The organism is Agrobacterium sp. CNPSo 2736 (assembly GCF_004005385.1).
Classification (GTDB): domain Bacteria; phylum Pseudomonadota; class Alphaproteobacteria; order Rhizobiales; family Rhizobiaceae; genus Agrobacterium; species Agrobacterium leguminum.
The window spans coordinates 115,344-159,385 of sequence record NZ_RZTX01000013.1; the positions used below are offsets into that span (position 1 = coordinate 115,344).

Consider the following 44,042-nt stretch of genomic DNA (forward strand, 5'->3'; position numbering starts at 1 on the left):
CTGGCACTCGGTGCGCTGCTGCGCGGCCCACTTGTCGGGCTGAGTGAAGAAGAGCTACTGGACATCAGCTGGACGTTGCCGCGCACGAAGGACGAACCCGACCGCGTTCCCCGTCTCGATCTTGGCGTCGATCCGGCGGCGATCGGTCATCTTTTCGCTCGCGACGTTATTCAAAAGCTGCAGGCGCTTCATCGGCGCAGCAACAGCACAACACCGCACGCGCTTCTCTCGCAGGCCATAGATGTATTGCGGGTGCGTCCGATCCTGCTCGAACGACACCGCGGTCAGGCGGAACGCGCGCTCGCCAATGTCGATCTCTATCTCAGCCTCTCGACGAACTATGCCGTCCGCGGTTTGCGGGCATTCTCCGAGGCGATGACGGCGGCTTGGACCGACGAGGCGCGCGCCGTCGAAGGTCGGCCTGATGCTCAGGAAGAAGCCGTCGCGCTCTTCACCATGCACGCGGCCAAGGGTCTCGAATGGCCGATCGTCATTCCCATTAACACAATGACCGGTGTGATGGGGCCGGACAGCGCCTTGATCGACCGGCAAAACGACACTTTCTACTGCCCAATTCTCGGGGTCCCGCCGTCCGGCTATGACATCGTGCGGCAGGTGGAAAAGGACGAACTCGACCGCGAACGTGTCCGTCTCTGGTATGTCGCCGCGACGCGTGCCCGGGAGTTGCTCGTTCTTCCGCGACTCGACGTGGCGCCTTCGAAGTCGGCGTGGATCAGTATCGTCGATTTGTCGCTCGCAGCGCTTGCCACGCTGGACGCGTCGCATTTGCCGCCATATCCCGTCGTAACTGCTGGCGGCCGGAGCAATGGTCAGACGCGCGAGGCTTTCGCCGCCGAGGCCGGCGCGATCGCCGATCGGCAGACGCGGCTGAGTTGGCTTGCTCCAAGCCGCGACGAGAATGCAGCCGGGGCTATACTGCAAGACGATGAACCGGAAATCTGGACCGGATCAGACCATGGTGCGCCGACCGAGCTCGAAACACCCGCCTCCGTGCAGGGTGGCCGCGAGCGCGGTCTTATCCTGCATAAGCTGATGGAAGAGGTCTTGACCGGGGAAATCGGCGACGCGCCCGCAGCACTCGCTACCCGCGCCGCGGAACTCATCCGGGGGCTCGGCGAGGTTCCGGTCACCGATTCGGCCGCCGGGCTCGTCCCCGAGGAGCTGGCTGGCTGCGTCAGCCGGACGCTGGTGCTGCCGGAAATCGCGCCCCTGCGGTCAAGTCTGCTTGCAGAATTTCCCGTTTATGCTCTCCGTGCTGAAGACGATGAAATAGTCGCGACGGCAGGGATCGCCGATGCGCTGACGGTTGACCACGAGGGTCGTCCGGTCGTGGTGATCGACTGGAAGAGCGATGTGAGCCCGGATCCAAAGACAGTCGACCATTACCGGGGCCAGGTTCACGCCTATCTCGAAATGACAGGCGCCGAACTGGGGCTAATCGTGCTGATGACCAGTGCGACGGTAGTCGCCGTCAACCTCACAAAGGCGCCTTCGCCGTCATCCTGACCGACGAGATCTCCAGCCAGAACGCCTCATCGGCTGGTTTCGTAGCAAGGACCACCGCGGCCGCTGGAGCGAGCCTTCGCTTTCACTCACTGCCTAGACGGATTTGCATGTACAGGCAGATGACAGCCCTAGAAGAGACCTATCTTATCCACGACTATGATGTCGTCACTGGGGTCATCGCATATGTTGTGACTTTACCAACAGCGTTCTAATGGCATGCACAGCATCCGCTATTTGTTCACCAGCGTCCGGAAATGGATCGGACCTCCGGAACGTGTTACGGACTTGAGAAAACAACAAAGGACCATCTACGACCAATTGTCCGTCACGCACACCAAAGACATTCATTTCTCGCATTCGTGGGAATACGTGGAAATGTATTCCACCATTGGATTCGTTGAAACATGCTGTGTAAACCCGCTCTGGTCTAACGGCTTGCTCCACCGCGTCAACGCAATTCGAAAGCATGTCGCCCAAACTCTCCTTCAACTCTGGGCTAAATAATGAGATTGAGCGGTAATATCCCACTGGCTGCAGTATAAGATAGCCTGGCACAGGCACATCATCGCAATGCTTAACTTTCCATTTCTCGTCAACGTAAACGGTTAGTTTGTCAAACGTCGCATCTTCCCTGTCGGAGAGCCTCATTTTCTAGCTCCTATTTTCGTTTTAGTCGCTACGCTCGTCTCACCTACCGATTACATCGAGCTTGGCTGCAGAGGCTCTTCTGCCATTCTAATGCGACTGAAATGCAGCAATAGAAAGCCGGTAGCAGTTAAAGCTAAGGATACGATAGCCGCAGTTTGGAATTCTCCCGTCATGTTCACTGCAAAAGCAATGAGTGGCGTAGCAATTATGGCGCCTATCCTACTTGTGTTGACGAATATACCGGTCAAAAGCCCCGCATGACCTGGAAGCATTCCTTGGAACAAAGACATCCCAACCCCAAGAAAACAGGCAATAAAAGCAGCGTTAAAAATTTGAGACACTAAAAAAACCCAATAAGCATCGCCAAAAATAACGATAAAGCTATAAACAACACCACAAAAGCACCCAAAATAAACTATTTTCCACTGGTTTATATTTCTCATATATTTTGATAGCATGTACATCATCAAAAATTCTAGAATTGCGCATAATGAAAAAACGTATCCAACCAACGTCACCGTAACGCCGACATTTTCAGTCAGGATTATTGGTGTGATAATTACCATAGCAATGTTTGCGCCTTGGAGCATGCAAAATGCAATAGTAAGAACAACTATTGGAATAACTAAATTATTACCTGAAGTAGACAATGTGGGAGCCGAAATGGGTGGGGGAGCGCGAAAAGAGGCGACAAGCGCCACGCCTAAAACGTTCAACGCGACAGCGGCCAATAATAGTGTCCCAGCGTTACCAGGGCCCAAGGAAAAGGATCCAATAATCGGGCCGATAACCCAAGCCGCCGCAAACAGGCCCCGTAATCGGACAATAGTGCTGCCGCTGGTATCAAGATCTCGAGCAATAGCAAACACGAGGCCCGGAACGCACAACCCAGGTCCTAAGAAAAAAACAGCTGCTACGACAGAAGTTAAAAAGCCAACCCCAAACGACAAAAGTCCGAAGCCAATGCACTGAAAAAGGAGTGTGACGATAATTGCAAGTCGACGTCCGGAAGGCCAGAGATCAGTTAGATATGGAAGAACAAGGGTAACCAAGAAACCACTGCTATGCATCAAAAAAAAGAAAGTAGAAAATTGCGTAGTGCTAAGCTCCATTGCACTTCTAGCAATAATTGGCATACAGAATGACAGAATCGCCGTCTGCAGTCCCGATATAAAAGTGATGGATGGCAATATTAATGATTTAGAGTTGGCGGATATGAAGCGTGAAAATCTACTGAACATCTTCATCAGTTCCCTAGTCCATTACCCACCCGCCATTCACATCCAGGATCTCTCCTGTGATATAAGAAGCATCTTCTGATGCTAGAAATGCAACAGCGGCGGCGATGTCATGTGTAGTTGCTAATCTGCCAATGGGGATTTGTTGTGTAGTGCTGCCCTGATCAAGAGATTGACCCAATCCAGCAAAAACAGCACCAGGAGCAACAGCATTGCAGGTGATACCAGCAGGGGCAAATTCTCTTGCAATGGAAAAAGTTAGATTGGATAGCGCCGCTTTCGATGCACTGTAGTGAGCGCCACTAGGACTGAAAGGGCCAAAGGGAGACTCTGGACGCCCTGCCGATCCGAGTTTCGCCATGACCGAAGTGATATTTATAATGCGTCCATCGCCCACACTAATCAATTGGGTCAAAAAGTGTTTGCAACAAAGAAACGCACCGGTGAGGTTGGTTTCGATAACGGCGTTCCATTCTTCCGCATCTAATTCTTTAAAAGGGATCTTCCCCCCCTGCAGTTTCGGGGAAACGCCCGCATTATTTACTAAAATGCGAAGAGGATACTGATTGCTATTTATTTTGGCCGCTAGAGAAATTACATCCTTTTCCTTAGTAATATCGCATAAATGCCCTTCGACACCTAAGTCTTCCGCCTCTAACAACTTAACGGCCTTACCAAGTTTTAGCGAATCTTTATCGACTAGGTGTATAAAGCACCTATTTTTGGCGAGTCTCATAGCGATCGCTGTCCCGATAGCGCCAGCACCTCCAGTTACTATCGCAGCAGAGTCTAGTGGTGTTTTCATACTATTTGCCCCCCCGATCCGAGGTTAGCTTTTACGGCCATAAAAAGCCGCTCCATTGCTGAAAACCCTTGCTTTGCAAGGCTGAAAGGATCGGCCAAGGCATGCGAGCTGTTGAGCACTTCAAGTGAATAAAATCCTTCGTACCCGATTTTCTCTAGGGTCTCTATGAGGTCTCCAAGCGGAAACCAGCCATCACCCGGAAATACGCGCGAAGTGCGAGTCAAGGCTATGATTTCGTTTGACTGTAGCTCCGGGAGAGGTCGTTTGATCATATCACTAATATGAACCAGAAAGATTTCACTGGGAGACATTTTACTGAGAGTAGATAATTTTGATCCGCCGAAGAAAAAATGAAATGTGTCAATTATAATCCCTGCATTCTTCTCAGCCGTGAGTTGAATAATTTCTTGTGCGCTTTCAAGCGTCGGCACGTGAGACCAAGGAAGGAATTCGAGGCCTACTCGGACATTATACTCTGCGGCCGTTCGACATATCAGGCTGAAATTATTAACGGTAGATTTGACGGATGCCGCTTCCCCTAGGGTAGCAGCACAAATAAGATCGCTATCAACGCTCCTAGCGGCCTCCGCCAGTGTTCGGGTTCGGGAGACTAAATCCGCTTTGCCCGCCGAATTTATAGAGGCCCAGTCGCGCAGAAAATCGACCTCAACCACCACCAGCCCAGACCTAAGCATTTTTTTATATATTGCCTTCCGAACCTCTCCGCTCTCGTTTGCAATATGGTTATACCACAAACCAAAGCCCGAGAAGCCAGCCGCTTTAGTTGCTTCCAACTGGGTTTCCACATCCACGGTTTGAATCGTACCGGCATTCAACGCAAATCTAGCCATCGCAGAAATCCCTCCGAGCGAAATCAATACATTACCCATCCGCCGTTGATATCGATCGTTGCACCGGTCATATAATTCGATGCGTCTGAAGCTAAGAACGTCACTGCGGCCGCGATATCAAATGGGGTGCCCAGCCTCTTTAACGGCACTTCCCGATCAGCCCAGGTTGGGTCTATATCGACTTCATTTAACATTGGCGTCGCTATGCGGCCCGGACATATAGCATTGACCCGAATTCCATATTCACCAAACTCCCGCGCCATTACTTTTGTGAGTCCGATAAGTCCCGCTTTCGATGCAACATAGTGAGAGCCAGCTGCGATACCGCCCATGCGCGCAGCTGCAGAAGCGATATTGATTATCGTTCCACTCTTTTTATTAATCATGTTTGGGACTAGTTCTCGTGCAAAAAGGAATGGTGCGGTCAGATTAATTTTCAAAACTGCATCCCATTCATCAATACTCATATCAACTATAGGTATTTTACGACCGTTTTTCATAGGAGAAATTCCTGCGTTATTTACAAGAACATCAATGGTGCCATAGCGAGAGGCCAAATCTTCGCAGAATTCTTTAACTGCCATCTCAGAGGATACGTCTAGTTGACCGCAATAGGCTCGCCCGCCGTTGCTTTCAATTTCTTTTTGTACGATGCGAAGTTCCTCTGCATTTCTTGCACAAATGACGACTTCGTAGCACGCCTTACTTAGAGCAATGGCAGACGCCCGCCCGATACCACGACCGGCCCCAGTGACCAATGCAATTCTTCTTTGAATAGACATAATTCCGATCCCACTGCATTTCTTGTTAGTGGATGAAACCTACGTTCTCGTACCCATTACACATTGCGCGAAATGCAACTTCACCATCCTCTAGCGCATACCAACGGGTGATAGCTGTACCCGGCCGAACGCCTAATTCGCGGCACCATTTTATTGCTTCAAAATAATGATAAGGAGACGCCCCAGCCTGACCGCTAACGGTTAGACCCTTTCTGATGATTGGGAGAGGATCGAGGAGACTGCCGCGTGCGATGCCTTTAAAGCATACCGTCGCACCTGTCTTGGCAAGCGAGAGCGCGAGTTCTGCGGCACTACCCAACCGGCCACATTCGACAACGATGTCAAAATTATCAGAATATCTTTCCTTAATAGTATTAGTATTACTTTTCATTGGCACTGCCACACAAGCGTTCGCGCCGAGATTCTTTGCTTGCGCTAGCCTCTTCGTTCCGCGATCCGAACCAAAGACTGTCACCGATCGCGCTTGCAAAGCGTTCGCGGCAAGTAAATGCAATAAACCTAGAGGCCCGGCTCCTATAATGGCAACGTTTTTCCCCTGTAGGCTAGGCGTATGCTCGAAAGTATGGGCAGCCACAGCAAGGGGCTCTATCATGCAGGCATCTTCGTCAGAGATTTCATCCGGAACCACGACACATCTATCAGCGGGCACCGTTGTCTCAGGAGCAAATGTTCCCGGTAGACTGATGCCCAAGTGGTGAGCGTCCAAGCAATAGCTTTCACGTCCACTCGTACACATCTGACATCTACCGCAGTGTATAAGGGAAAAAGGTACAACGCGCTTACCAACAAGATCCGGATCTCCGGAATTTACTACATGATCGACTACAACACCAACACCTTCATGTCCCAATATTATTGGAAACATTGGCTTCACGCGCCATGGGTATAAATTATTTACAATTTTTGCGTCTGTTCCACAGATAGCACTTCTTGTGATTTTGATCTTCACCTGGCCCTGATCGATTGGAGCACCGAAATCGTCCGCTAGGACCGCCACAGAAATGGAGTCCACATCAGCTTTCAATATTTTCATCTTGAGCTTCCCATTTGTTGTCGGCTACACCTACTCGTGTTGCTTTCGACCCGACGCTCACGGAAGCGCCCGTTTCTACCGCGCGCTGAATTGCCCAGAGTGTTTGGAGGGTTTGAAGAGCATCTCGCACACCGCAAACCGACGATGAGCTCCCGTCCAACACATCGATGAAATGCTCAATTTCGGCGTCGAGTGGATCAAAGGCAACGCTCTGTTCTTGGGGAGAAACGCGTTCATCCAACACATCAAACCACCCCTGAACACTATCAGGTTGCATTTGATAAACTCGTAGACTTGGGAAGCTCACACTCCCCTTTTCAAAGAAGAATTGGTAACAATCCTCATCATAACTTGGATATGCAGGGTTCTCTCTCGCTGTTGTCTCATATGAGAATGGGGAAGGAGCTTTATCGCAGAAAAGCAATGTACAGACTGCCTCATTCTCCAAACTAAGAAGGACCCCGAATGTTGGAACCACATTGGGATAGTTCTCGCGCCCCCTGCCGGCGATCGCGACAACTTTAATTACGTTGCCACATAGATGTCTCAAAAGATCGATTTCATGGCTCGCATTTATAAAAAGAGGGCCACCTCCTTGATTTTTGTTTGTCCGCCACTCCCGGTCCGAATAATAATTTTCGGGTTTTAATACTAACCAGAGGCAATTAACTGCAATCAACCTTCCCAATTCGTTACTATTGATCAGCTTGCGAATAGCGTCGACTCGCTTAGAGTACCTCCGGTGATAACCAACTAAGATCCTCGCTCCGTTGGCACTCGATGAAAGCAGGATTTCTTCCGCCTCACCCACAGAATTCGACATTGGCTTTTCGATTAAACAATGGATGCCCCGCCTTATACATGCCATTGCCGTGCGATGAAGCAGATGTGTAGGGGTTGCGACTATCACCCCCTCAGGGGACTCCATATCAAGCATAGTTTCAATATTATCATAAAGTGGAGCGCCTAGTTCTCGAGATAAAGCTATGTTGTCAGGACGTGAAGGAGCATTAATCCCCACCAGCTTTGCACGATTATTTGCGATCACTCGCTTTGCTAGTTTGTGCCCATGGTTGAGGCCTGCGACGGCTATTCGCTTTACCACATGCGACATGACTGCTTCCCGTCCTATTGTAAGAGGAACGTCTGGGCGCGTTGGGCTATATTTTCCGCCGTAAGACCAAAATGGTTCAATACGGATTGGCGAGGCCCGGGTACAGTAAACATATCAGGAACTCCAAGCCGCAGCAGGGGAGGACCCTGTATCTCCGCTAATAATTCTGCAACAGCTGAGCCCAACCCGCCAATCACGGAGTGCTCTTCTACTGTTATGATGCAGCGAACGCGCTGAGATACGCTACTGATTAATTCTTTATCAAGTGGCTTTATACACGATATATTTGCAACAACACTGGATATTCCTTCGCTCTCCAGTAATTGGCGTGCGCTTAATACCTCTGAGACCATGGGCCCGGCTGCAAGAAAGAAGACATCGCTACCTTCCGCCAACAGCGAGGAGCGGCCGATCTGAAACTGGGGCTCCGCAGCGTAAATATTAGAAGGTGATTGCCTACCGAACCGTATGTAGACGGGACCGTTAAAATAAAACGAAGCTTTAACAGCAGCTACGGCTTCCCAATAATCTGCAGGATAGAGCACTACTACATTTGGGACACTTCGACTGATCGCTAAATCTTCTAACGCACAATGTGACCCGCCCAAAAAGGGAAAAGCAAGTCCAGAGCTCATTCCGGCAACCTTCACTGGTACATTTGAATATCCAATAACTGTTCGGAATTGTTCGAATGGTCTCATAAGTGCAAAATTAGCAATGGCGGACGCAAAAGGTATAAATCCCACTGCAGCGAGACCTGCAGCAACGCCCAGCATATTCTGCTCAGCAACACCAACCTCATAGAGTCGGGACGGAAAACGTTCAGCGAACATGTCTAATTTGGAGGAGGATCGCGAATCTGCGACAATTGCGACGAGTCGTTCTTCCTCTGCCGCAAGCTGAAGCAAGGCATCACCGTAAGCATTTCGAATGTCGGTTCTGTCCATCGTTTCATCCTTGTCTACGGGCTTCGAGTTCCTCAAAAGCAGCCTGAAATTCGTTGTCGGAGGGCGCCTTGTAGTGCCAAGCAGTATCGTTCTCCATGAAGCTAACCCCTTTTCCTTTTATCGTTCGAGCGATAACAGCGTAGGGTCGGCTACGATCTTGTCCAACCTTGCTCAGCGATTCACTTAGATCCGATACACTATGACCGTCGGCCTCAACGACACTCCAACCAAACGCGCGTATTTTATCTGCGAGAGGCTCAAGCTTTAGGATTTTTTCGGCGACACCTGCTATTTGTAGATTGTTACGGTCAATAACTATACAAAGATTGTCGAGACGACGGTGAGCTGCAAACGCCAGTGCTTCCCATACCACCCCTTCGTTGAGTTCTCCGTCACCTAAGAGTGCGAACACGCGCGCTGGGCTGCCACGGTCTCTCAAACCCAACGCCATGCCAACAGCTACGGGAAACCCGTTACCTAGCGAACCGGTACTGAAATCGACCCCCTCCACTGCGTGCATATCCGGATGTCCAGCGAATTTCGTTTGAAACGCGAGAAATGTTGCGAGATCGGTGTGAGGGAAATAGCCCTTTTCCGCCAATACCGCATACAGCGCACCGCAACCGTGCCCTTTACTGAGAATGAAACGGTCGCGATCATCCCAGTTGGGGCGCTCTGGATCTACGCGGAGCACGCAAAAATAAAGAACTGCCAAAATGTCCGCGATCGACAAGGCCGCACCAATATGTCCCTCTTTTGCATAGCGGATCATTGCCAGAACAATCATACGCACACGTTTAGCACGTTGATCTAGATCGATTTCAGCATTAACCGACGTGTCGAGAAACTTACGCATATAAGCTCCAATAATTGGTAGGAAACTTATGCTGACGCACCTCTTCTCCTTGGAAGATGCGCATAAACGCTCGTTATCAATGCGAATACAGTATCATGGGCGGCCAAAGACAGGCCGCAAACTAACACCTTTTCGGCGTCTATAATTCACTGCGACAACAACATACAGTCTGTTTTTAAACTACGTATAGTAGCAGAAGTTAACCATTATAATTATTATACAACACTTAGTTGACAATTGCACGAGTGGGCCACAATGTTTGGTTAAAGTGCCTTCTAGGCCGCCTATCCAAAAAATCTATACGGATTGATTTTATCGATTCGACGGAGTGCTTGTTTCCACTGAGGACAATGCGGATGGACGTTGCAGTTGCTATTCCATGTTTCAACTCTGCTAAGACAATAAAAGACACAATTGATGACGTTCTGAAGCAGTCTTTCAGAGATTTCGAGCTTATCGTTTATGACGACGGATCAACCGATAACACCGCGGAAATAGTGCATAATATATCAAAAGATGAATCTAGAGTGCGGCTGTACTTGGGAGAAAAGAATCGCGGAAGGTCCGCAGCGCGGAATGCGGCTGTCGCCATTGCAGGTAATCGTTTGATCGCATGGCAAGACTCAGATGATTTGTGGCATAAAGAAAAGTTAGAGCGCCAAATTGCCTATTATGCAAAGGCGTCCGATGTCTTCTGCGACGATAAAATAATAATTACGTCCCCAATAAAGAAGATTCCTCCGCGCGGTAAAAGCGAAAACGATGCAACCGAATTTTCCTATCTATATACGAGCCTCTACCCTCCAACTGTCTATGACCTAGATTATATCTATTCAAAAGATTTCACTAATTGTCCGTTTTTTCTTACCACAACACTGGGCCCGGCAGAATATTATGCGCATTGCGGAGGATTTGATGAAGAATTGGCTTGGCACGAAGACCTCGACATAGCTCTGAAGCTGACAACCAATGGCTATCGCATAGTAGGCCATCGATATCACGAGGCACTCAGCTATTATTATCTCTCCGTTCCCAAGACGAACAGCAAGGTTTTAGAAGAAGCGTTAGATTTCGTTACAGATAAATACGCATTTTTTGCCAAAGCGCGCGGCATTGACGTAAACGAATACCGTATCTGGAGACGGCATTCCTACTTATTCCAAACCCTTGTTCGCAAGGGTGATGTTCATTCAGCGCTGAATTTAGTTGTAACCGACCTTCAGCAAGCTCCGCTAAGCAAAGCGACCATTGACCAGATTCGCGAGAACCTAAACAAATTATGCAACGGAAATGAACGCTGATTAAAAGATGACATTGGCCCCTACTAGGGACACCGTTCAAGCGTCTCGTAAACTTGTATTTTCAGGGCATGATATCCGATGTGGCAGCTATAGCCACCGCAGCAATTTCAGCAGTTTCTGAATTCAGACGGCTTGCAAAAAGGTTAATCATGTCGATTACAAAACGCAGATTCATGACATACGGTACGTTAATGGCCTCGTATTTAGCAGCGCCTGCTGTTTTACGAGCGCAACCAACGGTCATACGGTGGGCTGATGAACTTCCCGGTTCTAGTACCCAATCTCAAATGATTGAAAGAATAGGTCGACACGTCGCCGAACGTTCGGGCGGCCGATTGATTATTGAGAGCTTTCCGAATGGGCAGTTGGGCTCTGGCAGGGATGTCCTAGAGTCTGTTTTATCAGGTGCAGTAACTGTTACCTCCAATGGTCCTGCAGCACTAGGTTCACTAGTCCCTCAACTATCAATTCTGGAGGCTCCCTATATTTGGCGCGATACTGAACATCTTGCACGCCTGTCATCCTCACCCCTATTTGCTAGCCTGAAGAAGCAATTTGTGACCTCACATGGGGTTCGTATTATTAATGTTTCATATTACGGGAAACGACACATCACAACCGGAAACACAGAATTGAAAACGGTTGCCGATATGAGAGGATTTAGGCTGAGGGTCCCCCCTGCCGAAGTGTATACAGCGATGGCCTCTGCTTGGGGAGCGAGGGCTTCCCCTATTAATTTCAATGAACTCTATATAGCTCTCAGCCAAGGAGCAATAGATGGACAAGAAAACCCGCTCCCTACAATTGCTGGAGCCAAACTCGCTGAAGTCCAAAAATACCTAATCCTGACTGGCCACATAATTGCCCCGAGATTGATTATAGCAAATGACACTTTTTTTTCTAAAATATCTACGTCCGACTGGGAAATATTCGAAGACTCGGTCTCCAATGGTATTGAATGGCAGAACTTTGAATTTGCGAGACAAGAACAAACTCTCTTGGATGATTTGAAGCATCAAGGAATGATCATTGTCGAACCTGACATTGAAAGCTTTAGAAAGCCTGTAATCCAATCTTTGCCAATCACCTTCCAGAAGATTTGGGGAGAGAAAACTTGGGATTCGATCGTCGGTCTTTAGATCGAGGGGGGGGTATTATGTTGACTTTACTAGATAAAATTACAAAAGTCGTCGCGGTTTTGTTGTTGCTGGGTTTGCTCTCCTGCGTGCTGTTGGGGGTATTATCACGGCTGTTTCGTTTCCCTCTTTCGTGGACCGATGAGCTTTCGCAATATCTTTTGGTGTGGTGCGCTTTTCTTGGTTGGACAATCGCGACGAATACGGATTCACATATCCGTATCATATTCTTCCAGAATATCGTATACAAAAGAATAGCTAAATTAATAGAAATATTAATTCGAATTTCTTTATTTTTAATTGGAGGATTCCTATCTTATCAAAGTATATCTCTTATAAAGAGAACCGTAGATATTCAATGGGTATCATTACCTATTTCTTCGTCTTTGCTATATATCCCGATTATTTTTGTGGGAATTATTGTAATGCTACGGGCAGCACTTGACGTCGTTGTGTTAACACGAGGGCCGAAAGCAACTTCGCGGAGGGCGTTATGGTTCAAACAATGATGGTTGTGCTATCCGCGTGGGCTTTCTTGCTTGTTCTTGGTATGCCTATTTACGCATCGATGATTCTTTCAGCGATCCTATTTGTTGCTGCCGCTGACTTGCCGATGAATATTATTCCGCAAAAGATTGCTCAGAGTGGTAATTCTTTTCCATTGATTGCAGCACCGCTCTTTATCCTCATGGGCAATATTATGAACGCCGCAGGCGTAACTGATCGAATATTCGGGTTTTCTGCGGCTTGCGTTGGCTGGGTTCGCGGTGGTCTTGCGCATGCCAATATCGTCGCAAGTGTTATTTTTGCTGGGATGACCGGCTCTGCAGTTGCCGACGCTGGTGGTGTTGGTTCTCTTGAAATTCGCGCAATGAAAGCTGAGGGCTATGATGCCGAGACGGCAGCTGCAATCACTGCTGCTTCTGCGACGATTGGCCCAATCATTCCGCCATCCCTTCCAATGGTAATCTATGGCGTCAGCGCTGACGTCTCAATCGGAGGTCTTTTTCTAGCGGGCATTATTCCTGGCTTGTTGATGGCCTTGGCCCTCAGTGGAATGGTAGTGATGATAGCAAAACGCCGCGGCTTACCCCAATCAAAATTCGCGGGCATCAGTGTGATATGGCTCTCCTACAAGCGAGCGCATTGGGCCCTTATGACCCCGGTAATGCTTTTTGGTGGCATGATGGCCGGAATAATGACTCCGACCGAGGCGAGTGCAGTCGCAAGCGCTTATGCGCTGTTTCTTGGGCTCTTTGTATACAGAGAGCTAACTTTAAAGGATATTCCTGAAATAGTAATTAAAACAATGGAAACTATTGGGGTAGTTTTGCCGTTAGTCATGGCAGCTTCAGCAATGGCTTGGTGCTTGTCCATATCCAGGATACCCCAACTAATCATCGATTTATTTTCGGCATCCATCAGTAGCCCGTTGCTATACATATTGATTGTCAATGTCACCCTGTTGGTAGTCGGTTGTTTTATAGAGTCGATTGCGGCAATGCTGATATTCGTTCCAATCCTAGTTCCCATAGCTCACCATATGGGGATTGATCCGATTCAATTTGGATTGATATTTATACTTAATTTGATGATTGGCACGATCACACCGCCAGTAGGCGTTGTGCTATTTATAACATCAAAATTGGCAGACGTTAGTCTTGATTCAATGTCTCGCGCAATTCTACCTTGGATTCTGCCTCTGTTAATTGTTCTCGCAGCTATCTCTCTCTGGCCACCACTCACAACCTATCTGCCCAGTTTGTTTTTACGTTAATTACAACTCGTCACTCTGCGCATATTCTAGCTCTTGAGGAGCAAATGCACGGCTGATGTTTACCAAAAATCTATAGAGTGAGGAGTATAGACACTATGGAGAAACGTAGGCTCGGCAGAACTGCAATCCATGTCGCACCGATTATCTTTGGTGGAAATGTTTTTGGATGGACGAGCGACGAACGCACATCATTTCGTTTGCTCGACGCATTCTTCGACGCAGGTTTCAACACGATCGATACGGCAGACGTATATTCGGCATGGGTAAATGGAAACGTTGGCGGCGAATCTGAAGCGATAATTGGCGAATGGTTGAGGCAAAACAAGCTAAAACGCAGCCAATCGGTAATTATAACCAAAGTCGGCATCGAAAATAGGGGCAAAAAAACCGGCCTTAGCGCTGGATGGATCGTTCAGGCGGTCGATGCGTCCCTAAAGCGACTACAGACGGACTACATTGATCTTTATCTTGCCCACAAGCCTGATTCTGACGTTGCGATTGAAGAAACGCTTGAGGCCTTCGGACGTTTGAAGGAGCAAGGAAAGGTTCGCGCGATTGGATGCTCGAATTACAATGTCACGCAACTACGACAATCGATGGACGCCGCGACACGGTGCAACTTGGGCCGCTTTGACGTCCTCCAACCAGCGTATAATCTTTACGATCGAACAGAATTTGAGGGACAGCTCTCAGAGTTCTGTACACTGAACGATATAGCCGTTGTCACCTACTACAGTCTGGCGGCAGGATTCCTTACAGGAAAATACCGAACCGCAGCTAGTCTAAAAGGAAGCGAACGTTCGAACCGCGTCAGCAGCTATGTCAACGAGCGAGGTCTTCGAATCTTGCGTGCCATGGACGAGATATCAAAGGAAACTGGCGCCCAGCTGGCCGAGATTGCCTTAGCTTGGTTGCTAAAAAAGGACGCTGTAACGGCACCAATAGCCAGTGCGACAAGCCTTGTGCAGCTTCAAAGTTTTGAACGAGCTATGAGACTTGTACTAACTAACGACATGATGACCTTACTCGATCAGACCGGAAGTTAAGCGCAGCGAATAACGAAAAGGTTCACCGCCACCCAGTTGCCTTTTCTGGGTTAGTTCGAGGCGCACTATCCTTTTTTATCGGTATTTATAAGTCGTCGCAAGATCAGGAAATAAACTCTGTCAAGCAGTATAATATCTCTCACTAAAAAGCCGGGCAAGATGTCGAGCAGTTCAAGAGTTTTGCGATGATCTTTAGTGGTTTTTTTGTGGAAAGTAATTCAACCATGGTTTCGTCATCTATTAATTTCCCTTCCGCCAAAACGCTGCATCAATAGATCTCGCTGGACAATCACGCGCACTGGGAACCCCGGCCGGGTGGTGAGTGTCGGCTGGATGTTGAGTTGGCGGCGCACGATCTGCTGTCCGACGTCGGATGCGGTATCCTGCGCGCTTTCGCGGATCGCATTGGCGATTTCGTTCTCGTCGTTGCTGGAGCCGATTTCCGTACCGATGCCAAGCAGCGTCGAGAGAGCGGCAGCCTTGAACAGTTGCCCCCAATGGTAATCGACGCCATCCTCCAGTCCGGAATAGCCTTGCGGATCGGCACCCTGAAGGCGTTCGAGCACGATGGATGTGCCGTCCGGCATAATGAGCCGGTTCCAGACAAGGAGAACACGGCTCTGGCCGAACGCGACCTGGCTGTCATACTGGCCGATCAGGCGGGAGCCTTGCGGTATCAGCAAATGGCTCCCGGTCGGGCTGTCATAGACGTGTTCCGTGACCTGCGCGGTGATCTGGCCGGGAAGATCGGACTTGATGCCGGTCATCAGCGCGGCGGCGATAACGGTTCCGGCCTGCACGATATAAGGGGATGCCTTCTCCTGCACGCGGTCGGCGCTGACGGTGCGGCGGTCGGCCTCGGCGTTGACGAAGGCAAGCTTGCGATCCTGCATGTTCTGCGCGGAGCCGGAATCGAGCGGCGGCGTTTCGGCCGCAAGCGGTAGCCCGGTCGCCGGATTGATGCCCGAACCTGTTGCCGTCGCCGCGGTAGTGGATGCGACCTGCCGATTACCGGCCGTCCGCTCTCCCCGGCTGTCGGTGAAGAGTTTCGCCAGCCGTGCCGCCTCGATCTCGGCAAGCCGTCGTTGTTCTTCGGGATCGACGCGCGGCGTCTGGATATTCGGCACGGCAACCGGCTTGCCCTGCTCCTGCGCGCGCAGGATCGGCCTGCCAAGATCGCCCGGAAGCGCCGGACCCAGAACAGGAACATTGGGCTTCGGGATATTGGTATAATCCTTCGGCAGTCCGGCCAGTCCATCGGCCGGCGTCTTATTGTCCACGTTGTAGAGTTCTGTCGCGGACTGATCGCCGCGACGGCTGGTGTCGAGCGCCCAAAGCAGAGCGCCGGCAATGGCGATGCCTGCCACACCGCCGGCTCCGATCAGGACTTTCCGCGAAAGCCGCGTGACGCGAGGCGGTTCGGGACGTAGGCGCAATTGCGCCGTAAGATCGGGATTGCCTGTCATCGGTCGTTCTCCGAGGAAAACAGAGCCATGCGCTTCGCCGTCGCCGGCCGGCCATCGGTGCGGACGATGCGAACACGCTTCTGCGTGTCCTTGTCGCCAAGCCGGAGTTCCGCGGCGGCAAAGAGACGATCCACGACATAATAGTTCTGGCGGGCGCGGTAGTTGACCAGTTCGGAATTGCCCGATCCGCCGATGACGAAGAGCGGCGGCATTTCTCCCTGTCCGATGCCGGAGGGAAACTCGATATAGACCTTGCTTCCATCGTCGAAGGCGCGCAGCGGCCGCCACGCTGCCGCATCGCCCTCGATGTGATAGCGGAAGTTGATCTTCGATATGTCCACGCCGGAAGCGACCGCCTGTGTTTCCGCCGCCTTCGCATTCTGGCGGCGCAGGACAATGAGCTGGTCGGCGGGATATTGCCACGAGACGGACGCCATGTAGGTTTTTTCCGTCGAGCGCAGTTCCAGGTGGTAGGTGCGCAGGTTGGTGTTGATGACAATGTTGGTCTGGAGATCCGGCCGCGTCGGCTTCACAAGGATATGAACCTGTTTGGTGGTTGCCGTACCGCTTTCCGTATCACCGATGATCCAGCGCACCGTGTCGCCGGCGGCGACCGGGCCGGAGCCGACAAGGGTTTCTCCCGGCTGAAGCGCAATGTCCGTCACCTGTCCTGGTGCGGCATAGACCTGATAGAGCGCGCCGAGCGCGAACGGATAGACCTGCACGGCGTTAATGAAACCGTCACGAACCGGCTGCATACGCGCCGCCTCGTTGGCCGCACTGATCCGGGCCTTCGGGTCAACCGCTTCGACGGTCTTCTTGCCGCCATCGACCGGCTTCAACTGCCCCGGCAGCGGCAGGGTCTTGGGAACCTCGACCACCTTCACCGGCGCAACCGGATCGGTTGTCCGTATAGCCGGAGCCGCATCGTCATAGTCGATTTCCGGCGGGATGTATTTCTTCGCGCAACCGGCCAGCGCCGTGGCGGATACCAACGTAGCCGCCAGCATGAATGCTCTTTTCCTGCCTGCCCCTCTCCTGTTTGCCTCTCTCATTGCCCCATCTCCTTCGACCAGTTGATTGCGTTGACATAGACGCCGAGCGGATTGGCCCGGAGTTTTTCGGCGGTGCGCGCCTGCTGGATCACGACGGTCAGGATGGCCGTCCATCGTTCGGTGCCGGAAAGCTGGCCGTTCTCATAGGAACGCTCCACCCATGCGATACGAAAACTGTCCGGCGAGGCGCGGATGACGCTGGAAATCTCCACCGAGATTTGCGTCTTGCCGACTTTCGTGAACGGGTCGTTCGCCCGCGCATAATCGTTGAGCGCGATCGCGCCGCGATCCGTGGTGAACTCGTAGGCGCGAAGCCAGTTCTGCCGGACAATGACCGCATCGACGGGGATGGAGCGGATCTGCTCGATGAAGCGGGCAAGGTGCCATGCGATTTGCGGGTCGGTCGGTCGGTAATCGGCCACGGCGGGAGCCACAGCCTGCGCCTCGCCGAAACGGTCGATCTGCACTACCCACGGAACGACGGTCCCGCGTGTCGATTGCCAGACAAGGGCGGATGCGAAACCACCGGCAAGGAAGAGAGAACCAAAGGCCGTGAGCCGCCAGTTGCGCGCCTGCACGCGAGCGGAGCCGATCCGTTCGTCCCATGCCTGTCCGGCGCGCTGATAGGGCGTTTCGGGTTCCGGCGTGCGGGCATAGCGCACGGAAGGACGCTTGAAGATATTCATGTGCGATCATCCTGATTGAGAGAAACGGACATGGAGCCGCCGCCGTGATCGCCGGAACGAACCGTGTGCGCGGCGGTACTGATGCCGTGGTGAATGGTGCTGTTGCGCTTCATCCGCTGCGCCCAATCGGGTGCGGATGCAGATACCGATGCGGATTGCGGAGAAATGTCGGAACCGGAAACGGCCTTGGCGGGCTGCGACGCCGCATAGTCCGGATCATTGACGGCCGCGCCACCAGCGCCGCCCGGATTGACGACGTTCTTGCCGCCCGTCGCCTTCCACGCGGCGGCTTGTCCCGAACGATAGCTGGAGCGCATGGATTCCCCGGCGCGCGAGGCCGCATCCCTGCCCTTGTTCATGGCAAGGCCGGCTCCTACATGGGCGACAGCCGCGAAGCCGGCCGCTCCGCCTCCGGTCCCGGTCGATCCCACGGAAGCATCGCCGAGACCGTAGGCGGTCCTGACGCCGCCGGCCAAGGCAGCGCCACCACGCACGGCTCCGCCGGCCCCGCTTACAGCGGCACCCAAACCGGCCTTTCCGGCCATGAAACCGGCAGCACCGATACCGGCGGCGGCAAGGCCGGTCCCGACCGCCGCACCCGCGCCAAGCTGCGGCGCACCAGAGACAAGACCGGTAGCAATGCCAGTACCGAAGATCGAAAGTCCCATGAGTGCGAGCGCACCGAGGACAAGCGACAGGGCCTCGCTGATCGTCGGTTGATCCGAGAAACCGGCGGTGAACTCGCTGAACAGGCCGGAGCCTATGCCGACGATCACGGCGAGGACCAGAATCTTGACGCCGGAAGCGACGATGTTTCCAAGCACCTTTTCGGCAAGGAAGGACGTCTTGTTGAACAGGGCAAACGGGATCAGTATGAACCCGGCAAGCGCCGTCAATTTGAACTCAACCAGGGTGACAAAAATCTGGATGGCAAGGATGAAGAAGGCGATCAGGACGATCAACCATGCCACCATCAGCACGAATATCTGGATGAAGTTCTCGAAGAAGGCGATGTAGCCGGTCAGTTCGCCCACAGCGGTCAGGATCGGTTCGCCGGCGTCGAGGCCGACCTGAGCGACGCGACCGGGCTGAAGAAGCTCGGAGCCGGACAGGCTGGAGCCGCCGGCTTTCAGTCCAAGCCCGGAAAAGCTCTCGAAAACGATCTTGGCGAGATTGTTGAAATTGCCGATGATGAAGGAGAAGAAGCCGATATAGAGGGTCTTCTTCACGAGGCGCTGGATAATGTCCTCGTCGGCGCCCCATGCCCATAACAGACCGGCGAGCACAATATCGATGACGATCAGCGTCGAGGTGAGGAAAGCGACCTCGCCGGACAACAAACCGAAACCGCTGTCGATATAGCTGGTGAAGGTCTCAAGGAAACGGTCGATAACGCCAACATTATTCATGCGCGGTCTCCCCGCTTGCCTTGGGTGGCGTCGGCCGCTCCGGCTTGTCCATGCGGAAAAAGCGGCGGCGGTTCTCCGCCCATGCCTTGCGGCAGGCGGGGTCTTCGAGCGCCGCCGGGCCAAGATCGCGGCAACGGGCAAGATCGCTTTTTGCGGCCGATAAAGAGGAAGGGTCGCCGCCCGGACGCTCGATGCGGGGGGCGTCAGCATCGGTCCTGTCTTCATCGATATGCAGGGCCGTGATTGCGGCGGTCAGCCCTGCACCGATGGCGAAGACGGCGATCATCCGGGCGGCGATCTTCAGGTCCATCATTGCAAGCTCCTCAATCGTGGAACATGCGAACGCTGGACGAACTGTAGGCAGTCCCGGTCATGAAACGGGAAAACTGCTCGCGAGCCTGCTCCTGTGCTGCGGCCTGCCGAGATTGTTCGAGCGCGTTGGCACGGCCCTGTGCCGCCAACATGGCGGTCAGGTCGGAAATCTGTTTCGCCTGCACGGCGAGAAGCTGATTGCCGGCCTGCGTGGCCTGAAGCACGCCAACGGCCGACTGGCTGGCGGTGACAAGCTCGCTGGTCTGCTCCTGCGTCCCTTCGATATTTTCGACTGCGACGGCTCCGGCCTTCAGCGAGTGCTCGAAGGCCGATACCGATTGCTGCCAGCGCTGCTGCGCCGAAGAAACCAGTTGCGAGGCGGTGCGGTCGCCAGACGCAAAATCGCGATAGGTGGCGTTGAACTGCGTTTCGATGTTCTGGACATTGTAGGCGAGCCCTTCGGCCTCGTTGAGAAGCGACTTCATCTCCGAAAAGTTGCCCTCGATCTGCGACAGCAAGGACGTCGGCAGGCTGGTGAGATTCCTGGCCTGATTGATGAGCATCTGCGCCTCGTTGGCGAGAGACGTCACCTGATTGTTGATCTGCTCCAGCGCGCGGGCGGCGGAAAGCAGATTCTGACTGTAGTTCGTCGGGTCATAGACGATGCGCCATGCCAGCGCCGGAGACGGCGTGAACGGGATCAAGGCAAGCGGCAGGGTGACAGGAAGCAGGATGGCGGAAGCATTGACGGCGCTGATGAGAGCGCGGGCACGCGGGGAACGGGCGATATGCCTCATAGCGGAAACTCCTCTTCAGGGGATAGGAAATCGGATGACGGGTCGGCCGGACTGGCCGCACCAGCCGCACTGGCCGCGCCGGTCGGACTGGTCGTACTGGCCGGGCCAGCGATGACGTTGGTGAGGTCGGGAATGAGATCGGCGGCCCAGCGAAGGCCCTTGGCCTCCAGCCATGCTCCGAGAAAATGCGGTTTCGCGCCGTCCTTCATGAGTTCGTCGATCAGGGCGTGGGCCGCCTTGTCGGACGACGCGCAAAGTGCGAGAGCGATATAGCCAAGGCCAAGCTCGAACAGCCGGTTTCCCCTGCGCGACTGGCAGTAATAGTCCCGCTTCGGCGTGGCGCGGGCGACAATCTCGATCTGTCTGTCGTTCAGTCCGAACTGACGATAGACGGATGCGATCTGCGGTTCGATGGCCCGCTCGTTGGCGAGGAAGATGCGCGTCGGGCAGCTTTCGACAATGACCGGCGCGACCGGAGAGGCTTCGATGTCGGCGAGTGACTGCGAGGAAAAGACGACGGCGACGTTCTTCTTGCGCAACGTCTTCAGCCATTCCTTGATTTTCGAGGCAAAGCCGCCGTCGTCCAGCGCTCGCCAGCCTTCATCGATGATGAGAAGGCTTGGCCTTCCATCGAAGCGGGATTCAATGCGATGGAACAGGTATGACAGCACGGCCGGAGCCGCCCCAGTTCCGATCAGCCCTTCGGTCTCGAAGGCTTGCACCGAGGCGTCTCCGAGCCATTCCATCTCCGCGTCGAGCAACCGGCCATATGCACCGCCGATGCAGTAGGGTCGAAGCGCCTGCTTGAGGCTATTTGATTGCAGTAATGCGGCAAGCCCGGAAATCGTCCGTTCCACGACCGGCGCGGAGGCCAGGGACGTGAGCGCCGTCCAGAGATGTTCCTTGACGTCGGGCGTGATTTCCACGCCTTCGCGGGTGAGAATATCGACCAGCCAGTCAGCCGCCCATGCCCGTTCCAGCGTATCGTGAATGCCTGCGAGCGGTTGGAGCGACACGGTATTCATCAGCGCCGTGTCGTCGGAGAGCGAGCCGCCCAAATCCTGCCAGTCGCCACGCATTGCCAATGTCGCCGCACGGATGGAGCCGCCGAAATCAAAGGCGAACACCTGCGATCGTTCGTAGCGCCGGAACTGGAGCGCCATGAGGGCGAGCAACACGCTCTTGCCCGCGCCGGTTGGGCCAACGACCATCGTGTGCCCGACGTCGCCAACGTGCAATGAAAACCGGAACGGCGTCGCACCTTCGGTCTTGGCATAGAAGAGCGGTGGTGCGTCGAGATGTTCGTCTTTCTCCGGCCCGGCCCAGACCGCCGAGAGCGGCATCATGTGCGCCAGATTGAGCGTGCTGATCGGCGGTTGCCGGACATTGGCATAGAGATGGCCGGGAATGCTGCCCATCCATGCCTCGATCGCGTTGACCGTTTCCACGATGGCGGTGAAGTCATGGCTCTGGATGACCTTTTCCGCGAGGCGCAGCTTCTCATCAGCAATGCGCGGATCGGCATCCCATACGGTGACGGTCGCGGTCACATAGGCTTCGCCCACCTGATCGGAACCGAGATCCTGCAAGGCCGCATCGGCGTCGGCCGCCTTGTTGGCGGCATCCGAATCCAGAAGAACAGATTGCTCGTTGGTCAGGACTTCCTTGAGGATGGCGGCGATGCTCTTCCTCTTGGCGAACCATTGCCGCCTGATCTTCGTCACCAGCCGGGTCGCGTCGGTTTTGTCGAGCATGATCGCCCGCGTGGACCAGCGATAGGGAAAGGCGATCCGGTTGAGATCGTCGAGAATGCCGGGGAACGTGACGGTCGGAAAACCGATCACGGTCAGCGTGCGAAGATGGAACTCGCCAAGGCGCGGTTCGAGGCCACCTGCCAAGGGTTGATCGGCCAGCAGCGCATCGAGGTGCATCGGCGTTTCGGGAACCCGGACGCGGTGGCGCCTGGTCGATATGGTGGAATGCAGATAGGTCAGCGTCTCGGCATCATCGAGCCACGCCGCTTCCGGCACGAAACCTTCGACCAGATGCAACACCCTGTCGGTGCGGTCGATGAAGCCTTTGAGCAATTCCCACGGATCGACGCCGGAGCGTTCGCGGCCCTCGTAAAGCCAGCCTTCCATGCGCGAGGCTTCTTCGGCAGGCGGCAGCCAGACGAAGGTAAGATAATAGCTGCTCTCAAAGAGCAACCCGCTATCTTCAAACTGCTCCCGGCGCTCCAGATCGAGAAGTGCGGAAGCGGAATCCGGGAACATGCCCTCAGGGTAATGCTGCGCTGCAAGCCGAACGGCTTCGACGAAGATTGCCCATCCGGAACCGAGACGGCGAAGCGCGCCGTTGAGCCGTGCGGTGGTGCCGACCAGTTCGGACGGCGTGGCGCTGTCGAGATCGGGACCACGAAAGCGGGCTGTGCGCTGGAAACTGCCGTCCTTGTTCAAGACGATGCCCGGAGCGATTAGCGCCGCCCAGGGCAGGAAGTCGGCAAGACCGGCATTCTTCTTTCTGTATTCGGAGAGGTTCAACATGGTGCTCCCCTCACACGCCCATATGCGCGGGATAGCGCAGATGGCGGCGACCGACGTCCACGAATTGCGCGTCGCGCCGTGCGGCCCAGACGGCGGCAAAATGGCCGATGGCCCAGATGACCAGACCGGCGATCCAGAGGCGAAGGCCGAGACCAACCGCCCCGGCGAGCGTACCGTTGACGATGGCGACGGCACGCGGTGCGCCGCCTAGCAGTATCTGCTCAGTCAAAGCCCGGTGAGCCGGCGCGAAGAAGCCGCGTACCTCATTCTCTTCATATGCCTGGCTCCCCATCAGACCAGCGCCCCGCCGCCAAACGAGAAGAAGGACAGGAAAAAGCTCGACGCGGCGAACGCGATGGAAAGGCCGAAGACGATCTGGATCAGCTTGCGGAAGCCGCCGCCTGTGTCGCCGAAGGCGAGCGCGAGGCCGGTGGCGATAATGATGATGACGGCGACGATCTTGGCGACCGGGCCTTCAATGCTTTCGAGAATCTGTTGCAGCGGTTCTTCCCACGGCATCGAGGAGCCGGAAGCATGAGCGGGAGCCGCCATCAGCAACGTGACGGACACAACAGACACAAGCGCCGTCGCCTGTGCAAAGCGGGCGCGAAAACGGCGAAGAAGGGAAGATATAGCCGGGACAAGCGTATTCATGCGTCGTCTCCTTTCGGGAGCGGTTGGCGGTCAGGGGAAAGTTGAGCGGACGGAAGCTGGGCGTTGAGGGTGCGATAGTCGCCGGTGACGGGATCGATCCCGTCCACGAGGGCGATTTCGGAAAGGCGGCGGGCCGAACCGCGGCCGGAGAGAACGGCAATGAGATCGATGGTATCGGCGATCAGTGCACGCGGAACCGTCATCACGACTTCCTGCACGAGCTGTTCGAGCCGGCGTAGCACGCCAATCGCGGTATTGGCGTGGATCGTGCCGATCCCGCCGGGATGGCCGGTGCCCCATGCCTTCAGCAGATCGAGCGCTTCCGCGCCGCGCACCTCGCCGACCGGGATACGGTCTGGCCGCAGGCGCAACGAGGACTTCACCAGATCAGAAAGAGAGGCCACGCCGTCCTTGGTGCGCATGGCAACCAGATTGGGCGCGGCGCATTGCAGTTCGCGGGTATCCTCGATGAGCACCACGCGGTCGGCGGTTTTGGCGACTTCCGATAAAAGGGCATTGGTGAGCGTGGTCTTTCCTGTGCTGGTGCCGCCAGCGACAAGAATGTTCTTCCGCTTCTCGACAGCGATACGCAGCACATCCGCCTGCACCTGAGTCATGATCCCGCCCGCCACATAATCCGACAGGGTGAAGACGGCGACGGCGGGCTTGCGGATGGCGAAGGTCGCGGCCTTGACGACAGGCGGCAACAGCCCTTCGAACCGCTCGCCGGTTTCCGGCAGTTCGGCCGAGACGCGGGGATTGCCCGCATGGACTTCCGCGCCAACATGATGGGCGACCAGCCGCACGATGCGCTCGCCATCTTCCGGCGACAGCCTCTCGCCGGTATCGGCAAGCCCTTCCTTCAGGCGGTCCACCCACAAGCGGCCGTCCGGGTTCAGCATCACTTCAACGATGTTTGGATCTTCGAGATAGCGCGCAATGTTCAGCCCAAGCGCCGTGCGCAGCATCCGCGCCCCGCGTGAGATAACGTCCCGGTCATGTTGGTGATGATGTGCCACGTTGCTCCCCGTTTCCGGCCATCCGAAAACGGTCGGATGGCGACGGGGACAATCAAGAAAGGCACAATTCGGGGCTTCGCAACAAGATTATTTCAGATTTCGTAGGCGGTCGTAGAGGGTCGAAAAAATACTTGCAGCTCTCGGCGTGGAAAACACATGGCGCAGCGTCAGGCTGACACACCCAGCCGAATCAGCATTTCGGTTTCAAAGCATCCAGGAAGGTCTTAAGAACCGGGTTTGTGTTGTCCGGTCTCCAGCAGGCTATATAGCCAAGACGGGTCGCACCGTTACCGTCATGAACCGGTCGGTAGACAACACCTAGTCCCGTCATGCCGGAAACGCCCTCACACTGCAGGCTTATGCCCTGCCCGCTGCCTACCTCGCTCAGAATACTCTCACGGCTTAAACGCCGGGTAACGATCTCTGGATGATCAGAAGGAGCGGCAAGGTGGCGAAGAAGCATATTGCGAATATCAGGTCCCGGGTCATGATGGCTGATGAGGAAGCGTTCTCCTCTCAGTTCCGCCCAATAGATGACGGTTTGTTCCGCAAGCGGATGGTTCTCCGGTAAAGCTACTACAAGCTGCTCCGGCCAAAGTCCGATGGAGTTCAGCAGATTGGACCTTCCTGCATCACCAAGAATAACGGCAACATCAATTGCGCCCGCGATAACACCTGCCCTGAGCTCGCTATAGGAGGTTTCTACCGGTTCAACTTCTATCGAAGGATTACTTTGCCGGAATTGGTGTAGGGCCGTGCGCAGCCGGCCGGTGGAAAGCGATTTGTAGAACCCCACGACAATATGGCCCAGCTTACCGGCTTTGCTCGCCCTCGCCCGTTCCTTGAGACGCTGAACATCCTCCACGATACGCTTCGCACCGACGATAAATTCTTCGCCAGTAGGGGTCAAACGCGCTCCCGTCGACGCACGCTCGAACAGTGGAATACCAAGTTCATCCTCGACTTCCCTGATCCGTTTACTGACGATCGGTTGTCTGACATTAAGTTCATTGGCAGCGGCGCTGAAACTGCCGTTTCTGGCACTTACTACGATGTAATGAAGGTGACGCAATTCCAATATTGTCCCCTTTTGCCTGCATGACATACCGTGCGGCGATGTGAGCTCCTTCCCTGCGCTTTCTTTTGCAGGTACAATAGGATTTCATCATCAGTGGTAACGGCAGATGTAGGCATCGTTTCGGTCGATAACGATGCTATATCTCGCCGGCCTGACGACACTGCTAATACGAGGTTAATTTTACGCCTCAGACAAAATCGCCGCACGAGATTATGGGTCACATGAGTCGATGGGAGCAGGGGTCTATTAGTCACTTTAGTTGCTGCGATACAGTTTAATATTTACGATATCCGGTCTACGCACATACAATTGATATTTTATCTTCTCATATTTTATAAAAAATTGAATCAGATACTGTTTCATAAAGGTGAATCTTCCGGTATTTCTTGTCGAAGCCTCGGCCCGTTGGCAAGTCGCCGCCCAAGAGCTTCAAGGAATTTGTCATAACGTTCGCCACCCTTGGCGCGGGCAGCGGTTTGGGCCGCGTCCGGTAGTGAAGCGGTCGAGGTCAGCCAGAAGCGGATGAACAAGGCGAATGCTTCGTTAGCAATACCAACGTCCCGCTCAAGTCGTTGGATAGACCGGTCGATACTGTCGAGACGCTTGGCGGTGGCTGCTTCTTTCCGCTCGTCGGCATCGGGTGACAGGAACGATGCGATTGCGGCTTCGGCAATGAGGGATTCTGAATGCCCTCGCCGCCCGGCAAAATCCGAAAGCCGACGCTTCAAATCCGGATCGAGGTAAACAGAAAGCCGCTGTTTCTTGTCGGGGCGTGAAGGCATGGCTTACAACTCCATTCCATCACCGGGATCCATCGAAACCTGCCGTGCGACCTGACGCATATTGCGCGCCAGTATACGGTTTTTCACGGCCTCTGGTTCCGGCTCATCGATATCGAGATCGAACTCGTTGACAGAGGCTTTTTCGGTTTCCGGCGCTATATCCTTGTGTGCTTCAAGGCCGGGTTCGCGGCGCAGGCCGGCATTGGCGGAATCATCATCCTGCGCGGCGGCGTTTGCCCTTGCGGTCTGACCCTTGGTCGCGTTTTTACCTTTGACGGACGGGACAGGAATTGGCGGTAGTGCCGACCAGTCATCTGCTTTAGGCAGGAAACCGGCTTTGGGATCAGGAGGAACGGGAAGCAACCGCTCCCTGAACCGTTCATCCTGATAATACCGGGCCTTCTTCGTACGGATGGGTGCGACGCCCGCCACCATGACGATCTGATCGTCAGGGGGAAGTTGCATGATCTCGCCGGGCGTCATTAGCGCACGGGCAGTTTCCTGCCGCGATACCATTATATGCGATAGCCATGGGGCAAGCCGGTGGCCGGCATAGTTCTGCATGGCGCGCATTTCGGTCGCGGTGCCAAGCGAATCCGACACACGCTTGGCGGTTCTCTCATCGTTGGTCGCAAAACTGACGCGGACATGGCAATTATCGAGGATGGAATTGTTTGGCCCGTAAGCCTTCTCGATCTGGTTGAGGCTCTGCGCAATCAGGAACGCCTTGATCCCGTAGCCTGCCATGAACGCAAGCGAACTCTCGAAAGCGTCAAGCCGGCCGAGCGCCGGAAACTCGTCCAGCATCATCAACATGCGGTGGCGGCGATCCTTCGCGTGCAGGTCTTCCGTTAAGCGTCGGCCGATCTGATTGAGGATAAGGCGCACAAGCGGCTTTGTTCTGGAAATGTCGGATGGCGGCACAACCAGGTATAGGGAGGTCGGCCGCTCCTCGCTGACAAGATCGGCAATACGCCACTCACAACAACTGGTGACGCTCGCCACGACGGGATCTCGATAAAGGCCGAGAAAAGACATGGCTGTACTCAAGACGCCGGATCGCTCATTGTCGGATTTGTTCAGCAGTTCGCGGGCCGCACTAGCGACCACTGGGTGCGGTCCTTTCTCACCAAGATGCGGCGTGGTCATCATGGCGGACAATGTAGACTCGATCGAGCGGCGCGGGTCGGAGAGGAAGGCTGCGACACCGGCCAGAGTCTTGTCTTTCTCCGCATAGAGGACATGCAGGATCGCGCCGACAAGGAGCGAATGACTGGTTTTCTCCCAATGGTTCCGCTTTTCCAGCGAGCCTTCAGGATCAACAAGCACATCCGCGACGTTCTGAACGTCCCGAACTTCCCACTCCCCCTTTCGCACCTCCAGCAGAGGATTGTAGGCGGAAGACGCCGAATTGGTCGGATCGAACAGCAGCACGCGGCCATGCCTTGCCCTGAAACCAGCCGTCAGTTCCCAGTTCTCGCCTTTGATGTCGTGGATAATGGCCGATCCCGGCCATGTCAGAAGCGTCGGCACGACGAGGCCGACGCCTTTGCCGGATCGGGTGGGAGCAAACGCCAGCACATGCTCTGCTCCATCGTGGCGGAGATATTCGGTTTCATAGCGACCAAGCACCACACCGTCATTGCCAAGAAGGCCGGCTTCTTCGATTTCCTCACGTTCAGCCCAGCGAGCGGAACCGAAGGTGCGGACGTCTCGCGCCTCCCTCGCCCGCCAGATCGACATGAAGATGGCGACCGCGATTGCGATCAGGCCCCCGGAAGCGGCGATTGCTCCGCCTTCGAGAAAGACGGTCGGCGCATAGGCGTCATAGAAGTACCACCACCAGAACAGGGCAGGCGGCGGATAGATGGACTGGCCTGCAAGCTCGAACCAGGGCGAGCCAAGCTGCGGCTGGAAACCAAGCCGCCATGCCGTCCACTGTGTCGCGCTCCAGACCGCAATGAGCACGAGCAGCGGAACAACGGTGATTTGCCCCCAAAGCACGCGCGTAGCCGACAAGGCGGGAACTCCCTTCCAAACATGGTTTCATGTTTAGGGAAAAGGAATTTCGAGACGATTTCAACGCCATTGACGCCAAACGTCATAGTCTGGCGAAAGCCATCGAAAAAATACTTGCGGGCGGCGGCATTGACCAGACCCGGCATAGATCACTACCGAATGGTCGGCAACTTCAGAGAATTGGCGAGCGGCATGCCAAGAGGCTCGAAATCGCACTCGTCGGCGGTCAGAACGGTGAGGCCGTGCGCGGCAGCGGGGGCCGTGGCGGCGATGGCAATATGTTCAAAACCGGATCGCGGGCGCACTGATCCGAGTGTTAGGCCGCATATCTTTCCTTGATGCCGACCTGGAGTATGTGGCCGGGTAAAATTGTCAGCCACGGTAGTCCAGTTGTGTAACTTTCGTGCCTTCGTTCGCCTTGATCTGACGATACGGTGCAATCCGAATCCTGATCATCGGCGATGATAATCGCAAAAAGATAAAACAAGTCGATATGCACAAGCGCTGATACTGTAAAATCTCCATGTCCCAGGAAGCGCTACTCGACATATCGCCCTTACAGCCACAAAATGGTCAATGATAGTGCTTGTGAATTTCTATCTGGGTAGCTTAAAGCCGAGCTTGAAGGTATCCCCTTCAACCAATGGCGTAGCTTCTCTCATGGGTCTCGATAAACTCGAAAGCCAGTCTTGAGACACATGACATCCAGATCGTTGCTCGACACTACATTTTTGTGAATAGGTGAACAGATGTCAGAAGCCAATAAAAAACGCCCCAATCCGATTGATATCCATGTCGGAAGCCGCATCAGGTTGCGCCGGACCATGACTGGTATGAGCCAGGAACGGCTCGGTGACAGTGTCGGCATCACCTTCCAGCAAATACAGAAATACGAACGCGGCACCAACAGAGTCGGAGCCAGCCGCCTTCAGAACATAGCCAACATTCTGAATGTCCCCGTCTCGTTCTTCTTTGAAGACGCACCACCAAGCGACATAGTGGCTACCATCTCGCCACATGCGTCACAGCCAGACGACTTTCAAACATTACTGTCGTCCTTCGAAGGGTTCAGGCTTAATCGTGAATTCGTAAAGATTACGGACCCAAATGTGCGCCAATACATCATCAAGATGATAAAGGCCGTGGCTGCTGACAGCGATGGCGGCTCGGCAGACGTATAGAGCTTACGTAGTCTCTCAAGGTTCTGGCGTCGCAGGCTGCTGATCGAATCCTCTTTTATTTCTTCGGTGAAGAAAGCATCGGCGAGGTCGTGGCGACAAAAGACCTTTCACAGTTCCAAAGAAGGATTTGATGGCTGGAAATAACGGAAAGTGGCGACCGGTCAGTTGGGATCGTGACTGCCGAGGGTACCGCCCCCACTTTCCGCCAGCGATTTGCTATGATGTATAATTGTGAATAGCAATAACAGATTTCCTATCATCTGGAATTCTAGACTTTGGCCCCTGCAGGCGGTCACTTATCGATCGCGGCCAACATCTCTTTGTAGACGGCCTCATCCACATAGGCCACGCCATCGATCAACATCCTCGTAAGTTTACTCGACGGGCAGACATTATCCGGATCGAGAACGACTATTATCAACCCTGACGTCATATTCTTCTCGTTGACGGGATAGAGATCGCAAGCAGGATCGTATCCATCATCGAGAACAATATACAGCCCCGTATCCTTCGTGGTCGGGATTGCAACCTGTCCTGTGCGAACTGAATTGCCTGCGACATACTGAGCGTTGACAACATCAATTGCCCACACGTTGCTGCATGATATGATTTTGTGATGATCGTCAGCGTCGGGCTCGTAGAGCGCTTGTGCCACTGTAATGTGATTGACCAGGAATTTACCCGCCACACGCCCATGGGAGCCCTCACCGGACAGATTGATTGTACTCGACATATCCTCACCACTATAGATTACGAGCAAGGATATGGTGAGCGCGGACCTCGGAAGCAATACTCAACCGGCCAAAGCGGCAACGCAGATGACCGTCCTTTGTGGACTTCCGGCTGGCGAATTTTAACTACATTCACCCGTCAACTATACAATGCAGTGGCGACGGATAAGGGTTCCGGATTGAGAGGTAAGCCTGCTTATAGGCCAAGGCCAAGCCCGCGCCTGCGGCCGAAACTCCAGTCAACGCCGCCATCGGCGCGGGCCACGCCGGAGATTTGCTGGCCGATATGCTTCTCGACGGAAGGCGTCCACGGCACGAGGCTGAAGCCGAGACCATCCTCGACCATCGCGAAGCGCCCAGATGCCAGGGTGAAACGCCGGCTGTAGGTGCCAGCGACATATTCGCCTGCGGCCACTTCGCGAAACGGCATGTTCATTTCATGCGAGAGCTTTTCGCCTAGCGCGTCCAACTCGCGTTGCCGGAGCGTGCCAAGAAGATTGCGGGCGAAGATAACCCGCTCGCCCACGCGCCGTGCCAGTCTCTCTTCGATCAGATGTTCGGCCCTCGCCTCCATCGCTTGGCTCACCTCCAGCCCGAAGCCGCCACCAAGATCGACGGAAACGCGGGCGACAAGCTGGCGGTCGAGCCATGTGGCGCCGTCGGCCGTGGTCTGCGCCTCAAGGGAGAGATCGGAACGAACGGCCACCGCGACGCGGCGCTCGCCATGGGCATCCTCGAAAGCGCGCAGTTCGACAATGGAACCCGGCGCACTGTCCCCGGCGGCTTCAATGTCGGGAAGGCGGATATGGTGGGTGTGGCCGTCCACACCATCGACCACGGCGAAGGCCGTGCCGCGCAACTCGTCGTCCAGGCCGCGCTCAATCAGCCGGCCGATGACCGGCTCGCCATGCGCCCCGCCGGACAGCACGTAATCGGCAGCGCCGCGCTCGATGCCCTGCTCCGTCAAGGCCCGGTGCATCCGCTTGATAATGTCGCCGCGTAGCCCAAGCTCGCGCAAGGTGGCTTCGGCCTCGCCGGATACGATCCATTGGCCGGGACCAACGTTTTCAGCCAGGCCGAGATGTTCGAGGTGACGAAGCCGGCCGATCTTCTGGATGGAATATTCGTCGGGCTGCTTATCCGGAGACGGAGCAACGTCGACGATGCCCTGCTCGTTGGCGTCACGGAGAAGCTGGCGATCAAGCTGTGTCCAGCGGTCGGCCTCAATCTGTCGTTCCAGCGAACGGCGTATGTCCAATTCGGTGCGCGGTCCCAATTCCAGCGTCACGAGATCCTGCGCCCGGTCGCGCAATCCGCTCTTGATATAGTCGCGGTCTATCACGAGGTCTTGCCCGTCCTCAGTGCGGCCCCGCACGATGACATGCACATGGGGATTGTCGGTGTTCCAGTGATCGACGCCCACCCATTCGAGTTTCGTGCCGAGATCCTTTTCCGCCTGCGCCATCAGCTCGCGCGTGAAGCGCTTCAGGTCTTCCATGTCGGCGGCGTCTTCAGGCGAGACGATGAACCGGAAATGGTGCCGGTCGTCCTTGCACTGATCGGCAAATTCCTTTGCGTCGGCATTGTCGGTTTCGGAACCGAACATGCGGGCTTTTTCGTGTTCCTCCCCATTGCTCACTTCGTTCGCGGCGCGGGTGACGCCATCACGGCGAAGATAGCTGAGGTGACGGGCAAGCGGGCCACGGTCGCCCTTGTTGCGGACAATGCGCGCCTTCACCGTGCAGAAACGAGTACGGTTGGTGATGAGACGATTGGCGCGAACACTCGCCACGCGGCCACGAGCGAAGCTCGGGCCACGGCCCTTGCCGGACGTGATCTTGCCGGAGCGGGAAACATGCCCGCCGGCCTTCTGGGCGGCGGCGAGCGCCTGAGCGACAAACGGCCTTGCCCGCTGGGCCTTGCTGGAGCGGATGCGTCCAGGCCGGACGCGGAAATCGTCATCCCGGCTCATGGGGTCACTCGCTGCGAGGTGCAGGTTTCGATGAAAATATTCAGTAAATTCAGGGTGCGCACATCGCACGCATAGTCCGCGATGTGTAGAAAGCCGGAAAAAAGCCAATCAAAACAACCGACCGTCCAAGCCGCAATGTGCGGCCTTTTATCTTGCCTTAAATCGGACGTTGCCGCCGCCCCTCCCCGCCATCCCGCATGAGCTACGATGACGCTCGTTAGACCACCCGGCACCACGAAATTCATGGACGTGTCTCCTGCACCTGAGACCGACGCACGAACAGACCATCGGACGGCGGTGCAAGCGCCGAAAGATCGGTGATCGTGCTGGCGCTGGATGAGCGACCGGAAGGATGATCGGCCGCCGTCTCGTGGCTGCCAGCGGGAACCGCTGCGCGAGCGATGAAGAGCGGCGCGACTGACCATTCGGAGCGCGCCGGACGATCCGCAGTGCGCCAAGCAACTGCGGCGTCCGCGTTGATCTGCGGCACGATCTTCGCCATGTAGGCGACTGTTTCGGCGGGCAATGGATCGCCGGTGACAAGGTGCTTTTCGTAGCGGCCCGGACCGGCATTGTAGGCCGCGAGGAAGCCCGGCGAACCGTAGAGGTCGTGCAGTTCCGCGATATAGGCAGCGCCCGCCAGAATGTTGTCGCGAGGATCATAGGGATCATCGCCAAGGCCATTCCGGGCGCGCAGTTCCTGCCATGTGGCGGGCATGATCTGCATCAGGCCCATCGCGCCCTTTGGCGAGATGGCATGCGGATCATGATCGCTCTCGGCCTGCATGACTGCGCGTATCCAGCGTTCGGGAAGGGCGAAGCGCTCGGCAGCTTCCGCGATATGAACAGCTAACGGATCGGGCGGTGCGACGACGGTGGTCGTGCGCATCGTCTGCGTTTCGTTTGCCAGCGGTTGGGCCATTGCCGCGCATGGCAGCGTGACGGTCATAGTGCCTGCGATCAGCAGCGCCATGATCGCGGATAAGGCGGCGCAAAGTCCGCCGTCCCGATTGCCCATCAGCCTGCCATCGTGCTCGCTCTGGTCAAGGGCAAGGCTTCGCCGCCGGCCAACATTTTCCGGACGGGCATCGTCGCAAGACGTGTCCGTCCTCCGGAAAACAGGTCGTCGCCCTTGACCGCCGCTGCGCGCGACGGCCGCCCGGTGTGCGATCGGGTCGAGGGGAGTGATCGGCGTTCGATCGATCAAGAGGAGTGAGCCTGACAGGCGATAGGAAGGATGGCAGCGCATGAGGGTCACGCCTGTTCGTCGCGCCGCGTCTTGCGGGTCCAGTGCAGATTCCATGTGTCCTTTTTGGTGTCGGACTCGAACATCCGTGCGCGGATCGGTTCGACAAAGGAAGGATCATCTATGGTGACGGAGAGATACGCCCCGGCGCGCTCGCCGGTTCGGTCCCATGCCGCGCCGACTTCGAGGCCATCGGCGAAGATGCGATGGTTCGGCGCATTCTCGGCATCCGTCTCATCGATCGGAAGGATGGTCACTTCGGCGTCGAGGGTAAGCGTGCGGATACGGCCGAAGAAGCCATCATTGTTGCGGGTGAAGGTGCCTATCTGGGCCATAGCGGTAAACCTCATTCGGTTGGAGAAGCGAGCCGTTCACGGCTCGTCGGAAACCGGCTCGCGGAAGGTTTCCACGACCGGATCGGGATCGTCAGTGGTCCAGAGCGGGATTGCCCTGCCGACGACGGTTGAGAGTGGAAGCGGCCCGAAATAGCGGCTGTCGAAGCTGTCGGGACTGTCCCACTTCATGAAGAAGGCTTCGCCGACGCGGAGCGTCCGGCAGCCCTGCCAGACGGGCAGCGGACGACCTTGGCCGTCGCGCTCGCGGGCCTGTCCATAGGCCATGCCGTAGGCGGTGATTTCCGCGCCGTTGCGGCAGACGGTCGTTCCGGAAAGCGCCAGCACGCGCTTGAGGAGCGGCAGGCCGCGCGGCAGATAACGGCGCTCGTCAAGGAAGTCGGCCAGATCGTCGGGCGGCATAACGACTGCGAGGTCGGTGACGTCCAGACGGTCGGCGCGAACGATCCGGTAGAGGCCGACCGGCACGCTGGCCGATGCGTTCCAGATCAGTTTCTTGGCCGGATCGATGAAGATGGAAGCCGTGGTGGCAACCGCGGAGAAATACGTCACCATCACCCATGCGAAGCGCGTCATGGCCTGTCTCCCTGTTGTGCGGAAATCTCGCGGCGCATCAGCCAGGCGCGATGCTGCTGGCGGGTGTAGGCCCGGAACGGCTCGTTGACGGTGAGACGGTTATGGATGTGCCGCCAGTGATCCGGCGCGACGTCGGCCGGGTCGATGCCGCTCCGCTCAATCGCGTCGATGACGTGCAGCACCTTTTCGACCTTCGGCCAGCCGTGGACACGGAGAAGGATTTCCCCGCCGGGATCGACCAGCGGTACGGTCTGGTAGCTCTCGCCGGCAGCGACGGCGCGCAGAATGTCGATGCGGGAAACGACGGTGCCGTAATCGTTTGCCGCCCATCTGACGAAGGCGAAGATCGCGCCGGGATCAAAGCCAACGACGCGATGATGGCGGTCGATGCGCTGATCTTCGGCGATCCGGCCGAAGTGAATGCGCTGCTCGATGCGGTTCTCAATCCATGTCAGATGGACCAGCGTTCGAGGAGAAAAGGCGCCCACTTTCATCGGCCGGTTCTCCGGCTGGACGACTGCGCGAATGTCCCCCCAAAACCGCGATTTTCGGCAGGCTGCGTTAGGAAGAATCCGAAGGATTCTGGGTTAGCCGGGGTACTGTGTTGTGCCCGCTGGCCAGCGTCGCGGCTGTGGCGATGATGCCTTCGTGAAACGATCACGGAAGGCGGCGCGGTGTGCTCCGTCGGGATCGGCGACGGAGGTGAAACATGGACTATTACGCGGGACTGGACGTATCGCTGGAGGCAACCAGCGTGTGCGTGGTGAATGGCGAGGGCAAGGTCGTCCGGGAAGGAAAGCTGCCGAGCGATCCGGATGCGATCGAGCTGTTCCTTTCCGAATGGGGCGTCCACCTGAAACGGGTCGGGCTGGAGGCCTTCTCGTTCAGCGCCTGGCTGCACGCCGCCCTCGACGACAAGGGCCTGCCGGTCGTGTGCATCGAGACGCGCCACACCAAGGCGGCGCTGAACGCCATGCTGAACAAGACCGACCGAAATGACGCGCGCGGCATCGCCCAGCTGATGCGCACCGGCTGGTTCCGGCCCGTGCATGTCAAATCGCAAGGAGCGCAGGCGCTGAGGGTGCTCCTGGCCGGCCGCAAGGCGCTCTTGGGAAAGGTCATCGACATGGAGAACATGATCCGCGGCCTGATCCGGCCGTTCGGGCTGAAGGTCGGACAGGTGTCCACCGGCCGGTTCGATGCGCGGGTGCGCGAGCTGGTGGCCGGCATGGCCGAGCTGGAACAGATCGTCGAGCCGCTGCTCGCCGCCCGCGCGGCGATGCGCTTGCAGTTCGCCCGCATGCACCGCATGGCGCTTTCGGCCGCCCGCAACGACAAGGCGGTGCGGCGGCTGATGACGGTGCCCGGCGTCGGCGCCATCGTGGCGCTGACCTTCCGCGCCACCGTCGACGATCCCGCCCGGTTCAAGAAGTCCATGACCGTCGGCGCCCACTTCGGGCTGACGCCGCGACGATACCAGTCCGGCGAGACCGACTGGTCGGGGCGCATCTCCAAATGCGGCGACGAGATGACGCGCGCCATGCTTTACGAGGCGGCGATCGCCATCCTCACGCGCATCCCGAAAAACTTCAAGCTGCGGCTCTGGGGGCTGCGGCTGGTGAAGAAGAAGGGGCTGAAGAAGGCCGCGACCGCCGTGGCGCGGGCGCTGGCCGTGCTGCTGCACAAGATATGGGTGGATGGAACGACCTTCCGTTACGGCGTCGGCCTGAAGGGCGGCCGGATCGCACGCGCCTGATGAGGGCTTAGGCGATCCGGCCGCTCCCACCATCGACGTCACCAGGTTCCGCCACGGCGGAGCGGCGTCTCCCGGAGAGACGGGGATTTGGGCGAGATCGAAACTTTGATTGCCGGTGGCCTTCGGGACCAACCGCACGGCGCTAGTTAGCCTGACCGCCTGGTCTCCATATCCCGGAATGTGGCGGACACCGTGCCGACCACGGATGTTAGCGAGTGCTCTTCGGAGAGACATGAGCCGCACCTCAGCGTGACGAAGTTGGACGGGAACGGCCGCAGCGACGGCAGACGGCAGTCTTCGCGCGCGCTTTCGAGCGCCCGTCGCTGTCGTCTTCAGTAAAAGCGGCTTTACGGATCAGTTCGCCGATGGCAGACTGAAGTGGAGAGGCGTTGTCTCCACAGCTTGTTGATCCACAACAACAAGTTAGAGTCAGTATGTTAGCAATGTTAGGGGAGCGGATTGCCAAAGGAATCCGGGCGGTTAAACCCGGTTTCGGTCCCTGATAGTACGGGTTTCCGGTCCCCGATAGTACGGGCATTGCGGTCCCTGATAGTACGGGTCTGTCCACAGGTTGCTCACAGTCTGATCGGGCGGCGGCGCGGCAGGCGCAACGCGTCCTTCATTGGATCGGTTGGCGTGGGTTGAAAGGTCAGCCGGATACGGCCGTCCGGATCGGTGACAAGCCCCAGCCGGTAGCCGGGAAGCGGCTGGCGCTGGACGATGGCGCGCAGGTCGTAGGCGAAATGCTTAAGCGGCGAGAGTGAGCCGGACTTGAGATGCAGGTGTTCGAGATCGAAGCTCCAGCCCCATGTCTGGCGGCCACCGTGCTTACGCACGAGGCGATACAGCCAACGCTCAAGGCCGCCGGTCAGATTGAAATAGGCCCGGTCGATGGTGAGGATCAGGGCGTCGTCAATGACACCGGCATAGAACCAGTCCGCCAGGATGAGTTCGACGCCGAGCGGCCGGCCGGCTGCATCCAGTTGTTCTTTCCATTCGGCGATCCACGAGAAGCGATGCCGCCGCCGCGCCGACGGCTGACGGATCGACGTGACAACGGTTGTCGATTGAAGGCGGTCCAATGCCGCTTTCAGCCGGTCGTAGTTCAGGCCGGAATCTGTGCGGCCGATGAAGGATAGGATTTCGTAAGGTGTCGCGAACATGAAACGCGACGTCTGCAAGCCATTGTCGCGGGCCTGAACGATCTGCGACGCCGCCCATATAAGAATATCGGCGTCCCAGATCGTCGCCATGCCGTGCTCGGCCGTCGCCTCGACGCGGATTGATATGTCCCCTATCCGGAAGTCGATCGGCGTCACGCGGCGGGACTTGGCGAGCGAGAAGAACGGCCATGACATGAGATCCTGCGCATCGCGGGCGGCGATGTCGCCGCCGCATGGCCGGAACAGTTCGAGTTGCTGTCCCTGATATATCCGGTGCGAGGACATGAACGGCAACGTCCGGTCAGCACGCGGTATGTATAGCAAGATCGGCGGCCGCGTCGGTGTCCAGCACCTGCAGCAGTCGGGTTGGTGCGGCTTCGGACGTCGATAGACGGGCGGCCGCATCAATCCATGCCTGAAGATCGGCGACGGTATAGACGACACGCCCCCCGAGCTTGCGATAGATCGGGCCGGTGCCGTCGCAGCGGTGCTTTTCCAGTGTGCGGGAAGAGAGGCCGAGAAGGCGTGCGGCCTCTATGGTACGCACGAAACGCGGCCAATTTTCTTCGGTCTTCTGATGCATTGCGGGTCTCCATCGCAGTCGCCGCTGGAACGGCGGTTCGATTGCGAGGATGGCGAAAATTATGCGGCCCGGCGGAGTGACAAAATTATCGCCTTCGTAAATGTCCCCCCGCAGCGGTCGCACTAAAGCCGACGAAGGGCAGAGGTCAGTGGCGGCGATCAACCATCGCGCGGACTGTCGAAAAGTTTCTGGAACGGGCAAAGCAGGCGCGGATAGCCGCCGTCGATCAGTTCTTGCGCGGCGCCAAGAAGTCGAGCGATACGCCTGCGTTCAGGCGTGTTTTTCCAGTCGATGGAACGTAGTTTGCGAAGTTCGGTGTTGAAAAGGACACTGGCGATTTCCTGACGCGATGCGCCTGCCTGCACGCCATCCCATACGCGCAGCATCAGGCTTAACCTGTGTATCTGGTAACGGGAAAAGCGTAACCAGCGCGGCAATGGGCCGGACGACTTTCCGGCCAGCCAGCGGTAAAACCGCCTGACGCATTGCTCCCGCTCGTTGTAATACTCGTCAGGCGGAATCCACATGACGGCATTGATGACCCGTTGCCCCTGCGGAAGCCAGACATGATGATCGCCGTATTTGTCCTTGACGACGGCATGAAATCCGTCCGCCGTCATATGCCCTGCAAAAGCGGGGGCGAACGGATCGAGCAACGGGCAACCGCTGAAACCTGCCGGTGCAGGTTCAATGATGACGGTTGCCGGAAACATCCGCGGATGCCAGAGCGGCCGTGCCACCGAGGCCGGGTGAGATGGATCAACCGGGAAAGGTGATCCCCCAACGTTGGCACAAACGCTGCTCGGCTTCAGCCTGTTTCGTTTTGTCGGGAGCGGCGCTGGACAGCGCCTCCTCGTAGTCGTTTCGGTATCGCTTGTTGCGGCGAAGAAATTCGAAGGTCACACCACCGCGCTCAAGATGGCCCAGCTCGTCATCGAACCGGGGTGAAGTCCAGTCCTGCAATGCTTCCATGCCACTCCCCTTGGGAAACTCAACCTTGGGATGGTCGGAGTATTGGGGAAGTTTCCGGAGTCGGAATACAGATAATTGGAATACAAACGGTCTCGAATGTAACCGGCCGGAACGACTATTGCATGCGTGTTCCGAGAAGATGACGATAGCCGATCTCGGTCATCCAGCGAGCGCGGGCAAGGTGCGTTTCGTGAATGCGTCTGGCGCGTTCCGGGTCGGCTTCAACATCGATACCGAAGATGATGCGCACGGCGTCGCGCCAGTCAGCACCTTCCTCGTCGGCATCCAGAAGACGAAGATAAGTTGCCAGATGGGCTTCATCATAGGCGTTCACCCTGTCGGTCAAGGGTGGTCCACCGTCCCTCAAAGGCTTCTTCATGTGGCCTCTTCCCCGAAAGCCACGCTACAAACGGACCAGTATTTTTATCCGTTCGTAGAGTGACCGTTTCATGACGGTAATATCCGCAATTGCGGAATAACCTTATCGCTGAAACGTCTTAGCAAAAAGTATAGGTCTGCCCTTGCGCGTCTCTCAGGGATCGTTTCGAAAGAATTCGATCGGATCAACGTCGAGTGCTGCGCCGAGCTTTTCGAGCGTATCGACGGAAACAGCGTATTCCTCCCGCTCAAGCATGCCGACATAGTTGCGGTTGAGCTGAGCGCGATGGGCAAGTTCTTCCTGTGACATGGATCGATCATGTCTCAACCGACGCAGGTTCCTGGCGACTCTTTCCCGTAAGCTCATGGGAAAAGCTGTCACCGACAGACTATTGCACTTCCACCCAGTATACTAGTGATTCCGGAAAAGGAAAAGTGGCCCCTTGAAAAACATGTGCGTGGTTTCGCGAGCCGGTCACAGACCGGCGAGCGGCTTCCGCGCCGTCCAGGCGCGGAAGCCGCCGATCCCATGTGGCGGATCGCCCAAGGGGCTACTGAAACAGCGAAAGCGGGAAACCGTAGAGCCGGTTTCCCGGCTCTACGGTTTTCATGGTCAGTGGGTCTTTAGTTTCTGCATGCCTTCGGCCAACGTCCAGAGCGCGCGATTGAGGGTCACATTCTGGTCTATACCGTTGATGGCGCGGGTCTGGCTGCGCCGGATGCGGCCTGCGTCATCGCGCCGCTGCCCGTGCAAGCCGCCTTTCATCATATTTTCCTGAATGGTGTTGAAGGTCATCCAGAGGCTTTCCCTGTTATCCTCGCGGCGGCGCGGCGTTATGACCTGGCCCGGGCGGATCGGGCTTTCTTGCTCGCCATAACGGGCGACAAGGCTCGCCTCCGCCAGCACATGCCGTTCATCCGTTGAAAGCCTGATTTCCTTCATCGTTTCGCTGGCGTCGATCAGGCGCGGAAAATCTTCCGCAACCGTATAAACGCCTTCGATAATATCATGCTGGATATTGCCCTTGTGCGCGACGCGGATTTCCTCGAAACGCTCGCCTGCAACCAGACTGTTGGTGCAGACAAAACGCAGCATCCCCGCGAACATCTGGTAACTGCTCGTTCCGTCATGGCTGTTGACGATAATGACTTCTGCCGCCTCCGGCTTGCCGATGCCGCCATCACGGCGCAAACGCAGCATATGCTTGGCGTGTCCCATGCGGTCGCCATCGCGGGGCACCGCCTGCACGGCGAAGAACGGAAACCATCCTTCGCGGCGCAAACCTTCCACGATTTCAATGGTGGGAACGTAAACGTAACGCTCCGACCGGCTATCATGCGGTTCGCGGGCGAATATGGCTGGAACGTGCCGAAACAGCGCTTCGTTGTCGAGCGCTTCGCGTCCGCTGATCTGGTGGCTGTTGCGGCCGAACCGTGTGACGAGATGATAATTCATGGTCCTTGCTCCTCTTTTTCCCTTAATTGTCGAAGGCATGTCCCTCGACATGCCTTCCGGGGGCGCGAGAGCGCGCGGGGATGGGAGGGGACAAGTGCCGGCGAGCATGGCCGGGTTGCGTGCAAGCGGGACGGATTGGAAAATGAAGACCATGAATGCAGTGAGCCGTCCTGAGAAGCGGGCGACCCTGCCATGCGCAGGCGGCGCTTGAGGGGAGAAAGGGGTAAGACCCCTTGGCTTCCCCTCTGGATCGGTAAGGCTTCAGCCTTAGCCGATCACGACAAAGCGCACATAGCGCTCCGTATGAATTGATGGCGGTGGCGAGCATGAGCATGGCGAAGCCCCGCTTTCGCGGGGCTAGACCTTTGGCCTGTTCAGTTGGTGGCGCGGCGGCGCGACCAGATCAGGGCCATATCCTCGCTATCCGCCGCGACCAGGCTCGCATAGATCGGGGCGGGGAAGGAGGGATCGTCCAGCTTCACCGAGAGGTAGGGGTTGCCCTGCACGGACTGCTTCTTCCATGCCGCTCCGAACTCGGTGGCTCCGGCGAACACGCGGAAGTCCGGCCCGTTTTCGGTTTCGTCCTCGGCGGGCAAGAACTTCACCGACTTGACGTTGAGGTTGAGGGTCTTGACCGAGCCAGCGAAGCCGTTGTCGGTGCGGGAGAAAGTGCCGATAGTAGCCATGACGTGATTTCCTTCTGCTGATCGGGCCGCGCCCATCGCGGTCTCGATGATGGTCGATGGACCGGGGACGATCGGCCTGCACCCCTTAGGGCCGGAACGAAGTGGAGGGCGGCCGGCGGCAGCTTTTGTGTTTCGCGATGCAAAGCCGAAGGCGGCGGAAAAAAGTTGTCGCCGGACGTTGCTGGATTGAGATCGAGGCGGCGCTTGCGTCGCCGGTCTTCGGTCAGACCAGATCAATCGAGATCGCGGTGGGCGTGGTCCGGTCGGCGGAAAAAAGGAAATCATGGCGTGGCTGCTATCGGTCAGCACTTTCTCCCGCACCGACAACGGTTTCGCTGGCTCCCTCGCAGGCAAGCTCCTTAACCTCAACGTCAAGTCGGTGAAGTTCCCTCGCGGTCATCATGAGGCGAAACCGAAAACGGGCCGGACTTCCGCTCACGCTGTTTGCTGGAGCCACCGAGTTCGGGGCGGCATGGAAGGAGCCTGCCTGTCCAGCGCGGGGCAACCCCTACCTCTCGGTGAAGCTGGATGATTCCTTGTTTTGCGCTTCGTTCGCCTCCATGCGGTCATGGCCGGGGCGGACAGCGAGGATATGGCCCTGATCTGGTCGTGTTGCTGTGTCATCGACTGAACAGGCCATTGGTCCGGCCTTGCGAAAGCGGCTGGCTTCTCCGGGCGAATGCCCGCCGCCGCCATCCCTTGCGTCAGGTATGGAAGCCCGAAGGGTGAAGACCGCGTCAACGGGCTTCAGCGAAGCCGACAGCCTGGCCCGCAGGGTAACGCCCATATCATCCTTTCCGTGATTCATGCCGGTCAATGTCAATTCGTCAATCCTCCCGCCATCTTTGAATGCGCTCATCAGTGTTGGACCCACCAATGCGCCGCGGTTCTGGACAACCGTCTGGAGCGACATCCTCAAGCGTGACCTCGAGGCTTCGACCTGACGCCAGCATCTCGCATCTCTGGATCGCTTTTATATATCTGTGTCAAGACGAACTTGCGCTTCCTGATTGGGCTGCGGAACGAGATCGAGCATCAGTCCACCAGTAGGATCGACGATGCGGTTGGCGCAGAGCTTCAATCCTGCTGCTTGAACTTCAACGGCGCCTTGAGAACTTACTTTGGGCACCAGTTCGGTTTGGAGAAGCGCTTGCCTATTGCACTTCAGTTTGTGTCTTTCGGTATGGACCAGCGCAATACGTTGAAGAAGGCGTCGAGCCTACCAGTTCACGTGTCCTCCTTCATATCGGCATTCGAACACGATCTGACAGAGGAACAGGTAAAGGACCCTGCGTTCAGGTTGAAGGTAGCTTTTGTTCCTATAGCAGCGAAGAAGGCTGCAGGTTCGGACTAGGCTGTAGTCGTCGTCTCGCCGGGGTCAGACCTCGCCGAACGGGTTGAGGTGGTCTTCAAAGAGGTCAACCGCACTCGCTACATCAGGCAGGACATCCTGGATAAAGCCGCCGAGGCTGGTTTCCCAAAGTTTGGCTCGGGGGCACATACGAAGCTGATGAGCGAGCTTGACGCGAAGAATCCCGCGCTGGGATACGCCTGCGTGGGTGACTATAAGGCTCACTGGGTATGGCTCGACAAGTGGCTTGAGACCGTCCTGCAGCACTGCAAGAACAACGCGGCGAAGTACCAGTAATCAGATGGCTGCCAGAATGGGGCTTGCGGTCGATTAAATGAAGGCAGACTTTATCGTCAGCGTCTTATTGTCTGCGTCCAATACAGCCTCAGTGCCGATTGGGATAGCCACAGCGTCTGCACCGTGGCCAAGCGGCAGCCCACCTAGCACTACTTTGGCAGAATGCATTTTGGCGGTCTGAAGCGGATTCTGCAGTGCGGACATCGTTCTGGGGCTGACGTTGATAGGAGGGTGTTTATGACCGCGCGTCGGATGGCTGGCAGTGTCGGTTTAGGCGGGCCGTGCCTCTTGGTTTTTTTCCCGCTTGGCCTGGTGTAGGCGCTGATGTTGCAGGAAGGCATAAGCGATCATTGTCATCAGCGCGTGTCGATGCAGACCTTGCCATGATCGGCCTTCGAAGTGATCGAGGCCGAGTTCTTCTTTCATTTGTTGATGCGCC

General features: G+C 56.2%; 48 protein-coding genes and 1 pseudogene (1 of these 49 only partly in view). 10 read left to right on the forward strand and 39 right to left on the reverse strand.

The window, feature by feature from the left end:
* Nucleotides 1–1,527 carry the final stretch of a UvrD-helicase domain-containing protein gene (locus EM858_RS19775; protein WP_127757705.1) on the forward strand. Its footprint begins 1,872 nt before the window's first position, so 1,527 of the gene's 3,399 nt are visible here — the last part of the coding sequence; its start codon lies off the left edge, out of view; it ends in the stop codon at nt 1,525–1,527.
* A 174-nt stretch (nt 1,528–1,701) separates the two neighbouring features.
* Here the strand turns inward: EM858_RS19775 and EM858_RS19780 are convergent, their stop codons facing one another.
* Genes EM858_RS19780 through EM858_RS19820 form a run of 9 tightly spaced genes read right to left on the reverse strand, consistent with a single transcriptional unit; the run spans nt 1,702 to nt 9,822 of the window.
* Complete coding sequence (locus EM858_RS19780) at nt 1,702–2,175, reverse strand: hypothetical protein (protein ID WP_127757706.1); 474 nt, start codon at nt 2,173–2,175, stop codon at nt 1,702–1,704.
* A gap of 50 nt (nt 2,176–2,225) precedes the next feature.
* Complete coding sequence (locus EM858_RS19785) at nt 2,226–3,422, reverse strand: MFS transporter (protein WP_127757707.1); 1,197 nt, start codon at nt 3,420–3,422, stop codon at nt 2,226–2,228.
* Between the two features lie 7 nt (nt 3,423–3,429).
* Nucleotides 3,430–4,218 (reverse strand): SDR family NAD(P)-dependent oxidoreductase, encoded by a 789-nt coding sequence (locus EM858_RS19790; RefSeq protein ID WP_127757708.1) that lies wholly within the window; start codon nt 4,216–4,218, stop codon nt 3,430–3,432.
* Nucleotides 4,215–5,069, reverse strand: a complete 855-nt coding sequence (locus tag EM858_RS19795; RefSeq protein WP_164865494.1) for a sugar phosphate isomerase/epimerase — start codon at nt 5,067–5,069, stop codon at nt 4,215–4,217. The genes EM858_RS19790 and EM858_RS19795 overlap by 4 nt, the downstream gene beginning before the upstream one ends.
* A gap of 23 nt (nt 5,070–5,092) precedes the next feature.
* Nucleotides 5,093–5,851, reverse strand: a complete 759-nt coding sequence (locus EM858_RS19800; RefSeq protein WP_127757710.1) for an SDR family NAD(P)-dependent oxidoreductase — start codon at nt 5,849–5,851, stop codon at nt 5,093–5,095.
* A gap of 25 nt (nt 5,852–5,876) precedes the next feature.
* Nucleotides 5,877–6,905 carry an alcohol dehydrogenase catalytic domain-containing protein gene (locus EM858_RS19805; protein ID WP_127757711.1) on the reverse strand — a complete coding sequence of 343 codons (1,029 nt, stop codon included), beginning with the start codon at nt 6,903–6,905 and terminating at the stop codon, nt 5,877–5,879.
* Nucleotides 6,886–8,019, reverse strand: a complete 1,134-nt coding sequence (locus tag EM858_RS19810) for a Gfo/Idh/MocA family oxidoreductase (protein WP_127757712.1) — start codon at nt 8,017–8,019, stop codon at nt 6,886–6,888. Before EM858_RS19810 ends, EM858_RS19805 begins: the two co-directional genes overlap by 20 nt.
* Nucleotides 8,020–8,033: 14 nt before the next feature.
* Nucleotides 8,034–8,966, reverse strand: coding sequence for a transketolase C-terminal domain-containing protein (locus EM858_RS19815; protein ID WP_127757713.1), 933 nt, complete (start codon nt 8,964–8,966; stop codon nt 8,034–8,036).
* A gap of 4 nt (nt 8,967–8,970) precedes the next feature.
* On the reverse strand, nt 8,971–9,822 hold the full coding sequence (locus EM858_RS19820) for a transketolase (protein WP_127757714.1): 852 nt from the start codon (nt 9,820–9,822) through the stop codon (nt 8,971–8,973).
* A gap of 356 nt (nt 9,823–10,178) precedes the next feature.
* Between EM858_RS19820 and EM858_RS19825 the strand changes: the two genes are divergently transcribed.
* The 5 genes from EM858_RS19825 to EM858_RS19845 all read left to right on the forward strand — a co-directional run bounded on the left by EM858_RS19825 (nt 10,179) and on the right by EM858_RS19845 (nt 15,082).
* Nucleotides 10,179–11,123 carry a glycosyltransferase family 2 protein gene (locus EM858_RS19825; protein ID WP_164865495.1) on the forward strand — a complete coding sequence of 315 codons (945 nt, stop codon included), beginning with the start codon at nt 10,179–10,181 and terminating at the stop codon, nt 11,121–11,123.
* An 80-nt stretch (nt 11,124–11,203) separates the two neighbouring features.
* The gene (locus tag EM858_RS19830; RefSeq protein WP_245483027.1) at nt 11,204–12,262 is read left to right on the forward strand and encodes a DctP family TRAP transporter solute-binding subunit; all 1,059 of its coding nucleotides are present in this window, start codon (nt 11,204–11,206) and stop codon (nt 12,260–12,262) included.
* A 17-nt stretch (nt 12,263–12,279) separates the two neighbouring features.
* Nucleotides 12,280–12,768, forward strand: a complete 489-nt coding sequence (locus tag EM858_RS19835) for a TRAP transporter small permease subunit (protein WP_127757716.1) — start codon at nt 12,280–12,282, stop codon at nt 12,766–12,768.
* Nucleotides 12,753–14,036 carry a TRAP transporter large permease gene (locus tag EM858_RS19840; RefSeq protein WP_127757717.1) on the forward strand — a complete coding sequence of 428 codons (1,284 nt, stop codon included), beginning with the start codon at nt 12,753–12,755 and terminating at the stop codon, nt 14,034–14,036. The genes EM858_RS19835 and EM858_RS19840 overlap by 16 nt, the downstream gene beginning before the upstream one ends.
* Before the next feature lie 95 nt (nt 14,037–14,131).
* A complete protein-coding gene (locus tag EM858_RS19845) occupies nt 14,132–15,082 on the forward strand; it encodes an aldo/keto reductase (RefSeq protein ID WP_127757718.1) in 951 nt (316 codons plus the stop codon).
* A gap of 233 nt (nt 15,083–15,315) precedes the next feature.
* Here EM858_RS19845 and EM858_RS19850 read toward each other — a convergent pair whose 3' ends face one another.
* From EM858_RS19850 to EM858_RS19910, 13 genes are all read right to left on the reverse strand, one after another.
* Nucleotides 15,316–16,548 carry a TrbI/VirB10 family protein gene (locus EM858_RS19850; protein WP_127757719.1) on the reverse strand — a complete coding sequence of 411 codons (1,233 nt, stop codon included), beginning with the start codon at nt 16,546–16,548 and terminating at the stop codon, nt 15,316–15,318.
* Complete coding sequence (trbG, locus tag EM858_RS19855; RefSeq protein ID WP_205649558.1) at nt 16,545–17,558, reverse strand: P-type conjugative transfer protein TrbG; 1,014 nt, start codon at nt 17,556–17,558, stop codon at nt 16,545–16,547. Before trbG ends, EM858_RS19850 begins: the two co-directional genes overlap by 4 nt.
* A gap of 41 nt (nt 17,559–17,599) precedes the next feature.
* The gene (gene trbF, locus EM858_RS19860; protein WP_127757721.1) at nt 17,600–18,289 is read right to left on the reverse strand and encodes a conjugal transfer protein TrbF; all 690 of its coding nucleotides are present in this window, start codon (nt 18,287–18,289) and stop codon (nt 17,600–17,602) included.
* Nucleotides 18,286–19,698, reverse strand: a complete 1,413-nt coding sequence (gene trbL / locus EM858_RS19865) for a P-type conjugative transfer protein TrbL (RefSeq protein WP_127757722.1) — start codon at nt 19,696–19,698, stop codon at nt 18,286–18,288. The genes trbF and trbL overlap by 4 nt, the downstream gene beginning before the upstream one ends.
* Nucleotides 19,691–20,011 (reverse strand): putative entry exclusion protein TrbK-alt, encoded by a 321-nt coding sequence (trbK-alt, locus tag EM858_RS19870; RefSeq protein ID WP_245483028.1) that lies wholly within the window; start codon nt 20,009–20,011, stop codon nt 19,691–19,693. Before trbK-alt ends, trbL begins: the two co-directional genes overlap by 8 nt.
* A 10-nt stretch (nt 20,012–20,021) precedes the next feature.
* Entirely contained in the window at nt 20,022–20,807 is a 786-nt protein-coding gene (trbJ, locus tag EM858_RS19875) for a P-type conjugative transfer protein TrbJ (RefSeq protein ID WP_127757723.1), read from the reverse strand.
* A complete protein-coding gene (trbE, locus tag EM858_RS19880; protein ID WP_127757724.1) occupies nt 20,804–23,350 on the reverse strand; it encodes a conjugal transfer protein TrbE in 2,547 nt (848 codons plus the stop codon). Before trbE ends, trbJ begins: the two co-directional genes overlap by 4 nt.
* Nucleotides 23,351–23,360: 10 nt before the next feature.
* Nucleotides 23,361–23,642: a VirB3 family type IV secretion system protein gene (locus tag EM858_RS19885; RefSeq protein WP_127757725.1), complete on the reverse strand. Its 282-nt coding sequence runs from the start codon at nt 23,640–23,642 to the stop codon at nt 23,361–23,363.
* Nucleotides 23,642–24,004, reverse strand: a complete 363-nt coding sequence (locus EM858_RS19890) for a TrbC/VirB2 family protein (protein ID WP_245483029.1) — start codon at nt 24,002–24,004, stop codon at nt 23,642–23,644. The genes EM858_RS19885 and EM858_RS19890 overlap by 1 nt, the downstream gene beginning before the upstream one ends.
* The gene (gene trbB / locus EM858_RS19895) at nt 24,001–24,972 is read right to left on the reverse strand and encodes a P-type conjugative transfer ATPase TrbB (RefSeq protein ID WP_205649559.1); all 972 of its coding nucleotides are present in this window, start codon (nt 24,970–24,972) and stop codon (nt 24,001–24,003) included. The genes EM858_RS19890 and trbB overlap by 4 nt, the downstream gene beginning before the upstream one ends.
* Before the next feature lie 241 nt (nt 24,973–25,213).
* Nucleotides 25,214–26,101, reverse strand: a complete 888-nt coding sequence (locus EM858_RS19900; RefSeq protein WP_127757727.1) for a LysR family transcriptional regulator — start codon at nt 26,099–26,101, stop codon at nt 25,214–25,216.
* Nucleotides 26,102–26,460: 359 nt separating this feature from the next.
* Entirely contained in the window at nt 26,461–26,883 is a 423-nt protein-coding gene (locus tag EM858_RS19905; protein ID WP_127757728.1) for a CopG family transcriptional regulator, read from the reverse strand.
* A gap of 3 nt (nt 26,884–26,886) precedes the next feature.
* Nucleotides 26,887–28,902: a conjugal transfer protein TraG gene (locus EM858_RS19910; RefSeq protein WP_127757729.1), complete on the reverse strand. Its 2,016-nt coding sequence runs from the start codon at nt 28,900–28,902 to the stop codon at nt 26,887–26,889.
* Nucleotides 28,903–28,931: 29 nt separating this feature from the next.
* Between EM858_RS19910 and EM858_RS27200 the strand changes: the two genes are divergently transcribed.
* The gene (locus EM858_RS27200) at nt 28,932–29,210 is read left to right on the forward strand and encodes a hypothetical protein (protein WP_164865496.1); all 279 of its coding nucleotides are present in this window, start codon (nt 28,932–28,934) and stop codon (nt 29,208–29,210) included.
* 441 nt (nt 29,211–29,651) lie between these two features.
* On the forward strand, nt 29,652–30,083 hold the full coding sequence (locus EM858_RS19920) for a helix-turn-helix domain-containing protein (protein ID WP_127757730.1): 432 nt from the start codon (nt 29,652–29,654) through the stop codon (nt 30,081–30,083).
* A 292-nt stretch (nt 30,084–30,375) separates the two neighbouring features.
* Here EM858_RS19920 and EM858_RS19925 read toward each other — a convergent pair whose 3' ends face one another.
* From EM858_RS19925 to EM858_RS19955, 7 genes are all read right to left on the reverse strand, one after another.
* A complete protein-coding gene (locus EM858_RS19925) occupies nt 30,376–30,816 on the reverse strand; it encodes a hypothetical protein (protein WP_127757731.1) in 441 nt (146 codons plus the stop codon).
* A gap of 194 nt (nt 30,817–31,010) precedes the next feature.
* The gene (locus tag EM858_RS19930) at nt 31,011–32,786 is read right to left on the reverse strand and encodes a VirD2 family relaxase/mobilization nuclease (RefSeq protein ID WP_127757732.1); all 1,776 of its coding nucleotides are present in this window, start codon (nt 32,784–32,786) and stop codon (nt 31,011–31,013) included.
* Nucleotides 32,783–33,031 (reverse strand): hypothetical protein, encoded by a 249-nt coding sequence (locus EM858_RS19935; RefSeq protein WP_127757733.1) that lies wholly within the window; start codon nt 33,029–33,031, stop codon nt 32,783–32,785. Before EM858_RS19935 ends, EM858_RS19930 begins: the two co-directional genes overlap by 4 nt.
* A complete protein-coding gene (locus EM858_RS19940) occupies nt 33,028–33,804 on the reverse strand; it encodes a lytic transglycosylase domain-containing protein (RefSeq protein ID WP_127757734.1) in 777 nt (258 codons plus the stop codon). The genes EM858_RS19935 and EM858_RS19940 overlap by 4 nt, the downstream gene beginning before the upstream one ends.
* A gap of 236 nt (nt 33,805–34,040) precedes the next feature.
* Nucleotides 34,041–34,367: a DUF736 domain-containing protein gene (locus tag EM858_RS19945; protein WP_127757735.1), complete on the reverse strand. Its 327-nt coding sequence runs from the start codon at nt 34,365–34,367 to the stop codon at nt 34,041–34,043.
* A 36-nt stretch (nt 34,368–34,403) separates the two neighbouring features.
* Nucleotides 34,404–34,961, reverse strand: a complete 558-nt coding sequence (locus EM858_RS19950; protein ID WP_127757736.1) for a S26 family signal peptidase — start codon at nt 34,959–34,961, stop codon at nt 34,404–34,406.
* Nucleotides 34,958–35,455 carry a DUF2840 domain-containing protein gene (locus tag EM858_RS19955; protein ID WP_127757737.1) on the reverse strand — a complete coding sequence of 166 codons (498 nt, stop codon included), beginning with the start codon at nt 35,453–35,455 and terminating at the stop codon, nt 34,958–34,960. The genes EM858_RS19950 and EM858_RS19955 overlap by 4 nt, the downstream gene beginning before the upstream one ends.
* A gap of 215 nt (nt 35,456–35,670) precedes the next feature.
* Between EM858_RS19955 and EM858_RS19960 the strand changes: the two genes are divergently transcribed.
* Nucleotides 35,671–36,717, forward strand: coding sequence for an IS110 family transposase (locus EM858_RS19960; protein ID WP_127757738.1), 1,047 nt, complete (start codon nt 35,671–35,673; stop codon nt 36,715–36,717).
* A 575-nt stretch (nt 36,718–37,292) separates the two neighbouring features.
* Here EM858_RS19960 and EM858_RS19965 read toward each other — a convergent pair.
* From EM858_RS19965 to EM858_RS27205, 9 genes are all read right to left on the reverse strand, one after another.
* Complete coding sequence (locus tag EM858_RS19965) at nt 37,293–38,165, reverse strand: replication initiator protein A (protein ID WP_127757739.1); 873 nt, start codon at nt 38,163–38,165, stop codon at nt 37,293–37,295.
* Between the two features lie 16 nt (nt 38,166–38,181).
* Entirely contained in the window at nt 38,182–38,463 is a 282-nt protein-coding gene (locus tag EM858_RS19970; RefSeq protein WP_127757740.1) for a helix-turn-helix domain-containing protein, read from the reverse strand.
* A gap of 158 nt (nt 38,464–38,621) precedes the next feature.
* Entirely contained in the window at nt 38,622–39,083 is a 462-nt protein-coding gene (locus EM858_RS19975; protein ID WP_245483030.1) for a DUF2285 domain-containing protein, read from the reverse strand.
* Nucleotides 39,084–39,222: 139 nt separating this feature from the next.
* Nucleotides 39,223–39,435 (reverse strand): DUF6499 domain-containing protein, encoded by a 213-nt coding sequence (locus tag EM858_RS19980; RefSeq protein WP_127757741.1) that lies wholly within the window; start codon nt 39,433–39,435, stop codon nt 39,223–39,225.
* 115 nt (nt 39,436–39,550) lie between these two features.
* Complete coding sequence (locus tag EM858_RS19985; protein WP_127757742.1) at nt 39,551–39,814, reverse strand: DUF2285 domain-containing protein; 264 nt, start codon at nt 39,812–39,814, stop codon at nt 39,551–39,553.
* 153 nt (nt 39,815–39,967) lie between these two features.
* On the reverse strand, nt 39,968–40,180 hold the full coding sequence (locus tag EM858_RS19990) for a helix-turn-helix transcriptional regulator (protein WP_127757743.1): 213 nt from the start codon (nt 40,178–40,180) through the stop codon (nt 39,968–39,970).
* A 246-nt stretch (nt 40,181–40,426) separates the two neighbouring features.
* Nucleotides 40,427–41,269, reverse strand: a complete 843-nt coding sequence (locus tag EM858_RS19995) for a DUF932 domain-containing protein (RefSeq protein ID WP_127757744.1) — start codon at nt 41,267–41,269, stop codon at nt 40,427–40,429.
* A 374-nt stretch (nt 41,270–41,643) separates the two neighbouring features.
* Entirely contained in the window at nt 41,644–41,955 is a 312-nt protein-coding gene (locus EM858_RS20000) for a DUF736 domain-containing protein (RefSeq protein ID WP_127757745.1), read from the reverse strand.
* 508 nt (nt 41,956–42,463) lie between these two features.
* The gene (locus EM858_RS27205; RefSeq protein WP_164865488.1) at nt 42,464–42,868 is read right to left on the reverse strand and encodes a hypothetical protein; all 405 of its coding nucleotides are present in this window, start codon (nt 42,866–42,868) and stop codon (nt 42,464–42,466) included.
* 489 nt (nt 42,869–43,357) lie between these two features.
* Here EM858_RS27205 and EM858_RS20010 point away from each other — a divergent pair, with 489 nt between their 5' ends.
* Nucleotides 43,358–43,603 (forward strand): hypothetical protein, encoded by a 246-nt coding sequence (locus EM858_RS20010; protein ID WP_127757746.1) that lies wholly within the window; start codon nt 43,358–43,360, stop codon nt 43,601–43,603.
* Between the two features lie 270 nt (nt 43,604–43,873).
* Here EM858_RS20010 and EM858_RS20015 read toward each other — a convergent pair.
* Nucleotides 43,874–44,042, reverse strand: a pseudogene (locus EM858_RS20015) (IS701 family transposase); the annotation flags it as partial.

Bases quoted from the DNA above. Each gene is read 5' to 3' on its own strand.
- EM858_RS19825 (WP_164865495.1), top strand. From the start codon at position 10,179: ATGGACGTTGCAGTTGCTATTCCATGTTTCAACTCTGCTAAGACAATA.
- EM858_RS20000 (WP_127757745.1), bottom strand. From the start codon at position 41,955: ATGGCTACTATCGGCACTTTCTCCCGCACCGACAACGGCTTCGCTGGC.
- EM858_RS27205 (WP_164865488.1), bottom strand. From the start codon at position 42,868: ATGTCGCTCCAGACGGTTGTCCAGAACCGCGGCGCATTGGTGGGTCCA.
- EM858_RS19780 (WP_127757706.1), bottom strand. From the start codon at position 2,175: ATGAGGCTCTCCGACAGGGAAGATGCGACGTTTGACAAACTAACCGTT.
- trbK-alt (WP_245483028.1), bottom strand. From the start codon at position 20,011: ATGATGGACCTGAAGATCGCCGCCCGGATGATCGCCGTCTTCGCCATC.
- EM858_RS19805 (WP_127757711.1), bottom strand. From the start codon at position 6,905: ATGAAAATATTGAAAGCTGATGTGGACTCCATTTCTGTGGCGGTCCTA.
- EM858_RS19820 (WP_127757714.1), bottom strand. From the start codon at position 9,822: ATGCGTAAGTTTCTCGACACGTCGGTTAATGCTGAAATCGATCTAGAT.
- EM858_RS19930 (WP_127757732.1), bottom strand. From the start codon at position 32,786: ATGAGCCGGGATGACGATTTCCGCGTCCGGCCTGGACGCATCCGCTCC.
- EM858_RS19795 (WP_164865494.1), bottom strand. From the start codon at position 5,069: ATGGCTAGATTTGCGTTGAATGCCGGTACGATTCAAACCGTGGATGTG.
- EM858_RS19965 (WP_127757739.1), bottom strand. From the start codon at position 38,165: ATGTCCTCGCACCGGATATATCAGGGACAGCAACTCGAACTGTTCCGG.
- EM858_RS19990 (WP_127757743.1), bottom strand. From the start codon at position 40,180: ATGAGCTTACGGGAAAGAGTCGCCAGGAACCTGCGTCGGTTGAGACAT.
- EM858_RS27200 (WP_164865496.1), top strand. From the start codon at position 28,932: ATGTTTAGGGAAAAGGAATTTCGAGACGATTTCAACGCCATTGACGCC.
- EM858_RS19955 (WP_127757737.1), bottom strand. From the start codon at position 35,455: ATGAAAGTGGGCGCCTTTTCTCCTCGAACGCTGGTCCATCTGACATGG.
- EM858_RS19850 (WP_127757719.1), bottom strand. From the start codon at position 16,548: ATGACAGGCAATCCCGATCTTACGGCGCAATTGCGCCTACGTCCCGAA.
- EM858_RS19840 (WP_127757717.1), top strand. From the start codon at position 12,753: ATGGTTCAAACAATGATGGTTGTGCTATCCGCGTGGGCTTTCTTGCTT.
- EM858_RS19890 (WP_245483029.1), bottom strand. From the start codon at position 24,004: ATGAATACGCTTGTCCCGGCTATATCTTCCCTTCTTCGCCGTTTTCGC.
- trbF (WP_127757721.1), bottom strand. From the start codon at position 18,289: ATGAATATCTTCAAGCGTCCTTCCGTGCGCTATGCCCGCACGCCGGAA.
- EM858_RS19935 (WP_127757733.1), bottom strand. From the start codon at position 33,031: ATGAATTTCGTGGTGCCGGGTGGTCTAACGAGCGTCATCGTAGCTCAT.
- EM858_RS19980 (WP_127757741.1), bottom strand. From the start codon at position 39,435: ATGGAAGCATTGCAGGACTGGACTTCACCCCGGTTCGATGACGAGCTG.
- trbG (WP_205649558.1), bottom strand. From the start codon at position 17,558: ATGCTGGCGGCTACGTTGGTATCCGCCACGGCGCTGGCCGGTTGCGCG.
- EM858_RS19800 (WP_127757710.1), bottom strand. From the start codon at position 5,851: ATGTCTATTCAAAGAAGAATTGCATTGGTCACTGGGGCCGGTCGTGGT.
- EM858_RS19810 (WP_127757712.1), bottom strand. From the start codon at position 8,019: ATGTCGCATGTGGTAAAGCGAATAGCCGTCGCAGGCCTCAACCATGGG.
- EM858_RS19940 (WP_127757734.1), bottom strand. From the start codon at position 33,804: ATGGGCAATCGGGACGGCGGACTTTGCGCCGCCTTATCCGCGATCATG.
- EM858_RS19790 (WP_127757708.1), bottom strand. From the start codon at position 4,218: ATGAAAACACCACTAGACTCTGCTGCGATAGTAACTGGAGGTGCTGGC.
- trbB (WP_205649559.1), bottom strand. From the start codon at position 24,972: ATGCTGCGCACGGCGCTTGGGCTGAACATTGCGCGCTATCTCGAAGAT.
- EM858_RS19995 (WP_127757744.1), bottom strand. From the start codon at position 41,269: ATGAATTATCATCTCGTCACACGGTTCGGCCGCAACAGCCACCAGATC.
- EM858_RS19985 (WP_127757742.1), bottom strand. From the start codon at position 39,814: ATGAAGAAGCCTTTGAGGGACGGTGGACCACCCTTGACCGACAGGGTG.
- EM858_RS19785 (WP_127757707.1), bottom strand. From the start codon at position 3,422: ATGAAGATGTTCAGTAGATTTTCACGCTTCATATCCGCCAACTCTAAA.
- EM858_RS19885 (WP_127757725.1), bottom strand. From the start codon at position 23,642: ATGGGGAGCCAGGCATATGAAGAGAATGAGGTACGCGGCTTCTTCGCG.
- EM858_RS19960 (WP_127757738.1), top strand. From the start codon at position 35,671: ATGGACTATTACGCGGGACTGGACGTATCGCTGGAGGCAACCAGCGTG.
- trbL (WP_127757722.1), bottom strand. From the start codon at position 19,698: ATGAATAATGTTGGCGTTATCGACCGTTTCCTTGAGACCTTCACCAGC.
- trbJ (WP_127757723.1), bottom strand. From the start codon at position 20,807: ATGAGGCATATCGCCCGTTCCCCGCGTGCCCGCGCTCTCATCAGCGCC.
- EM858_RS19925 (WP_127757731.1), bottom strand. From the start codon at position 30,816: ATGTCGAGTACAATCAATCTGTCCGGTGAGGGCTCCCATGGGCGTGTG.
- EM858_RS19920 (WP_127757730.1), top strand. From the start codon at position 29,652: ATGTCAGAAGCCAATAAAAAACGCCCCAATCCGATTGATATCCATGTC.
- EM858_RS19845 (WP_127757718.1), top strand. From the start codon at position 14,132: ATGGAGAAACGTAGGCTCGGCAGAACTGCAATCCATGTCGCACCGATT.
- trbE (WP_127757724.1), bottom strand. From the start codon at position 23,350: ATGTTGAACCTCTCCGAATACAGAAAGAAGAATGCCGGTCTTGCCGAC.
- EM858_RS19815 (WP_127757713.1), bottom strand. From the start codon at position 8,966: ATGGACAGAACCGACATTCGAAATGCTTACGGTGATGCCTTGCTTCAG.
- EM858_RS19975 (WP_245483030.1), bottom strand. From the start codon at position 39,083: ATGACGGCGGACGGATTTCATGCCGTCGTCAAGGACAAATACGGCGAT.
- EM858_RS19905 (WP_127757728.1), bottom strand. From the start codon at position 26,883: ATGCCTTCACGCCCCGACAAGAAACAGCGGCTTTCTGTTTACCTCGAT.
- EM858_RS19835 (WP_127757716.1), top strand. From the start codon at position 12,280: ATGTTGACTTTACTAGATAAAATTACAAAAGTCGTCGCGGTTTTGTTG.
- EM858_RS19970 (WP_127757740.1), bottom strand. From the start codon at position 38,463: ATGCATCAGAAGACCGAAGAAAATTGGCCGCGTTTCGTGCGTACCATA.
- EM858_RS19945 (WP_127757735.1), bottom strand. From the start codon at position 34,367: ATGGCCCAGATAGGCACCTTCACCCGCAACAATGATGGCTTCTTCGGC.
- EM858_RS19950 (WP_127757736.1), bottom strand. From the start codon at position 34,961: ATGACGCGCTTCGCATGGGTGATGGTGACGTATTTCTCCGCGGTTGCC.